Below are 56203 nucleotides of genomic sequence, written 5' to 3' on the forward strand. Positions count from 1 at the left end.
GGGATCCAGCAGGAGCAGCGCGGCGGTCACGACCGAGAGCAGGCGGTTCATCTGGCGCATCCCTTCCAGCTGTGGCGGAATCCCTTGATCCGCCACACACCGTCATCGCCGCGGTGCACGACCACGGCCTGGAGGTACGGCTTGCGCGTCCAGGCGGGCGCGCCCTTGGTCAGCCGCAGTCCCGTCTCGTCCACGCAGGCGTTGACCTGGGCGCCGTCGCCGACGACCGCGGTGACGCGCATCGCGTAGACCTTGGCGGTGCCTTTGACCCGCTGCCCGGCGAAGCTCGCCACCCAGTCGTAGGCCTCGCGGGCCGCCGGGTCCTCGACCAGCTCGGTGTAGCCGGTGTCGTCGTCTCCGACGACGGCCCGCCAGGAGGCGAGGTAGTAGTCGGTGAACGCCTTCAGCAACACGGGGTCCGCGCCCACCGGCCGCTCGATGGTCACCGTCATCGTCTTTCCTACCTGGACGGTTTCCGGTGCCGGGGTCGTTTCTTCCGCCACGGGGGGCTTGGCCGGGGCTTCGCGCGGGGTGAACGACCGATCGACGCCGGTGGCCGCACACCCCGCTGTGAGCAGAGCGGCGGCGGCCACCGGTGCGATCAGCCCTCGCATGGAGATCACGCTAGAACCACCGTTTCCCACCGAGCCACCCAGCGGTACGAATCAGCATGAATCATGCGGAGCTCTCCCTGACCACATGGATGCGCCACGACGGCAGCAGCTCGTCGATCAGCGCCTCGGTCTCCGGCGCCATGCCCCCGCCATACGGGTGCGAGGCCGACCTCCTGGTCAGCCCGTCGACCACGGCACGCATCCGCCCCAGATCGCCCGTGGCGTGCGTGGCGCGCAGCAGGTCGCGCCAGAGACCCTCGTCGTCGGCCGCCAGCAGCAGCCCGGCGCGCACGGCCGCGACGGCCTGGTCGGTGTCGCCGTGCGCGAGCCTGATCTCGCACAGCCGGTGCGCCGCGTCCGCGACCCCGGCCATGACGTCGTACTCCAGCTCGTCGGCCGCCAGCCACGCGTAGCGCCCGTGCGGCCGCCCGCTCAGCAGCGGCCCTCTGACCAGCCCGAGCGCCTTCTCGATGAGGACGGCCCGCGCCGTCTCGTCGCCGTGCGACCGGCGTACCAGCTCGCGGAAGAGCGACCAGTCCGTGCGCACGCCGGGCCCGAGCCTGAGGCGGCCCGCCTCGTCGGTGAACAGGTGCTCCTCGCCCAGCCACTCGGCCACCCTGGCGATCGTGGCGTCGCGGACCATCGACTGCACGCCGCGCGGCCACAACACCCCGCCGAGCACCACGGGGTGCACGCCGCCCGGATGCGTGGCCAGGTACACCAGCAGCTCGGTGGCCAGCGTCATCCTGCCCTCTTCCAGGGCGTCCGGGCCGACGATCTCGATCGGGCCGAGCATCCTGACCTCCACGGCGGGAGGTTGCAGCGACTCCAGCGGCTCGGGGTCGGGTACGGCCTCGCCGCCCAACTCCTCGGCCGTGGCGAACAGGTCGACCAGCGCCTTGTAGTGGCGTCGGGGCAGCAGTTGCGCGGTCACCTCGAAGCCGAGCTCGTCGATCCTGGCCTTGCCGTCGTCGGTGACGCGCAGGGTCCAGGTGGCGTGCGGCACCTCCCCGGTCACGACATATCCCGCTGTGTCCTTGCGGGCCAGGGCGGCCAGCCTGCGCGCCTCCTCCTGCGTGGGCGCGACGGCGGACAGCAGGTAGTGGGCGTCGCGCGGGCTGCCGTTGACGCGGCCGGTGAGCACCTCCTGGCGCGGCGCGGCCGTCGCCTCCAGCTCGGGCAGCACCTCTGACAGGCTGGAGACGGCCCTGATCCGGTCGGGGGCGATCGCGGTCAGCTCCTCGCCGAAGCCGACGAGGGTCACCCGCATGCGGTCGGACCAGCGGTTGGTGGCCAGCTCCACGGCGAGCGCCGCCAGGGCGGCGGTGGTCTGGGGGCCGCGCACGTTGATCAGGCCCTGGGCCGCCTCCAGGTCGACGAGCACGCGGCCCTGGCCGTCGGTCCCTAGCGTGACCAGGCCTGGATAGGGAGCGCCGCCCGCCTGCGCGTGCCCATGGTCGCGGCCGCTTCGTGACCCGCTGGCATCGGATTGAGCCTCGCTCCCGGCCCACGAGCTCCTCCGCTCCTCCAGGAGCCTGCCCTCGTGGGCGGCCAGGCGCCAGACCTGGCCGCCGTCCTGGGCCACCCAGGGGGCTGGGGCCTCGGGGTCGGGCGGGTGCACCCAAAGGTCGAGGGTGCGTGACGACAGGTGCGCGCCGTACACGGTGGGGGGCGTGCGGCCCTGGGCGGCCAGTTCGGTGCCGAGGAGGCGCAGGCCGATGTCGAGCATGCGGGTGCCCGGGGCGTCGGCGCCCAGCCTGAGGGCGACCTCGGCCTTGGCGGCGTCGTCTCTGGGGCGGACGACGCGGTGGCCGAAGGCTCGGCGCCAGAGCTGCTCGCGCCTCCTTCTGCCGAGGATGACGAGGAGACCGGCGGCGGCCAGGGAGGCGCCCGCGAGGTAGTCGACGAGGTCGAGCGCGGGGCTCTGCTCCTCGGGCTCCTGCGCGATGGGCTCCTGCGCCTTGGGCTGCTGGGTCTTGGGGGCTTGGGCTGTGGGGGCTTCTGCGGGTGTTTTGACCGGTGTCTTGGTGGGGGTCTTTTCTGGGGTTTTTGTGGGGGTTGCGACTGGGGTTTCTGCGGCTTTGTCGGGCTTTATCGGCTTGTGTTGCTGCCGTTCCTCCTCCGGCGTACCCGGGTGTTGTCTGAGCGTCGTCGCCCGCGCCTGACCCGCCGGGACGACGTGCACGTTGCGCGCGTCGTCCGGCATGTCCAGCACCCAGCCCGGCCGGATCAGGTCGGCCATGTGCAGCCTCGTCCCGTCCGGCTGCTCCTTGTGCTGGTTGAGCCGGTAGATCTCGGGATAGCGCCGCCCGTCCCCCAGGCACTTGTCCGCGATCTCCCACAGGCTCTCGTGGTGCCGCCCGTGTGGCGGCTGCACGACGTACACCTTCTTGGCCTTCTGCGTCTCCATCACCTGCTCGACCACCGGCGCCGCGTAGGCCATCGTCGTCATCCCCTGCGACGGCGGCGGGGCGAGCCTGGCGATGGGCACGGCGACCGCCCCGGCGGTGAACAGCAGCAACACCGCCGAGACGAGCTTGTTGGCCAGCGCCTGCGTCCCCCCGGACAGCGGCACCCTGGCGGGCATCCCGACCCTGCGCACCCCGGCGTACATCTCGACGATCACGCAGACCAGCAGCTGGAACCAGGCCAGCCACACCAGCAGCACCAGCACGGCCACGATCACGCTCGGCCCGAGCCTGGTGGTCAGCAGGTCGAGGTCGAGCAGCTCGGGAGAGACCGGCGGCCCGACGAACCTGAGCAGCGCGTACGGCACGCCGCCCACCAGCGCCACGAGCACGACCAGCGCGCCGAGCCCGGCGAACACGTCACCCGGCGTGCGCTTGGCAGGAATGCGAACAGGCACCCGCCTGGCCATCGGCTCTCCTTCCTTCGTTCCCAGGGTCCGCGCTCGCCGACCGCCGGGCCATCGAGTGGTCGTTTTCGGTCTGGATCACCGCGCGTCCGGCGCCGCCGTCGCCTCCCCCTCCATCTCGGAGCCGGGGAAGCCGAGCGCGCCCAGGAAGAAGGCGGTCCACTTCACCCGCACCGCGACCGTCACCTCGGCCTGCGCGCCGCCGACCGTGCACGCGCCCATGGTCACGCCGTCGCCTTTGACCATCTCGGCCGCGCGATCGCAGACCTCACCCTCGCCGAGCAGGCGTGCCGTACCCGTGGCTCTGAGATGTTCGACGTCGATGCGGTCGGCCCCGGCTCTGGCGGCCTGCTCGGCGACGTCGGCCGCGCGCAGGCGGGCGTTGATGGCGGCTCCGCCGTCCACGAGCAGCCCGGCCAGCAGGAAGACGACCACGGAGAACAGGACGGTGAAGACCGACATGGACCCGCGTTCCGCGCTCATTCCACCCTCCTGAACTGCTCCAGGGGGACGACGGACGTGCCGGTGAGCTGCTTGGTCGCGTCGAACCCGAGGAAGGACAGGTCGAGCTGGCAGGTCACCTCGGCGTTGACCTGGCCGCCCTCCTTCCAGCTGGATCCGGCGAGGGAGACCGTGCACTGGTCGGCCATCTGGCCCTCAGCCGCCGCCTGCGCGTCGGCGAACGTGCGTTGCACGGAGGCGGCCCTGGCGGCGTCGCGGGCCGCGCCGTTCGCCTCGCCCTGCGCCTCGACCAGCCGTCCCGCACCCACGAGGAACATGAGGAACAGCAGGAAGACCGGCGCGAGCATCACCGTCTCCACCGCCATCGACCCGCGCTCGCTCATCCGCACGCGCCGCTCCCGTCGTCCGGGCGGAAACACTCGACGGGCCCGCCGAAGCGGGAGGTGATCGTGAAGGTGAGCTCGGGCAGCAGCGGGATCACCTGGACCGCGCTGCCGGTCACCGTCACGAACCGCTCGTTGACGCCCTCTTCCGTCGCCTTGACGTCGGGGTTGGACAGCAGCTTCGGCCCGATGGCGCGCACGATGTCCATGGCCTTGTTCTCCGCGTCCGTCTCCCAGCCAGAGGAGTCGTACGGCGCCGCCCTGGCGACCCGCGCCGCCTCGCGCGCGGCCGCGTCGGCCACCTGGCGGCCGTGGAACCACAGCGCCATCTGCACGATGAGCAGCACGGTCGCCAGGATGACCGGCATGAGCAGAGCCAGCTCGATGACGGTCGCGCCCCGGTCCTTCCGCGTCACTCCTTGCCGCCGCCCCCGCCGAAGCTGTTCTGGATGTCGCCCTGTTTCTGCTCGACCAGCGTCTTGATGAGCGTGGCCAGGCCCAGGGCGACACCCGCGATGATCGCGGTGATGATCACCCATTCGACGGCTGAGGCGCCTCTGGTCGGCGCGGTGCGTGCGCGGTGGATGCGTACCGACAGGCACGCCACCAGGTAGACGATCCACGGGTGGTTCATCACGACCCCAACATCTTCATAGCGGCGGGAAAACTGAGAAAGATCACGAAACCGGCGCAGAGCAGGAGCTGGGCGACGAGCATCGACTGCGAACGTTCGCCCGCGCGCCCCTCGATCTCGGCCAGCTCGCGGCGGCGCAGCGTGGCCGCGCGGGCGGTGAGGGAGGCGCGCACCTTGGCGCCGTCGTCGGCGACCAGGCCGAGCGCGGCCGACAGGTCGCGCAGCTCGTCGACGTTGATCTCCTCGCCGAGCTGGCCGAGCGCCTGCCACGGGGTGATGCCGACGATGCGGGCGCCGTTGAGCGCCTCCCTGATGCGGGACATGGCCCAGTTGGGCTGCTCGCCGCTGACCGAGACGGCCATCATGAGCGCTTCAGGCACGCCGCGGCCACCGGCGAGGTTCATGGAGACCAGGTCGAGGAAGGCCCCCACCACATGCCTGAAATCTCGGCGTTTGGCGGCAGCATCCCGGCGGATCTGCAGGTCGGGCAGCAGGAAGAAGACGAACGAGACGACGACCGCCGCCCAGAACGGGATGGCCAGCGAGGTTCCCCACTCCATGAGCACCAGCCAGCCGAGCAGCACGGGGAACGCCAGCAGCCCGGCGACGGCCAGCAGCACCTTGGTGGCGAGGAACCCCTCGAAGGAGCGGCCGACCAGGGTGAGGTCGGCCTTGATGCTCCTCGCCTCCCAGCCGCGTGCGCCGTAGACACGGGCCAGCCGTACGCCGAGGCCACGCCTGAAGGGGCTGACGTCCTCGTCGGGGAGGACGAGTTGCAGGCGCGGCGCTCCGGCGTCCTCGCGGACGGCGTCGAGCGCGAGCAGGCGCGCGACCAGGCCGGGACGGGCCGGGAAGAGCGCTCTCAGCAGCAGGAACAGGCCGAGCCCGAGGGCTCCCCCGCTCAGGACGCCCTCAACCATGACCGCCTCCCATCAGCAGCCGGGTCGGCTTGTCGAACCTGGCCAGGCGGCGCATCCAGGCGAACCCGGCGCCGAACAGCCCGGCCACGACCAGCAGGACGGCCTGGCCGAGCAGCGAGCCGTACTCGGCGACGTAGGACGGGTTGAAGACGATCAGGAGCCCGGCGAACACCAGCGCGGTGACCACGACGATCTGCACGCTGCGCCGGGTGGAGCGACGTTCCGCCTCGACGCGGCGGCGCATGTCGAGCTCCTCGCGGGCGGAGACGGCGAGCGCGCCGAGCACGTCGCGCAGGCCGGGGCCGCGCAGCTTGGAGTTGAGGATGAGCGCGGCGATCACCAGGTCGGCGGACGGGTCGTCGAGCTCGTCGGCGAACAGCCTGAGCGCGTCCTGCAGCGCCATCCTGGTGTGCAGCCGGTCGACCATGGCTCTGAGGTGGGGGCGGAGCTCGGGGGCCGCGGCCCTGATCGAGCTGGGGATCGCCTGCTCCAGGCCGGCGGCGCCGGCGATGGTGTCCCTCAGCGACTCCGTCCAGGCGGCGAGGCCTTCCAGGCGGTGCATGGCCGCGCGTTCCTCCTTGGCGCCGCCGGACATTCCCCGCCAGGCGAACACCAGCAGGACGGCTCCGGCCGCCATGACCGGCCATCCGGTGACCACGAGGATCAGCGCGGCGCTGCCTCCGGCGATCGCCGCCCTGGTCGAGAGCGCTTTCAGGATTTGTCGCCCATTGGTGGGCTTGTCGGGTCGGGGGCGCAGGCCGTACACGGCCAGGATGAGCAGGAACAGGCCGCCGCCGGCTGCGGCGCCCGACAGGATCGTCAGCGGGTCGAGAGTGATCATCACCAGCCCTCCAGCTCGGCTTGGACGGGGGCATGGGGTACGGCTGCGCCGGTCGGGCCTGGCGCGAACACCTCGCTGGACAGGACGCGGCCGTCGACGCCGTTGACCTCGCGGATGCTGGAGACGTAGCGGCGCAGGGTGCCGCCCCTGCTGTAGTCGTTGCGCTTCTCGATGAAGACGACGAAGTCGATGGCGCCGGCGATGAGCATGTGCGTGGCCTCGATGGGAAGGCGCTCGCTGGCCTGCAGGGCGTAGGTGGAGATGCGGTTGAAGACCTCCATGCTGCTGTTGGCGTGGATGGTCGACAGGGAGCCGTCGTTGCCCTGGGTCATGGCGTTGAGCATGGTGACGATCTCGTCGCCCAGGACCTCGCCGACGATGACGCGGCTCGGGTTCATGCGCAGGCTCCGCCGTACGAGCTCGGCCATGGTGATCTCGCCCTGGCCCTCGGAGTTGGGGAGGCGTTGTTCGAAGGCGACGACGTTGGGGTGGAGTTCGGGAAACTGGTCGAGGCCGAGTTCGAGCGCTCTTTCCACGGTGATGAGGCGTTCCGCCGGGGGGATCTCGTTGGCGAGCGCTCTGAGCAGGGTCGTTTTACCGGCATTGGTGGAACCGGCGATCATGATGTTCTTGCGCGCTCTCACTGCTGCAGTAAGAAACGCCTCGATCTCCGGATTTATCGTGCCGTTGCCTACTAGATCGGAAAGGAACACCTTGCCCATGCGGGCTCTACGGATGGAAACCGCCGGCCTGAGGGTCACGTCCATCACGGCGCTCAGCCTGGAGCCGTCGGGGAGCCTCAGATCGAGCTGGGGGTTGGCGGTGTCGAACGGCCTGCTGGACAGCCCGGAATAGGCGGCGAGGATCTGGATCAGCTCGATGAGCTCCTCGTCGGACTCGGCGACCGGCTCGCGCATGATCTCCTGGCCGTCGGAGTAGCTGACGAAGACGCGGTCGCAGCCGTTGATGTCGATGTTCTCGACGTCCTCGTCGTCGAGCAGCGGCTGGAGGCGGCCCACGCCGAACAGCGCCGCATGGATTCCGGCCGCCAGGCCCTCCTCCTCCTCGATCGTGGGAGGGGTACGGCCCAGCCCGATCTCGTTGCGCGCGTGCTCCTCCAGGACCTGGGAGATGAGGGCTCTGGCGAACTGGCGCTCGTCCTCGCCCGACATGGGCGGGATGGCGTTGGACTGGTCGAGGCGGCGCTGGTGGGCCAGGCGGTCGCCCACCTCCTGGCGGAACCGCTTGACGAGCGTGTGGTCGATCATCGCGCCCCCCTGACCTGGGCCGACAGCCGCCCGGCGAGTTCGCGTGCCGTACGGATCAGGAGGGATCTGTCGAGCCTGCCGCCCCACTGGCCGCGCAGGAGCTCGGCGCCCTTGGGGTCGTAGGCGAGGCCGTGCACGTGGGCCACGTGCTGGCCGACGATCCTGCGCACGTCGTCGATCGAGGACTTGTACTGGCGTGGGTCTGCGATCACCACGACGGCGTCCGCCTTGCTGATGGCGAGCCGTTCGCGCAGGTGGGCGACGTGGTCGAGGCTCGCCCTCGTGATGAACACGGTGTGCGCGGCCTCGGCGATCAGGTCGCCGAGCTCGGGGTGGGCGCCCATCCTTCCGCAGTCGGCGAGCACGTCGGCGTTCGGCACGGCGGCGAAGGCGCGGCCCAGCGGGCCCCACATCCAGGTCAGCCCGGCGGCCTGCTCCCCGTGGGTGACGCCCGCAAGGATGTCCAGCCCGCCGACGATCTTCTGGGTGTGCTCGTGCAGCTGGGCGGGCTCCAGGCCGCGCCTGGCCGTTGCGCCGAGCGTGAGCAGGCCGCGGCCGGGGTTGATCACGCCGCCGTCGGCTGCGGGCAGCCGGTAGGCGAGGTCGCCGCCCGCCGGGTCGCACTCGGCGAGCAGCACGGGGCGCGGCCACACCGCTGCCAGGGCCGTCGCCGCCGTCGTGACGCCCGGCGCGCCCTTGTCGGCGGCCAGAACTATCAGCGCCACCTCAGCGCGCTCCCGGCAGTTCGGCGATCGCGATCTCGCCCGCTGACGCGTACCCGAGGATCTCGGGGGAGACGGACGAGTCGACGATCACGGTGACCAGCCCGGCGAGGCCGGTACGTCCTGGTTCGCCGACGCTGTGCACGAGCGCGCTCTGCGCGAGGACCCTGGCCTGGGTCTGGGTACGCCCGGGGACGTGCACGATCTGCACCCTGTCGCCTTCGTGGAGACCTGCGGGCACCTGGCCTGGTTTGAGGGCGAGCCCGACCTTCGCCTTGCCTGGGCCTAGCTCCTCGCTGGCCTTGACGGTCATCTCGCTGGTCAGGAGGGTTCCTGGGACGATCGTGACGGCGGCGAACGTCTGGATCACCTCGAACCTGCTCTTCCACGGGACGTAGGCGATGCCGGTATCGGCGATCTGCACCTCTTCGAGGGCCTGCGGGGTGATCTGCTGGCCGTTGCCGATCTGCTGGGTGACCCTGATGGCGGAGATGCGGTCGCCGCTGCGCATGACGAGCAGCGTGGTGGCCAGGGCGCCGCCGAGGATGAGGAGGACGGCCAGCGCCGCGAGCGCGGGTTTCCGCTCGCGCGGGGGGACGGGGAGCTTGCGCGCTGCAGGACCGGAGAGCGCGCCGCTCGGTCCCGTCGCGTTAACGGCGGGCTTTTCACTGGTCCTCATGGGTGGGGGGCTCCCATATTTGTGAATTACGGAATTCACGCCATTATGTGCACCCGATTGGGGGGACGGGGCTCAAATGCGAGGACCCATGCTCGTTTCGCAGGTGGGACACTGTCAACAAGAATTGAACTAAACCCATTGTTTTGTTTGAGTTGCCGGGTATCGCTATTCCGTGATATCTGTCACTTGAATCACATTTATCACTTTATTCTCTGTCGTGTCTTCCTGAACTCATTCAAACTGTGACATCCTTGCGGCATGGCCCGGCTGCGCGGGGAGCGATTTCGCCCCTTCTTCGCCCGTTTGGGGGTACGGCTGCGCCGCTCTGCGGCTGAGTCGCCGTTGGTGGGGCGGGTGACGGGCGGGCTGCATCGGGCGGCTACGAACCTGGCTGAGGTCACGTCCGAAATGAACGCGTACGCAGGGCTCCTTGAGGAGAAGGCCGGGGAGCTGCGAGAGCGCACCCGCCGCACGTCAGACCACTGACCCTGAGGCCTTGGGCAGGGGTTCTCCACAGGTTATCCACAGGATTTGCCGGGTTGTCGGGCAAAATCTCCTCCCGTTTTCCACAACCCTGAGCGTTGTCCACAGGCCTTGGGTCATCACCGTGCGTTATCCACACCTGGCGGATTCCATACCCGTGCCGTCAACCCGGACGCCTAACCTCCTCGATGGCGCTACGTTGACGCCGACCTACGCCCACCCCCACCCCCACCCACCCACCCACCCCTACCCCAACCACCCACCCCACCCACCCCACCCCCGCCATCAGCCTCCAACCCCAACCCCGATCTCAGCCCCAACCCCAACCCCAACCCCAGCCCCCGCCATCAGCCCCAACGCACCGCCTTCCACCCGCCCCCACCCCCGACCTCAGCCCTAGCCCCCGCCTTCAGCCCCAACGCACCGCCTCCCGCCCAACCCGACCGCCGCCTTCCGCCCCAACGCCAACCTCAGCCCAACCCGGCCCTGCCTTCGGCCCCAACCCCGCCCCTCCGCCTCACTCCGCCCACCCCACTACCCCCGCTCTCACCCGACCGCCCCCATCTCCCGCCCTTCACCCGACCTCCACCCCACCAGCGAGCACCCCCACTCCCCCGCCGAACCCCGAGGAGACGGCATATGCGGATCATGCTCACCGTGCTCGACGAGCGCGGCGATCGTGACGTCATCGTGGAAGGCGACCCCCACACCACAGTGGCCCAGGTCGCAGAAACCCTGACCAGCACCGACGAACCCCTGGCCAAGGTCGTCCGCCTGACCCGCACCCGCGCCCCCTACGGCATGTCCACCCCCTCCACGACAACCCCCACCCCCCGTCCCCCAGACCGCGACGACCGCCTGAGCCACGACGACGGCCCCACCCTGTGGCGCAACGGCAAAACCCTGGACCCAAGAGCCCCAGCAAGAGCAGTCCTCCACGACGGCGACCGAGTAGCCCTGACCCCCGACCTCGCCCGCAGAACCGTCATCGACGAACCAGGCGGCGTAGCCGAGATCCGCGTAGTAGGCGGCCCAGGCGCAGGCTCCGTACACCGACTGGGCCTGGGCGTCCACGTCATCGGCTCCGACACCACCTGCGCGATAGCCGTACCCGACCCCACACTGCCCCCCGAAGCCGCAATCCTCCGCATAACCCCAGAAGCCATAACCATCGAACCCGTCCGCCACGCACCCCCCGCCCCAAGGCTCAAACTCAAGGGCCGCTACGCAGAAGACGTAGCCGACCTGGTAGAACGCGCCGAACGAGCCTCCCACCCCACCCCGATCAACCAGGCCTCCACCCACCCATCCCCAGGGCGACGCACCCCCGACCCGCACGACCCGTCGCCCCGCACCACACCGGCAAGCGACCCCAGACGGCGCGACCCCGACGACCCATCGGGACACAAGCCGTCAGCACGCGACCCCAAGCGCCAAGCCCCCGACTCCCGCGACCCATCAGGACGCGACCCCAGGCGACGCGCCCCAGAGGATCTTGCCCCCACCCCCCGCACCGGCACCGTCGCCCACCAACCGCTCCTGGCCGACCACCCCCTCACCGACCCGGCGGACTGGCCGGAACACGCCCTCCTGACCTGCGGCTCCTCCCTCCTCTCCCTCACCGCCATCGAGCCACCCGACGCCCACCTGGCCCCCCGCCCAGAAGGCGGCGTCGCCTACAACCGACCCCCCAGACTCCGCCGCCCCGAGCCGGAACGCCACCTGGAACGCCCCCAGGAACCACGCAGATCCGACGGCATCCGCCTCCAACTCCTGGCCGCCCTCCTCCCAGCCGTCCTGGGCGTCACCCTGGCCCTGGTGCTCGACCAGTGGTACTACCTGCTGATCGCCTTCATGACCCCGCTCATCATGATCGGCCAGTGGTTGAGCGACCGCCGCCACGGCCGCAAGCAACACCGCCAAGCCCTCAAACAGTTCAAGATCGACATCACCGACTTCAACGAGGCCCTCGAAGAAGCCAGGCACCAGGACGAGCTCACCCGCAGATCCGACGCCCCGGACCCGGCAGAGCTCCTGCTCACCGCCACCGGCCCCCGCCGACGCCTGTGGGAACGCAGGATCCACGACCCCGACGCCCTCAGGCTGCGCGTGGGCCTGTCCGACCTCCCGGCCAACCTCGAGATCACCGAAGAGCACGGCGACCCCGTGGACCCCCCGCTCTGCCACGCCGTACCCGTCGCCCTGCCCATGCGCCGCCTCGGCGTCGCCGGCGTGACCGGCCCGCGCGGCACCGCCACCGCCCTGGCCAACTGGCTGATCGGCCAGGCAGCCACGCTGCACAGCCCGCGCGACCTCGCCGTCGTGGTCCTGTCCGCCCACGCCGACGGCCACGAACGCTGGGGCTGGGTGCGCTGGCTCCCGCACTGCACCCCGCACAGCGGCGAGGACTGCGTCTCCCTCATCGGCGCCGACCCGGAAGGCGCCGCCCGCAGAGTGGGCGAACTCGCCACCCTCATCGACGAACGCCTCAACACCACCATCCCGGACTTTGGCAAAACCCCCACAGGCTGGGACGACCTAGGCGGACCGGAAACCCCGAAGGAACAGGCTTTCGCCACCTACGACGAGCGCCCGTACGACGTCCTGGTCATCCTCGACGGCGCCCAGGTACTGCGCGGACTCCCAGGCATGCCCCAGGTCCTCCGCCAGGGCCCCCGAGCCGGCGTCTACACCCTGGCCATCGACGACGACCAGCGCCTCCTCCCCGAGGAGTGCGCAACCGTCGCCACCTGCGCCCCGGACGGCCTGGTACGGCTGCGCGGCGGCGGCCTGGACGCCCTGGGCCCGATCCTGGCCGACCAGGTGTCCGAGTCATGGTGCGACCGCCTGTCCAGAGCCCTGTCCCCGATCCGCGACGTGAGCCGAGACGACCCAGCAGGCCAACTCCCAGAAGCAGCCCGCCTCCTGGACCTCCTGCGCCTCCCCACCCCGACCCCCGCAGAACTGGCCTCCCGCTGGACCCCCCAAGGCTCAACCAAGGCTCTGATCGGCATAGGCCCAGAGGGCCCGTTCACGATAGACCTCACCCTGGACGGCCCTCACGCCCTGATCGCAGGCACCACAGGCGCAGGCAAGTCAGAGCTCCTCCAGTCCCTGATCTGCTCCCTGGCCGTAGCCAACCGCCCCGACCAGCTGACCTTCGTCCTGATCGACTACAAGGGAGGAGCGGCCTTCAAGGAGTGCGTACGGCTCCCGCACACGGTCGGCATGGTCAGCGACCTGGACGCCTATCTGACCCGCCGAGCCCTGGACTCCTTGGCCGCCGAGATCAAACGCCGAGAACGCCTCCTCCTGAACGCCGACGCAAAAGACATAGACGACTACCAAAGCCTCCTCTCCACCACCCCCTCAAGGCTTCCAACAGCCCACCCCCGCCCACCGCAAACCCTCACCCCATTCCGCCCCAAGCCCTCCACCAACCCCACGGATTCCTCCCCCTCAAACACCCCCTCACCCAGCCCGTCCACCGCCACCCCGCCCTACCCGCAGACCCCGCCTCGGCCCGACACCCCGCCTCACTCGCAGACCCCGTCCGAGCCCCGACCCGGCACCCCGTCCGACCCACAGACCCCGTCCCAGCCCCGACCCGGCACCCCGTCCGACCCGCAGGCGCCGTCCCAGCCCCGGCCCGGCACCTCCCCTACTCACGCGCAGGACTCATCTCAGCCTCGGCCCAACGCCTCTCCAGCCTCCGCGTTCGACGCCTCCCCGGCACGGCCGTTGGACGAGCCTTCGCCCCGCACAGGCGCCTGGGTCGCCGCCTTCCGCAACACCCCGGCGAGCCGTCTCTTCGACAAACCCACGACCCGCGCAGCGTTCTCCCAACCACCCGACCAACCCACGCCGGCCCGAGAGCCACTCCCCCGCCTGGTGCTGATCATCGACGAGTTCGCGGCCCTCGTAGCCGAGCTCCCCGACTTTGTCAGCGGCCTGGTCGACATCGCCCGCAGAGGACGCTCCCTGGGCATCCACCTCATCCTCGCCACCCAACGCCCAGCCGGAGTCGTCACCGCCGACATCCAGGCCAACACCTCCCTGCGCATCGCCCTGAGAGTGACCGAACCAGCAGAATCCACAGACGTCATCGACCTCCCAGACGCCGCCCACATCTCCAAGTCCACCCCAGGCCGCTGCTACGTGAAGTCAGGCTCAGGCACCGCGCAAGCCGTACAGACAGCCAGAATCGGCGGCAGAAGCGGCACAACCCACCTAGCCCGCCCGGTAAGAGTCATCGACCTCAACTGGCGCACCCTAGGCAAGCCCCTCCCCCCACCCCAGGAGACCACCGACGACTCCGTAGTGACCGACCTGACGACCCTCACGAACGCCCTCATAGAGGCAGCCCACCTGTCCAACACCCCCACCCAGCCCAGCCCCTGGCTGGACCCCCTCCCCACCCACATCGTCGTCCCCTTCCCCACCCGACCCCAAGAGGCCCCATCCCCTCTGGACGCGATGGACGCGATGGACGCGACGGACCCGACGGGCGCGACGGGCGCGACGGGCGCGACGGGCGCGACGACGGCCACCAACCCCACCGAAGCGGCAGATGCGTCCCCAGGCCTCAACACACACCCCCAAGGCCTGCCCGTCCGCCTCACCCGCGCAGAAGGCCCCCCAACCCCCGACGATCACTGGCCAGAAGTGGAGCCGCTGCAGTTCGGCGTGACCGACCTCCCCTGGGCCCAGGACCGCCGCCCCCTGACCCTGGACCTCGAACACGGCGGCCACCTCCTCATCGCCGGCGCCGGCCGCAGCGGCAGGTCGACAGCCCTCCGCACCCTCGCAGGCGCGATCGCCGCACACACCTCCCCAGCCGACGTCCACATCCACGCCATCGACTGCGGCTCAGGCGCCCTGCTCCCCCTCGTCGCCCTCCCCCACTGCGGCGCCGTAGTCACCCGCGACCAGCTCGACCGCGTAGAACGCCTCCTCGCCAGACTCCGCGCCGAGATCGGCCGCCGCCAGCAACTCCTCGCCGAAGCCGGCCACGCGTCACTGGCCGAGTACCGCCGAGCCGGACACCGCCTGCCCTGGCTGGTCCTGATGCTCGACCGCTGGGAGGGCTACGTCGCCGCGTTCGAGGGCTACGACTACGGCAGGCTGACAGAAGCCCTGCTCCAACTCCTCCGCGAAGGTGCCGCCGTAGGGCTGCGCGCAGTGGTGACCGGCGACCGTTCCGCATTGCTCGGCCAGGTGTCCACGGTCTTCGACGACCGCCTGCTCCTCCGCCTCGCCGACCCAGCCGACTACGGTCTTGCGGGCTTCCCCATCAAGGACCTCCCCACAACGATCCCCCAGGGCCGAGCCCTCACCCTGGGCGAACACGGCATAACCGAAAGCCAGATCGCCCTCCTGGCCGCCGACCCCTCCGGCCCCGCCCAGGTAGCCACCCTCCAGTCCCTGGCCCGCCAAGCCTGGACCCCCACAAACCCCCACACTCCCGCGACACCCACGGGCTCCCCAACCCCGCCAACCCAGCCCAACCCCACGACGCCCGCACGCTCCCAAACCCCGCCAACCCAGCCCAACCCCACGAGGCGCGCAGGCTCCCAAACCCCGACAGCCCAGCCCGACCCCGCGATGCCCACCAGCACCGAACCCAGCACACCCTTCACCGCCATCGAAGACCTCCAGACCGCCCACAGTGCGGCAGCAACCATCGGCGATCAGCCGGACGCAGGCACAGAGCCGAATGGACGACGGCGGTGGTTGTGGGACGGCGAGCCACCCCTCCGCGTAGACGCCCTCCCCATGCGCATAACCGCACGTCAAGCCCTGGACCTGACCCCAGGGTTCACCAACCCGTCCCCCCTATGGGCCCTACTGGGCGCGGGCGGCGATTCGCTGGCGCCGCTCGGGATCGACCTGCTCACCCAGGGCCCAGGCGCGGTCATAGCCGGACCCACCCGCTCCGGCCGTTCCTCCGTCCTGCTCACCGCCGCAAGATCCCTGATCGCGTACGGCACGCCGGTCATCGCCGTCGTCCCCCGCCGCAGCCCGCTACGCGACCTGGAAGGAGCCCTGGCCGTACTGGACGGCAACGGCACCGGCCTCCAAGACCTCATCGCCGACAGGGAGCGCTACGTCGTGATCGTCGACGACGCCGAGCTGATCAACCCCGACGCCCCCCTGGGCCTGGTGCTCGACGACATCCTCAGAACCGGCAGGGACGGCGAACACGGCCTCATCCTCGCCGGAGCCACAGGCGACCTCGCCACGGCGTACCGCGGGTTCGTAGCAGAGACCCGCAAGTCCCGCACCGGCCTGTTGCTGTCGGTGCAAAGCCCAGCCGACGGCGACCTGTTCACGGTACGGCTCCCGCGCGGCGCAGTGGGCGGCCCCCCGGGACGCGGCCTCCTGGTAACCATGGGCGCCCTAACCCCCATCCAATCCGCCCTCCCCACCCCGTAACCCCAACCCACGACCTCCAGCCCCGCCCCGCAACCCTCAGCCCGCGCCCCACCTCACGACATCCTCCCGCCCGCTCACGCACCCCACCCATAGCGCACCCGTACTCCATGGCACGCCTCTCCCCCGAACGCCTCCGCAGAGCGGGGGCCCGCACCCTCTCGATGGGGTGCCGCAGCGGACCTCATGTCCGCACGCCTTGCCGTCCGACTGGCTATACGGGAGGGACGAGGACGAAATAGCGCTCGACCAGCGCCTTGTCGCCACTCACCTCAAGCTGTTCCGCTGGGAGTCTGTGCCACAGGACCAGCATCAGGTCCGACGCAGTGCCTGCCAACGCCACCTCCGCCCCTCCGGGTGAAGCAGGCCGGTCCACACCCGAGCTGACGGACATGTGCACGTCGGGGCCGTCGAACGTGACGGTCCAGGTGGAGGGGCCGTCGGTTTGGCGGAAGATGTACCGCTCGCCGTCCCCAGGTGGGGCCTGGGTCCAGATGCGTCTGGCTGGGGCCATCACTTCGAAGGTCTGCGTGACGGCGTCGGCGGCCAGTTCCGGGTGGATGGGGGTTGGGGGTGTGATGGTGTTCTCGGCATCCCATCGGTGGATGGCGGCCTCGATGGTCTGCATGCGGAGCCAGAAGCCGACGGTCTGCTCCGGGGACCAGGTCCAGACCTTCTCTGATGGGTCGGTGGTGGCGAACACGCTGGTGAGCGTGGCGGCGCCCTCGACGCAGTAGTCGACGAGCGCTGTCGGCAGTGGGCCTCGGTGGGGTGTCTGGCCTGGGATTGGCCAGCCGGTGCGGTCGGCTGGCGGGTTGTAGATGGACGGGTCGTCGTGCTCCGGTGCGGTGGAGGAGCGTTCGCGGATGACGTGGGTCACGTAGCGGTGGACCATGCCCAGGTGCAGGGCCAGATCGGCCATCGACCACTCGGGGCAGGAGGGGACCATCGGGGCTTCACCGCTCTGGGCCACCGTACGGATCACCGTTGTGAACGCTTGGACCTCTCGCTGGAAGTGAGGAACGTAGTCCATGCCCACCACTGTGCCACTGGGCCCTCGCGCAAAGACAGCGAGTATTCGCCGCCCCCTCGCAGACGAAGGGTGTGGGGATCACGGAAGGGGCGCCCACCCTCGCGAGAGTGGACCCGAGTGAGGGCGCCCCAGGGCCTCTCCCTCGCGAGACCTCCCCCATGGGTCCCATTCGTGGGGGTGCGCCTGAGGGGGTGCGCCCGTAGGGGTGCGCCCAAGGGGTCTTCCCCGCGGGTGTGCCCAAGGGGGCGGCGCGGCAGGGCGCGGTGGCGCGGCGCGGCGGTGGCGCGGCGGTGGCGCGGCGGTGGGGGTGTGCCCATGGGGGGCGGCGTTGGGGGGTTATTTGCGGACGGTGGATTGGATTTCGTCTACCTGGAGGGTGGCGCTGGAGGACACCTCGCCTGGCGGCAGGGCGATGCCTACGTTGCTGGTCACCGTCCAATGCTGCGTGACGGTGATGGTGTAGCGGGAGCCCAGCGAGGACTTGCTGAAACGGACCCAACAGCCCGATCCTAGCGATGCCCCCTTACGGTAAACCGGGCACTGGGCCTTGCCGTCCTGGACCTGCCCTGGGCCGTTGGTGGTGATGGTTACTCGGCTGGGCCGGGCGGTGATCGTGGCGGACAGAGCCGGGAAGCCTGGTACCTCGGCGGTTACCCTCACCGGGCGGACTCTCTGGGTGCCTACCCAGGTTTCCAGGCCCACGTACGAGCGGCCGCCTGGGGGGTTGATGCGGATCACCGGGTCGGGCAGGGTGAGGTTGGCGCGGGCGATCCTGGCCAGGTCCCAGGGGTCGATGAGCTGGTCGTTGGCGGCAATGGGAGGCGTCGGACCCACGTACTTGATGAAGGGGTTCGTCGCCTGGAAGCAGGCTTCGCCCTCGGGGGTCTTGTCGTGGGTCAGCGCCCAGAAGACCTTGCCGGATTCGCCCTTGTGGGGCTCTATCTCCTTCATCCAGGCTTCCAGCCAGACCTTGGCCAGCCCGGGCATGATGATGCCGACCAGGTCGGCGATCATCTTGACGAACGCCTCCAGCTCGCCAGGTGTGAACCGGGGCTCGTACCAGCACTTGGGTGGGTCGAAGTCGGGTGGCAGGTTGACCTTGCCGCTGGGCGAGTACCCGCTGCCGTGCAGCCGCACCTGGGTCTCGATGTAGTACTGCTTGCCGTCCCCACCTCCCGTGGGATCGGCGGAGGCGGGTAAGGCCGTACAGAGGGCGACGACGAGCGTCGTCAGCAGGGCGAGCAGGCGCTTGGTCATCGGCACTCCTGGACCGTGGCGTCGGTCATGTACGCGGCCACCTGCCAGCCGCCCCCGTCGGGCTGCCGCATCAGGATCCGCATCTGGTATCGGGAGGTGGCGCGCTGGCCGAACGTCCATCGCTCGGCGCCGGAACTGATGGACTTGGTGCCGACGCGAGACTCGTCGGCGCACAGGACGAGGTTCACGCCGTTGGTGGTCGAGTGGGCCTTCAGGAGGCGGGCGCGGAGCACGCCGGTCGGCCGTACCCCCTCGCCACGCCAGCTGGCGACGGTCTGGGGGAAGACGGCCAGGCCGCTGAGTGGTTCGATCTCAGGCAGGAATGCCTGGTAGCGGCGGTCGCTCCCCTGGGCGGTGATCGCATACCACCAGGCGCGCCAGAAGTCCCCGAAGGCGCGTACGGCGGCTTCGCCGTCCCCCTTGTAGGCCGGATAGATGACCTTGAAGTCGGAGGGGAAGGCGAAGCGGGTGGAAGCAGGGCTGGGAGCCGCCGAGGAAGGACGCGGAGAAAGATCAGGAGACCCCGAAGGCGAAGCACCCAACGGCGAGGCGCCCGAAGGAGCGGCATCGAAGCCGGAGGACGCTGAAGGGGCACAGGCGGTGAGCATGAGCACCACACCCACCACCGGCCACCATCGCATCAAAAATCCCCCTATTAACGGAAATCACAGCCTACTTGCGAACCGTTGACTGGATCTCGTCAACACGCACAGTCGCCGTAGAGGAGACCTCACCCGGCGGCAGGCCGATGCCCACGTTCGTGGTCACCTCCCAGTGCTGCGTCACCGTGATCGTGTACCGCGCCCCCAGCGACGACTTGCTGAACTTGATCCAGCACCCGGAAGCCAGCGAGGCCCCCTTCTGATAAACCGGACAGTCAGCCTTACCGTCCTGCACCTGACCAGGCCCGTTGGTGGTGATCTCCACCCGCGTAGGCACAGCGTCGATGCGCGCCGAGATCTGCGGGAACCCCTCCACGAACGCCTCGACGTAGAGCGGCTCGTGCGCAGGAACCCCCACCCACGTCTCAAGCCCCACATACGACGTCCCACCGGGAGGGTTGATCGTGATCACCGGGTCAGGCAGCGTCAGGTTGGCCCGCGCGATCCGCGCCAGGTCGATCGGGTCAATGATCTTGTCTCCGCCAACACGCGGCGGCGTGGGACCGACGTACTTCCAGAACGGGTCGGTCGCCATCATGCAGTCCCACCCGGCGTCGGTCCCGTCGCTGGTCAGGAACCAGAAGATCTTGCCGGACTCCCCCGAGTGCGGCGCGATCTCGGCCAGAGCCTTCTCCTTCCACGGCCCGGCCTCCTTCTGCCCGTCCGGGTCGTGGTGCATCGCGAACCACACCCGCTCGATGAAGTCCTTCATCTCCTCGTAGTTGTACTCAGGCTGGTACCAGCACTTGGGCGGGTCGAACCCCGGCGGGACGTTCACGTGCCCGCCGCCCTTGTGATAGCCGGGCCCCTGCAGCCGCACCAGGTTCTCGACGTAGTAGTTCTTCCCGTCACCGTCGGCCTGAGCCGGTACGGCGAGCGCGCCTAAAACGCTCACCAGCACGACCATGACCGCGAACAGCCGCTTCATCTTCCGCACTCCTTCGCGGGCAGGCTCTGGAATCGCGAAACGCGCCATCCGTCGGTGAGGGACATCACGATCCGCATCTTGTAGTGCGATCCCCACCCGGTCCTGCCGTTCGCACGCAGGCGCGTCTCGTCCGCGCAGACGACGAACGCGACACGGGTGGGGGTCGCGGAAAGCAAGGTGAGTTTGTCGGCCTTGACGGTCCCGGCGGGTTTGGCGCCGACGGCCGTCCAGGTGCCGACCGAGGTGACGAAGTCCTTGGTGTCGCCGTAGGGGTCGGTGAGGTCGAGGTAGGAACGGTAGGACGCGTCGGTCGCCCAGAAGGCGCGCCAGAACTCGCCGAACGCCCGCACCCCGTCCGCGCCGTCCCCGGTGTAGCCGGGGAAGTTCACCTTCAGCCCACCAGGGAGTTTTACCGGTGAAGGCTTAACAGAAGGGGAAACAGCGGCAGACACCACCGGGACAGGCGATGCAGCTGTGGCTGTGGCTGTGAAACCGTGTTCCGGCGCCGAGCAGGCCGCGGTGAGCCCCGCGGCCAGGACGACGACCATCCCCCGCTTCATCACACGGCCTGCGCGGGTACGGCCGACGGCAGCAGTTCCTCGATGAGCGCCTCGGTCTCCGGCACCAGCCGCCCCCAGTACTGGGCGTTGGCCGCCCGCTGACGCAGCGTCGACACCCAGAACTGCAGTGTGTTCATGTCCCCTGTGGCGTGCGCCGCCCGCAGCAGGTCGCGCCACAGCGCCTCGTCGCCCTCGGAGACCCGCAGCCCCGCCAGGACCGCGGTGATCGCGCCCTCAGCGTCGCCCGCGCCGAAGCGCAGCTCCCACAGCCGGTGCGCCGCGTCGGACACCCTGGCCATGACCTCCGACTCCGCCTGGTCGCCTGCCAGCCACAGGTACCGCCCCTGCGGCCGGTCGGCCAGCAGCGGACCTCTGACGAGGTTGAGCGCGTGGTCGAGCATGGCCATCTCGTTGACCCGGTCGTGCCGCGCGAGCCGTCCCAGCTCCTTGAAGATCTCCCAGTCGACCCGCACCTCGGGCCCCAGGTGGAGGCGGCCTTCGAGGTCGAGGTAGAGGTTGGGGCGCCCGTTGCTGTCGTCGCCGAGCCAGTCCATGGCCCGGTCGATGACGGCGTCGCGCACCGACTCCTCCACGCCGCGCGGCCACAGCGCGCCGGCCAGCACCCGAGGGTGCACGCCGCCGGGGTGGGTGGCGACGTAGGCGACGAGCTCCTGGCACTGGGCCAGGCGGTCCTGCTCCAGCGGGTGCGGCGCGAGCACCTCGACCGCGCCGAGCACCCGGATGTCCACCAGCGGGCGGAACCCGGCGTGCAGCTGGTGCGCGGCGGGACCGGAGGGCTCCGGGTCGTTGAGCGGCAGCCCGTCGTGGCTGGAGGCGGTCCTGAACAGGTCGATGACCTGCCGGTACTGGTCGTCGGGCAGCAGCTGCGCCTTGACGTTGAAGCCGAGCGCGGGCAGCGCCGCCTGGCCGTGCGCGTCGACCTCCCACTGCCAGACCGCGCCCGGTGTGGCCTCGCCGGCGATCAGGTAGCCGGAGGCCAGGCGCGCGCCGGTCTTGGCGAGCTCGGCCAGTCGCTGCCCCTCCTCCGGGGTGGGCGCGACGGCCGACAGCAGGTAGGTGGGCATCCAGGCCTCGCCGTACGAGCCCCTGGCCCGGCCGGTGAGGACGGAGTCCGCCCCGACGGCGGCCAGCGCCTGCTGGACCTCGGCCGTACGGGCCTCCAGCGCGGGCAGCGCCTCGGCCAGGCTGCCCGCCACCTTGATCCGCTCCGGCGCGATCAGCGCCAGCTCGGCGCCGAACCCGACCAGGACCAGGTTCATGTGGTCGGACCAGCGGTTGGTCGCCAGCTCCACCGCGACGGCCGCGAGCGCGGCGGTCGTGTAGGGCGCCGGGCCGCGCAGGTTGACGATGCCGTGCGCCGCCTCCAGGTCGACCAGGACGCGGCCGCCGTCGTTGGCGCCGATGGACACCAGCCCCGGGTAGGGGGCGAGCACGCCGGAGACCGCGTGCTCCGACATCCGCAGCCCCTCGGTCGCGTCGAGCCGCCAGACCTGGCCGCCGTCGACGGCGGTCCAGGGCGCGGGCGCCTCCTTGTCGCCGGGGTGGATCCACAGGTCGAGGTGGGTACTGGCGAGGAAGGCGCCGTAGACGGTCGGCGGGGTACGGCCCTGCTGTCCGAGCTCCTTGTTGAGGTGGCGCAGCCCCAGGTCGAGCAGCCTGGTGCCCTGGACGTCCGCGCCGAGCAGCATGGCCTTCTCGGCCAGCGCGCCAGGCCCGGAGGGCAGCGGCACCCGGCGGCCGAACGCCCGGTTCCACAGCTGCTCGCGACGGCGCCTGCCGAGCGCGGCGAGCAGCCCGGCGGCGGCCAGCGAGGCGGCGGCGACGTAGTCGGGCAGCGCCGACAGGTCCCAGCCCTCGTCCTGCGCGGCCTGGACCTGCGACTGAGGCTGGACGTACTCGCGAACATTCATCGTCTGTTCGGGATCGACCTGCGATTCGACCATGGACGGCATGCTCTCCATGTCGGCCTGGACGTGCGCCTGCTTGCCGCCGAGCTCGGCCGGCTTGTCCGGGTGCTGGTCCAGCGTCTCCTTGCGGCTCTGGTCGGCGTCGACGATGTGCACGTTGCGCGCGTCGTCCGGCATCTCGAGCACCCAGCCCGGCCTGATCAGGCTGGCGATGTGCAGCTTGGTGCCGTCCGGCTGGACCTTGTGCTTGTTGAGCTCGTAGATCTCCTTGTAGCGCCGCCCCTCGCCGAGGCACTTCTCGGCGATCTCCCACAGCGACTCGTGGTGCCGCCCCTCGGGCGGTTGCACGCTGTAGACCTTCTTGACCTTCTTCACCGTGGTCAGCTGCTCGACCTCGTCGTGCGCCCCGGCCTGCGCCTGCTCGGCGCTCGCCATCTGCGAGGCGGACGAGGCGGGACCTGCGGCGCTGGACACCGCGGTGGCGATCGGCGCGACCACGGCGGCCGCGGTGAACAGCAGGAGCGCGGCGGTGACCAGGCGGTGGGCGAGCGCCTGCGGCCCGCGCGCGAACGGCACCTGCGACGGCACCCCGACCCGGCGCACGCCGGACCAGAGCTCGACGAAGATGCACACGACGAGCTGCCCCCACGCCAGCCAGACGAGGATCACCAGCATGTCCATGACCGTGCTGAAGCCGACCTGCCTGGTCAGCGCTTCGAGGGAGAAGCTGGTCGGCAGCGGGTTGCCGTAGAACCTGATCAAGGCGTACGGCACGCCGCCCGCGAGCCCGAGAAGCGCGATGACGGACAGGATGCCGAGCAGGATGTCGCCGAAGGTCCGCGACTCCACACGCACGGGTTGTCTAGACATTTCCTCTTACCCCACGCCTGTCTGCGGTCCGGCGGTAATGGTGGCCGACATGGTGCCGCCCTTGATCCCCAGAACGGTCAGCAGGAACGCGTCCCACTTGATCTGGATGGAGACGGTCACCTGGTTGCCGCCGCTCACCTGGCAGCTGTTCATCACGGCCGCCGCCTCCGCGTGCGCCGAGACGATCCGCCCGGCCCTGCCGCAGGCTTCCCCTTCATTCCTGATCACGATTTTTCCGGACGAGCGCAGCTCGTCCTCGTCGATGGTGTCAGCGCCCGCCCTGGCGCCCTGCTCGGCGATGTCGGCGGCGCGCAGCCGCGCGTTCATCGCGGCTCCGCCGTCCACGAGCAGCCCGGCCAGCGCGAACATGGCGACGGAGAACAGCACCACGAAGACGGCGGTGCTCCCCCTCTCGCGCTCGTTCACCCGATCCTCCTGAACTGCTCGAGCGGCGCGACCGCCGAGGCGGTCATCTCCTTGCTCGCCGAGAACCCGAACCCGGCGACGGCGCCGAGGTCGAGCTGGCAGGTGACCTGCACGCGCACCTGGCCGCCCTGGGTCCAGTTGGTGCCCGCCATGTTCACGGCGGGCGACTTGCACGCCCCGCTCAGTGACGACCTGGCCACCTCGCCCGCCGCCCGCTCCGCCGCGCCCAGATCGCGCATCACGGAGGCGGCGCGCGCCGCGTCCCGGGCCGCGCCGTTCACCTCGCCCTGCGACTCGACCATGACGGCCGCACCGACCAGGAAGAGGATGAAGATCAGGAGCACCGGCGCGAGGAGGACGGTCTCCACGGCCATGGAGCCGCGTTCGCGGTTCATCCACACCCTCCGGAGCCGTCGTCGGGGCGGAAGCACTCGATCGGACCACCGAACTTCGAGGTGATCCTGAACGTCATTCCGGGCAGCAGGGGGACGGCCGCGACGGCGTCGCCCTGCACGGTCACGCCGCGCTGGCTGCCGTTCTCCCAGGCCTGCACGGAGACCTTGTCCAGCATCTTGGGCCCGACGGACTTGACGATGTCCTGGGCGCGCTTCGTCGCGGCGCCCTGCCAGTCTCCCGAACCGTCACCGACGCCCGCCGCGCGTGCCACGCGCGCGCCCTCCCTGGCCGCGGCGTCGGCCACCTGCCTGCCGTGAAAGATCAGCGTGAACTGGACGATCAGCAGGATGACGATCAGCACGACCGGCATGAGGATCGCCAGCTCGACGACCGACACCCCGCGATCGCCTGATTTCAGGCGTCGCCGTACCACCTCCCGCCAACGCGGCGGCAGGTGTCCGCGCAGTAGAGAGCGTGCGGTCACTGTTCGGTTATCCGCCCGTGCCGGTGCCGAAGCCCTTGCTGATCTCGGCGGACTTCGAGGTCACCAGCCCCTGGATCACCGTGGCGAGGGCCAGGGCGACACCGGCGATGATGGCCGTGATGATGACCCACTCGACGGCGGAGGCGCCGCGGCTGGGGGCGTTCTTCGCCCTTTCGACGCGCGAGGCGAGCATCGCCCGCAAGTAGATCACTACGGGTGAGTTAATCGGATTCATGGGACACGTCCCCTTTCATGATCCCAACATTTTCATGGCGGCAGGAAAGCTCAGGAAGATGAGAAACCCGGCGCACAGCAGGAGCTGGGCGACGAGCATCGACTGGGAACGCTCGCCGGCCTGGCCTTCGACTTCGGCCAGTTCGCGGCGGCGCATGGTCTCGGCGCGGGCGGCGAGCGACTGGCGCACCTTGGCGCCGTCCTCCGCCACCAGCCCGAGCGCTGAGGACAGGTCACGCAACTCGTCCAGGTTGACCTCCTCGCCGAGCTGGCCCAGGGCCTGCCACGGCGTGATGCCGACGATGCGGGCGTTGGACAGCGCGTCACGCACGCGCGACATCGCCCAGCCGTCGCCGATCGAGGACGCCATCATCAGCGCCTCCGGCACGCCGCGACCGCCGGCGAGGTTCATGGAGACGAGGTCGAGGAAGGCGCCGACCGCGTGCCGGAAGTCGCGGCGCTTGGCCGCGGCGTCCCGCTTGAGCTGCACGTCCGGCAGGAAGAAGAAGATCGCCGCGATGAGGATCGCCGACCAGATCGGGATCGACAGCTGGAAGTTCCAGCCCATCAGCGAGATCCACCCGGCCAGCAGCGGGGCCGCGAGCAGCCCCGAGGTGGCGAGCAGCGCCTTGGTGGCGAGGAAGCCGTCCCAGGAGCGGGCGAGCAGGGCCAGGTCGGCGCGCACGGAACGCATCTCCCAGCCGCGCTGGGCGTAGAAGTTGCTGACCGACTGGCCCAGGCGCTGCCTGAACGGGCTGACCTCCTCCCTGGTGATGACGCTGATGGCCACGGCGGACTCGCGCCGCAGCCCGTCAGTGGCCGACAGCCTGGCGGCCAGGCCAGGACGGGACGGGAACAGCGCCCTGGAGAGGACGAACAGGCCGAGCCCGACGAGGGCTCCGGCGATCAGCGCCATGGTCATCGCGGCACCGCCTCGGTGTCTACGGGGGTGACCCTGGCCAGCAGGCGCTCGGGCTTGGTGAACTTCGCCAGGCGCCGCATCCAGGCGAATCCGGCACCGAAGAGCAGCGCCACGACGAGGAGCACGACCTGGCCCATCCAGCCGGAGTACTCCTGCACGTAGGACGGGTTGAAGATCACCAGGATGGCGGCGAAGCCCACGGAGGCGCCCACGACGATCTGGACGCTGCGCCGGGTGGAGCGCCGCTCGGCCTCGACCTTGGTACGGACGTCCAGCTCCTCGCGCGCCGAGCCGGCCAGCGCGGAGAGCACCTCGCGCAGGCCGGGGCCGCGCAGCTTGGAGTTGAGGATGAGCGCGGCGATGACCAGGTCGGCCGACGGGTCGCCGATGTCGTCGGCGAACCTGTGCAGCGCGTCCGACAGCGACATGCGGGTGTGCAGCCGGTCGACCATCGCCCTGATGTGCGGCTGCAGGGTCGGCGCCGCCGCGCGGATCGAGGCGGGGATCGCCTGCTCCAGACCTGCGGCGCCGGCGATCGTGTCGCGCAGCGACTCGGTCCAGGCGGCCAGGGCCTCGAGGTTCTTCATCGCCAGGCGTTCCTCGGCGGCGCCGCCCGCGATGCCGTTCCAGCCGATGACCAGCAGGCCGGAGCCGACCGCGATCACCGGCCAGCGGGTGAGCACCAGGACGACCGCGCCGACCACGACGGCCAGGCCGAGCTTGGCGGCGAGCTTGCGCAGCTGCTCCTTGCGGTCGACGTCGTTGCCCGCCTTGGGGCGCACCTCGGTGCCGCGGACGAACATCGCGAGCAGGAACAGCCCGGCCACGAAGAACCCGCCACCGATCGTGGCCATGAGCATGTTGTTCATCGCCACCCCCCGTAGGAGGGGTCGTAACCGTAGTGGGCGAGCTCCTCAGCGCACTGGATCGGCGCGTGCGGCATCGCCGCCCCGTCGTGGCCCGGCGCGAAGATCTCGCTGGACAGCACGCGGCCGTCGTGTCCGGTGACCTCGCGGATGGACGAGATGTACCGGCGCAGCCGCCCGCCCCTGCCGTAGTCGTTGCGCTTCGTGATGAACACCACGAAGTTGATCGCGCCCGCGATGAGCATGTGCGTCGCGTCGATCGGGAGGCGCTCGTTGGCCTGCAGCGCGTAGGTCGCGATGCGGTTGAACACCTCCATGCTGGAGTTGGCGTGGATGGTCGACAGGGAGCCGTCGTTGCCCTGGGTCATGGCGTTGAGCATGGTGACGATCTCGTCGCCCAGCACCTCACCGACGATGACGCGGCTCGGGTTCATGCGCAGGCTCCGCCGTACGAGCTCGGCCATGGTGATCTCGCCCTGGCCCTCCGCGTTGGGGAGGCGGTGCTCGAAGGCGACGACGTTCGGGTGCAGCTCCTGGAACTGGTCCAGCCCCAGCTCCAGCGCGCGCTCCACGGTGATCAGGCGCTCGTGTGCCGGGATCTCGTTGGCCAGGGCGCGCAGCAGCGTGGTCTTCCCGGCGTTCGTGGACCCGGCGATCATGATGTTCTTGCGAGCCTGTACGGCTGCCGCCAGGAAGCGGCCGATGTCCTGGCTGATGGTGCCGTTGCCGATGAGGTCGGGCAGGAACACCTTGCCCAGGCGGGCGCGCCGGATCGACAGCGACGGCCGGACGGTGACGTCCATGACGGCGGACAGTCGCGAGCCGTCGGGCAGGCGCAGGTCGAGCTGCGGGTTGGCGGTGTCGAACGGCCTGCTCGACAGGCCCGAGTAGGCGGCGAGGATCTGGATGAGCTCGATGAGCTCCTCGTCGGACTCGGCGACCGGCTCGACCATCTCCTCGCGCCCGTCGGCGTAGGAGACGAAGACGCGGTCGCAGCCGTTGATGTCGATGTTCTCGATCTCGAGGTCGTCGAGGAGCGGCTGCAGTCGGCCGACGCCGAACAGCGCGGCGTGGATGCCGGCCGCGAGCGCCTCCTCCTGCTCGGCGTTCGGCGGGGTGCGGCCGATGCCGATCTCGTTGCGCGCGTGCTCTTCGAGAACCTGGGAGATGAGGGCGCGGGCGAACTGCCGCTCGTCCTCGCCGGACATGACGGGCAGCCCGTTGGCGGCGTCCAGCCTGCGCTGGTGCGCCAGCCGGTCGCCCACCTCCTGGCGGAACCGCTTGACCAGCGTGTGGTCGATGATGCTGCGCTCGCTCATGCGATCGTCCCGTAGCCGGTACGTGCCAGGTGGCCGGTCAACGTCGTCGCCAGCTCGCGGGCCGAGCGGATGAGCAGGGTCCTGTCGAGGCGGCCGCCCCACTCGCCGCGCAGCAGCTCAGCGCCCTTGGGGTCGTGCGCGAGGCCGCCCAGGACGAGGTCGGGCAGCCCGGCTCCGGACAGCACCCGGCGCACCTCGCCGATGGCCCTGCCGTACTCCTTGGGCTCGGCCACGACCACGACGCCCACGGGCGGCGGCGTGCGGGTGCGCTCGGCCAGGGCGGCGCCCAGCGAGGCGACGCGGTCGCGCAGGTGCGCGACCTGGTCGAGGTGCGGGCGGACGATCAGCACCACCATGTCGGACGCCGCGAGCAGGCCGTTGAGCGCCGGGTAGGAGCCGATGCGCCCGCAGTCGAGCACCACGTCCGTGTCCGGCAGCGCGCGCAGCGCGTCGGCGAGCGGGTCCCAGAGCCAGGTCAGCCCGGCCGCCTGCTCGGCGCCGGTGATGCCGAGCAGCACGTCGAGGCCGCCGATGAGGCGCTGGCAGTGTTCGAGCACCTGCTGCGGGCCGAGGCCCTTGCGCGCGGCCGCGCCCAGGCTGAGCAGGCCGTGCGCGGGGTTGAGAGCGCCGCCGTGCTCCCCGGGCAGCCGGTAGGCGAGGTCACCGCCGGCCGGGTCGCACTCGGCGAGCATGGCCTGGCGCGGCCAGACGGCGGCGAGGGCGGTCGCCACGGTGGTGACACCGGGCGCGCCCTTGTCGGCCGCCAGAGCGATGAGCGCCATGGGTCAGCCGCCCGTCGTCGCGGTGGGTGAGGGGGTGCCCTTCTTCGACGTCTTGCCGGTGGGCACGGCGGTGGGCTCGACGGGCGTGGTGTCGGTGGGCTCAGGCGTCGCGGACGGCGAGGCGGTGGGGGCGGGCTGCTGGCCGTCCTTCACCCCGGGCAGGTACGCCAGGGCGATGCGTCCGGCTGAGGCGTAGGCGGAGATCGTGGCCGCAGACCCCTTGTCGATGACGATGTCGACCATCAGGGTGCCCGAGCCGGTGGATCCCCCGTTGGACACGGAGTTCACGACGGCGCGCTCGGCGAGCACCTTGCCGCCGGTGACCTCGCCGTCCTGGCCGGGAACGTAGATGACCTGCACCCGCTGTCCCGCGCTCAGCAGGCCGGGGGTCTGGCCCGCCTTGAGCGACAGGCCGACGACCGCCTTGCCCGGCGTCAGGGCGTTGGAGGTGTCCGTGGTCATGTCCTTGTTCAGCAACGTGCCGGGGACCAGGTCCACCTTCGCGTAGCGGGTGATGGCCTCCCCGGCGAACTCCCACCCGACGTACGGGATCTCGGTGTCAGCGGGGATCTGGACCTCTTCCAGGGCGGCCTGAGGGATCTGCTGGCCCGCGCCGACCACGCTCTTGATCTTGATCGCGGAGACCCTGTCGCCCATCTTCAGGACCAGGAGACCGGTCAGCAACGCGCCGCCCACGATCAGCAGGACGGCGATGGCCGCGAGGGCAGGCTTGCGCTCGCGGGGCGCGCTGGGCAGCTTCCTCGACGTGCGAGACGCCTGGGCAGGGCTCTGATCAGCCAGACGTTGCGCCTCTGACCCGCGGAAGGAGGACTGCTCGGTGACCCTCATCGACAGGTGCTCCAGGGTTGGGGACGCTGGTGACGAAAACCGACAATACCTAGCCAGAGCTTCCTAAGTCACACGGACAACATAAACACCTTGTAGACCCACGTTTATCAGGAGGAGCCGGAAAACGCGCTGGATGTCCGCTAGGTGAACTCTTCCTGAAGATCAACTACACGCCCGGACATGGCGTGAGGTGCCGCGTTAGCCTGCCCCGGACCGTTATCGAAATGACACGCGAGGGCAGGGCGCCGAATGACGGAGTTCGTTGGCCTCAACACCGGGGCAGCGACAGAGCTCTGCACCACCATGCGCACAGCGGCCGACGGCGCGGGATCGCTGAAGTCGGCGCTGTCCGACGGCATCTCCGCCGCGGGCGCCGACTTCGCCGGAGCGAAGGGCGCCGAGGTGGTCAGCCAGGTGGGCACGTTCCTGACCGAGGCGGACCGCGACCTCAAGTGGCGCATCGAGACGATCACCAAGGTCCCCGGCAACCAGCGGGTCCGTGACGACTTCCGGGTCGCCGACTTCCCCTACGCCGGTCCTGACGCCGCCAAGGCGGCGGGCGAGGCCGACGGGCAGAAGCTCAGGGACGCCTGGGAGGAATACCTCAAGAACCCCGGTCTGGGCTCCTACAACGACTTCCTGAAGAAGCTCAAGGTGCAGGGCGTCGACCCCGCCTACATGGCCGGGATGCTCAACAAGCTGGGGCCCGAGGCGTACCGGAAGATCTTCGACGACTGGATGACCTACAACAAGGACCCGTACGGCAAGGGCCTGACGCCCAAGGAGCTGGAGGAGCTCAGGAAGGACCTGGGCCCGCTCGCCCAGGCCTTCGCGACGGCGGACGCGGCGGGCATGGTGCCGAACCTGCGCAAGTTCATCGTCGAGAAGGGCTCGCCCGACTTCATCAGCGCGATGCTGGTCGTCACGCCGCAGTCGAAGGACTTCGTGGTCGCCGCGGGCGAGTACCTCGCCGCCGCCGCGACCGGGCACACCGGGCCGGAGAAGAACTGGCGCCTGCACTGGCTGTTCACCGCGCTGGGCGAGAACCCGGAGGCGTTCGCCGCGCTGCTGGCCAAGGACAGGAAGAACGCGGAGATGCTGCTCCGCCCGGAAGTGCTCGAAGAGGGCGGCACCCCGGGGTTCAAGGCGCTCATCTCCACAGCTTTGGACCGGGCCATGCACACGCAGCCAGACGCGACGCGCAGGATGGCGCTCCTGAACGTGTCCGCGGTCTTCGGCAACAGCGGCGTCTGGAAGTCGGTCGTCAAGAACGACGACCTCAAGCGCGCCTTCGTCGACGCGCTCGGCCGCGACCTGGACGACAAGACGAACGGCAAGGCCTTCTTCCAGGACCTCGCCCAGGTGTTCTCCGACAGCGGCAAGCCGCCGAGCATCCTCAAGGACGCCGACGTCAACACGCTGTTCACCAAGCACCTGAGCACCTACCTGCCCGCGCTCGCCGGGCTGCAGGCGGCCAGGAACGACAAGGAGCTCAAGGAGCTCGACCCGGGCAGCGGCTGGGACAAGCTCAGCGACGACGAGCTGGACAACCTCTTCGCCGGGGTGTTCCAGCGCAAGGAGGGCCGCGAGGGCCTCACGGACGCGGTCAGGAAGTTCCAGGCCACCCTCGATCCTGGCAACGGCAACCTCGACGATCCCGAGCAGCGCAAGAAGTTCATCACCGCGATGGCCCAGGCCGCCGGGCTCGGCGGCATCATGGTCGGCGCCGTGCACGACCTCGACATGGACGCCGAGGAGCGCCGCAGGTTCGTCACGGAGATGCTGCTCCTGCCCGTCGACCTGACCATCGGCAAGCTCGGCAAGCTCGTGCCGACCGACGTCGGCAGCACGATCTGGAAGAACATGCTCGAAGAGGTCGGCAAGTGGCCGGCCGGTGACCGTATCGCCAAGAACCTCGACAAGGACGACGGCGGCTTCCTCGGGAAGCTGCCGCTCGTCGGCGGCCTGTTCAGGGACGACAACGACAACGGCGAGGCGAGCGACCTGGCCAGGGAGCTGGCCGACGAGCACATGAGGGCGTTCCAGGAGCGGCTGAAGGCAGCAGGACAGCCGCCCCTGAGCCCGGCGGACACGGCCCTGCTGAGAAACTCCATCGAAGGGCTGTACTTCGAGCCGCTCATCAAGGCGCTCAAGAAGAGAGGGGGCTAGTCGTGGCCGATCCGGACAAGCAGCAGGCGCTGCGCGACGCGGAGAGCAAGGAACAGCTCGCCAGGAAGTTCGACGGCTGGGCCGGCCAGCTCGACGGCTTCCTCAAGGGCGTCACCATCTCCAAGGGCGGCAGGGAGATCTGGACCGGTCCAGCGGCCGACCGGTTCAAGACCGGCCTGACCACCCAGGACGGCGCCATCAAGACGCTCGCGTCCGACTGCCGGTCGGCGGCGGAGAACCTGCGCAAGAGCGCCAGGCAGCTCCGCGACGCGGTCAAGTAGGGGGATCACGTGGCTCCCGAGCCTCAGGACAGGGATTTCGCCGGGATCGACCCGGTCCAGCTCAAGGGCATGATCGGCGATCTGGAGGACCTCAGGTCGCTGATCGACGAGAAGCTGCCGCAGTTGAAGGGCGACTTCGCCAGGGCGGGCCTCGACGGCAAGAACCTCGCCACGATCACCGGCGTCTCCTCCTGGATCGGCGGCGAGTTACCCATGCTCAAGCGCCGCCACTCCATGGCCGAGCAGATCTCCAAGGAGAACAACCAGTACGGCTTCACCGGCGCGATGGTGGAGACCGAGTGGACGGGCCTGTTCAAGAGCAAGGAGGAGGCGCAGGCCAAGGCCAAGGAGCTGGCGGGGATGTACAGGAAGCCCGCCGAGCTGCCGGACGCAGCCTGGGAACAGATCCGCAAATATCAGTTCGACCCGGACTTCGCTGAGGCCTTCGCCAAGGAGCTCGGCCCGGACAAGATCGGCTGGCTGGCCGGCCGTACCAAGAACCCCAAGTCGTGGGGCGACGACGTGGCGGCCGGAGAGGGCCGGTTCCAGGCCATCGCCAACATCCTCGCCGTGGCCAGCCACCGGGGCGTCATCGACGACAAGTGGCTGGACGCCTTCGGCACGAACGGCCGCACCGACTTCAACACCCTCGCCGACCTCATGAGCCACGGCACGTGGAACAAGGCGACGCTGCTGAAGGTCGGCGACCGGGCGCTGAAGAACATCCAGCTCGGCGGCGGCAACCTCATGACCGCCAGGATCCTCGACGCGGTCGCGCGCAACCCGCTGGCCGCGCACGAGCTCTACTCGACCAACTTCGAGCAGATCAACGCGATGGCGGACGGCAAGCACATCGGGTGGATCAACACGCACAGCAAGGACCTGGGCGATCCGCTGGGCCGCTTCATGAAGGCGGCGACGGTCGACGCGGGCGACGCGTTCGAGCGGATGCGCCCGCCGGGCGACGACACCTGGAAGAACCCGGCGGACGCGCTGGCCATGCGCCTGTTCGACCACGTCGCGGGCGGTGGATACCCGAAGTTCCCGTTCCAGGGCGTCGAGGACAACTACGTCAGCATCGTCGAGGCGTTCTTCAAGGGCACCTACATCGAGGACCTGCACGGCGAGGGCGGCCTCACCTGGGGCGACGCGATCCAGCTGACGGCGGGCATCGCGGGCATCTTCGACCCGACGCCCATCTCGGACGGCATCGACGCGCTGATGTCGCTGGGCAAGGGCGACTGGAAGGGGGCGATGCTCTCCGCGATCGCCTTCATCCCCTACCTCGGCGACGCGGCCGCCAAGCCGATCAAGGTGGTCAAGACGCTGCTGGAGTCCTACCCGGGCTTCAAGACGCTGCTCAGGCTCGACCCCGCCCTGCTGAAGAAGATCGAGGACAACCCGCTCGACCTGAGCAAGGACGAGATCGTCAAGATCAAGGAAGGTCTGGAGCGCGCCAAGGCCGACCTCGAGAACATCACCAAGATCGCCGTCAAGCGCGGGCCGAAGCAGGCGCTGGAAGCGCTCACCATCGCCAACCGGCTGCACGTCGACGCGGCCGCGATCTATCTCAAACGGCCGAAGTTCCTGGACAAGGCGAAGAGCCTGCACCTGCCGACGGACGGGCCCGTGCCGTTCGTGCCGCCGAAGAACTGGCAGCCGAGCAACCCGCAGAAGCTGACGCTCAACGGCCGCGAGGGGTTCGTCGACGCCTATGGCAACGTCTGGCACAAGGGGCGCGGTGTGGGTAAGGCGGACTACGAATGGGACGTGCAGACGCCGTCCAACAGCAGCCTCGGCAAGCTGAGCGGGGACGGCAACCACCTGAACGTCGAGTGGGAAACCGGCCGCATCACCCACGGAAAGGCCTGATGATCGTGCGAGTCCTCGTCACCGCCAACGTCGAGTCGGCCGACGCGCTGACCCCGCTGCTGCGGGAGCTGGCCGTACCCGTGGCCGAGCGCTGGGACCCGGTCCCGTACGACAAGTTCCCCGGAACGCTGATGGCCACGACGGTCCTGGAGCCGCGCCCGGACGGCGACGCCCGCGAGGAGGTGCGCGCGCTGGCCGTACAGCTTGGGATCGACGCGACCCCCGAGGGCGACGAGTCCAACGCCGACCTCGTGTGGAACGACCCGGAGGTACGGTTCCCCGGCGTGTTCTGGGTGCTCGTGGAGGCCTCGCCCGACCAGGGAGGCGAGGCGGCGGAGATCGCGGACTTCGAGCCGCTGGACGCCGATCCCCCGCTCAGCGACGAGGAGGTCGCCGAGCTCATGTCCTTCCTGCGGGATCCGAACGATGCCTCCTGAACCTCAGGAGGATTTCGCCGGGATCGACCCGGTCCAGCTCAAGGCCATGATCGGCGACATGGAAACCGCCAGGTCGATGATCGACCAGCGGATGCCCAGGCTGAAGGACGACTTCGCCAGGGCCGGGCTCGACGCCAAGCACATCAGCGCCCTGGCCGGCGTCTCCTCCTGGATCGGCGGCGAGTTACCCATGCTCAAGCGCCGCCACTCCATGGCCGAGCAGCTCTCCAAGGAGAACAACCAGTACGGTTTCACCGGCGCCATGGTCCAGACCGAGTGGGAGGGCCTGTTCAAGAGCAAGGAGGAGGCCCAGGCCAAGGCGAAGGAGCTGGCGGGCAAGTACCAGGAGCCCGGCGGCTTCCCCGACGGCGTCTGGGAGCAGATCGGGAAATACCAGTTCGACCCCGACTTCGCCGAGGCGTTCCTCAAGGAGCTCGGACCGGAGAAGGCGGCCTGGATCACCGCCCGCCTGCGCACCTGGGACGAGAAGGAGCACGACGTACGGCTGGCCGCCTTCGGCAGGCTGGTCGGCGTGGCCAGCCACCGCGGCCTGGTCACCGAGGACTGGCTGAAGCGCTTCTCCACCGAAAAGGGCCGCGGCCCCGCCCTCTACGACCTGGCCGCCCTGATCAGGCAGGGCACCTGGGACAAGGACGCGCTCGTCCTCATCGGCGGCCACGCGGTCTCCTCGATGCAGCTCGGCGGCGGCAACACCGTGACGGCCGACATCCTCGACGGCGTGGCACGCAACCCGTTCGCCGCCAGCAAGCTCTACACGGACAGGTTCCAGGAGATCAACGCGATCGTCTCCGGCGCCAGGCCCGGCTGGGCCGGGGTCAAGGACGGTGACCTGATCGACCCGCTGGCCAGGTTCGTCACGGCCGCGACGGTGACGGCCAAGGACACCTACGAGATGACGCGCCCGCCGGGCAACACGGGCTGGATCAACCCGGCCGACATTCTCATCGGCAGGATCCTGACCCTGCAGAAGTCGAAGCACGGCTTCGGCAGCCCGTTCGGCCCGGTGCAGAAGGCGCTCGACGCCGTCAGGGCGTTCGACGGCAAGGTCGTGCAGCCGAACCCCGACGCCGACGCGGGCGGCGGCGGGTGGATCCCGCGCAAGCCGCCGCCGGACCCGACCCTGCCGATGGACTGGAAGGACGTCGCCCAGGGCGGCCTGGGCGACTGCTACTTCCTGGCCGCCGTGCAGGCCGAGATCAGGCGCGACCCGCAGTTCCTGGCCAAGCGGATGACACTGAACGCCGACGGCACGTACGACGTGACCTTCTTCAAGGACGGCAAGCCGGTCGTGATGAAGGTCAACTCCGACAGCTACTCGGCCGGGGTCGACCCGCCGCTGCTGAGCATCTACGAGAAGGCGTACGCGATGTTCAAGGGCGGCAACTCCTTCGAGGCCATCGAGGGCGGCCACGTCACCGACCCGTGGCCGGACATCAACGGCAAGAAGCGCAAGGAGCTGGACAGCTCGGCCATCACCTACGACCGGCTGAAGCAGCTCAACGACCAGAAGGTGCCGATCACCGTGGGCACGCCGGACGACAGCCTGTGGTTCGACGACGACCAGCGCACGGGACCGCACAAGGACATCGTGACGAACCACGTGTACGTGCTCGGCGACGTCTTCAAGGACGCCAACGGGCAGGAGATGGTGAAGCTGGTCAATCCGTGGGGCAAGTACGCCTCCGCGCCGCAGGAAGTGGTGGTCCCGCTGAGCTGGCTCAGGAGCGAGTCACGAAATCTGCCCAGATGGTCGGTGGATGTGATGGGCGGTGAGTGAGGTCGAGATCGAGATCCGGCGAGGGGTCGACACCCGCGCCTGGGGGTTGCGGCTGGGCATCCGCGCGCTCAGGGAGAACGCCGTTCTGCTGGGGGTTCGCGACCCTGAGGCGGACGCGCCCGAGGTGCTGACGCTGCACGTGGGGGACGTGGCGGAGGTGGCCGGGCGGCGGTTCTCCGTACTCGAGATCAGGCCCGATTCGGTGATCGTTAAATGACCAACAGCCTTACAGAAGGTGAACGAGTGACTATATGCTGCCGAAGTGGCGGAAGTTGACAACCCGAAGCACGCCTACTTGAAAGCTCTCCTGACACGCGTGCAGGAGATCCAGGGGCAGTTGCAGAAGAAGCTGGACAAGCCCACGAGCAACATGGAGAGCGGCAAGGTCTGGACGAGCAAGACCGCCACCGCTTGGAAGGGCACCTTGGGCGAGAAGACCGGCGCCTACAACAGCGCGGTCAACGCCCTCGACGACGAGCTGTCGGCCTTGCTCGAACGCACGCCGGCCAAGTGCTCCCAGGAAGAGGCGGACGCCTGGTACCGGGAGCAGAACAGCTACAACCGCACCCAGAGGTTCTGATGGCTCCCGAACCGCAAGGCGATTTCGCCGGCATCGACCCCGTGCAGCTCAAGGCCATGATCAATGACCTCGAGGACACCAAGTCGCTGGTCGAGCAGAAGATCCCCACGCTGACCCGCGACTTCGGCAGGGTCGGCCTGGAGTCGAAGAACCTCACCACGCTCACCGGCGTCGCCGGGTGGATCGGCGGCGAGACCCCGATGCTCAAGCGGCGCCAGAGCATGGCCGAGCAGATCTCCAAGGAGAACAACCAGTACGGCTTCACCGGCAACATGGTCGAGACCGAGTGGACCGGGCTGTTCAAGACCAAGGAAGAGGCCAAGCAGTACGCCGAGGACCTGGCGAGCACCTTCGACAAGTACAAGGGGTTCGACAAGGAGACCTGGGCGGAGATCGAGAAGTACCAGAACGACCCCGACTTCGCCGAGGCCTTCGTCAAGGCGATGGGCGCGGAGAACATGTTCATGGCGCTCCGCGCCAGCTCCACCGCGAAGAAGGGCAAGCAGGACGAGGACGCGCTGAAGGCGATCGCGACCCTCATGGCGACCGCCAGCCACCGCGGCGTCATCGACGACAAGTTCCTGGAGCAGTTCGCCGAGTACGGCGGCGGCGGACCGCACCTCGACGCCATCGCCACCCTGGTCCAGTACGGCACCTGGAACAAGGACACCCTGGTCAAGATCGGCCAGAAGGGTCTGTCCGCCGACATGGCCGCCGGCGGCAACTACCGCTTCGCCAAGCTCCTCGACGGCATCGCGCGCAACCCCATCGCCGCCTCCGAGCTGTACAGCAAGGAGTTCGACAAGATCAACGCGATCATCCGCGGCAAGGCCTTCGGCTTCGTCAACATGGATGACGACAAGATCGGCGACCCGCTCGGCCGCTTCGTCACGGCGGCGACGGCAGGCGCGCACGACGTCTACGAGCGCATGCGCTACAGCCAGGGCAAGGACTGGCAGAACCCGGCCGACGCGCTCACCAAGCGCGTGCTGGAGGAGATCCACAAGAACAAGAAGGACGTCACGGAGTTCGCCGGCGTACGGCACGCCTACGTGGCCATCATCGAGACCTACTTCGAGGACCTCAAGGGCTCGACCACCTCCATGGTCCCCGAGTACTGGGCGGCCAAGGACGGCGACCCGGGGCGCCCCGGCATCGAGCTCCCGCCGGACGTCTGGGCCACGATCACCGAGCAGGCCATGCTCGACCCCAAGAACGCCGCCGAGCTCAACGTCTTCTTCGCCGGGAAGTACAAGGAGGACTCCGACCGGATCGCCGGTGGGGAGAACCCCGACTTCAAGGACGCCAACAACCTGTCCAACTACCAGAACGGGCAGCTCAAGGGCTGGTTCCTCAAGCGGTACGAGGCGGCCAAGGCGGCGGCGGAGAAGGACGTCGAGGACTACAACGCCGAGGTCGACAAGTGGGTCGGCCTGTTCGTGGACACCGCGGTCGCGGCCGGTACGGCTGCCGCCGCAGGTCCGGCGGCCGGAGCGGCGGCGGGCGCCGCCTCGTCCACGTCGGGCGCCGACGCTGCCGCCGACCCGGCCGCCGCGGGGCCCGGTGCCGGTGGGGCGGCCGCGACGGCGGGCAAGGACGCCATCAGCGGGTTCGTCCAGGACCTCGGCGTGGAGAAGGCCAAGAAGTGGATCGGCGACATCTGGCACAAGGACATGCCGAAGTACGACGTCGACACGGACTGGGCGGGATCCACGACCGCGTACCAGGACAAGGCGAGGGCGCTCTACGAGGCGGGCAAGGTGCCGCCGGTCAAGGACCCGGACGTCACGTGGAAGGGTGACCCGTCGCTGTACGAGGACCTGTACGGCGGGAAGTTCACCGAGGACGGCAAGATCAAGCCGATGGACGACCTCAAGAAGGACCCGGCCGCGTTGCGTGCTTACGAGCAGTGGCTGAAGGACCCGGCGGTCCAGAACGCGACGTGGAACGAGTTCAGCTCCGACCAGCAGGGCACGGGCGCCTCCAACTAGCGCCGACCACGGGCCCCGGAGGACCAACCCCTCCGGGCCTCTTGGAGGCAACCTCTTGCTCCCTTGGCTTCTCTGAGCGACCTGAGCCCCTGAGGGGACATTCCCCTTTTGGGGACCCAAACCTCCTAGAGAGGGGACGCTCCCCTCTCTAGGAGGTGCTCTTAGGGGACCTTCACCCGGGCGACGAGGACGCCCTTCTCCGGGTCGGAGATGCCCAGGTAGAGCCAGCCGTTACGCAGGGCCGCACTGCGCGCCGACCACGCGGCCGTCGTGATGGTGCCGTCCTTCCTCACCAGCCTGATCCGCGGCCACGTGGTCGTGGAGTGGTTCTCGGTGCCGAACACCGCGTCCACGATGGCCTGCTGCCCCTTCGTGAACTCCCCCGTCCACCGGTAGGCGGCGGGCGGAGCCGTACCCTGCTCCCACGAGCTGAGCGCGAGCGACCCCGCCTCGGACGACAGGTTGGGCGGCACGTCCGGCCCGAACAACATCGGGGCCGCGTCCGTCGCCTTGCCCTCGGGCTCGAAGGGGCTGGCCGCGTCCTTGACCGCCTTCGGGTCGCGCCCGGCGACCGACGCCTGGACGGTGCCGTCGGGGGCGATCGCCAGGACGCTCTGCTTGCCGTTCACGAACAGCGTGCCATCCTCGCCGGAGGCGAGGGTGGTGTAGTAGCCGCCGGTGAGCGCCAGTGACGTGGCCTTGGTCCCGGCGGGCGGGTCCGCCGCCTGCTCGCCGTCGGCAGAGGTCCCGGCGACAGTGACGATCTTGCCGCCTTCGACGCGGCGCACCAGCGCGTTGAGCCCCGTGCCGGTGGTCAGGCTCTCGGTGTAGACGACGCGGCCCTGCTGGTCGAGGGCGACCCCGGAGATCGGCCCCGCCGGGCCCGTGGCGTCCTGGCCGTCGGGGGTGAAGCCCTTCTGCCCGTTGCCGACGATCTGCTGGGCCTTACCCCCCGGGGGCACCTGCCACAGTCCGGTGCCAGAGGAGACGTACATCGTGCCGTCCTTGGCCACCGCGAGCTGCTCAGCCGAGGTGAGCCCCAAGTCGACCTTGCGCGCCGTACCCCCCTTGACCTCCCACACGGCGCCGTCCACCAGCAGTCTCGGCGTGCCGTCCGGGCCGACCTCGATGTCGCGCAGCGATCCGTCGACCTTCGCGACGACCTCGACCTGCTGGCCGGCCGGGTCACCGCCGGAACAACCGGCCAGGATCAGTACGGCAAGCAGTCCGACGGGGTGGATCGCGCGCATACGGGCCGTCCTCTTCAGCTGGTCTGAGCGGTGGTGAACGCCTCGGTGATGGCCTGCAGGACGAGCCGCCACGCCTCGTACGAGGGCAGGGGCACCAGCCGGGCCCTGGGGTCCCTCCCGGCGAAGGCCCACAGGCCCGACGCTCCCGCGTCGAGCACGAGCATGCTGTGCCCTCCGGGGTCGGCGGTCAAGCCCCACATGAGCAGTGGCTGCGACCACACCTCGGGGTCGACGCCGGGCGGAACCGGCTCGGCCGGGTCGGCGAGCCTGCGCTGGAGCGCGTCCGCCGGGAGCTCGATCAGGTCGGCGCGCTGCTCGCGCGGGCCGACGCCGAGCCACGAGCAGGCCTCGACCGGGGTCCAGGCCCTCTCTACGACCAGCAGCTCGAACTCCGACGGCGGCTCGGCGAAGCTCGCGACCTGGGCGGCTGACACGTCCGGGCCGAGGGCGAGGCTCGGCGGGGCCAGGATGACGGACCGGGTCTCCCCCATGGCCGCGTACCACCTGCGTCCCGTCCTGCCCACGGCCATCTCGATCTCCAGCCGGACGACCGGCTGCCTGATCGCGGCGAGCGCGGGAGCCGACTCCGGCGTCACCCGTCCGCGCTCGTCGAGCAGCCCGGCCTTCTGCAGCCGGTCGTACTGCTCGGCCTGCTCGGGGGCCAGGTCGCGCCGCCTGAACGGGTCGGACTCCGACTCCAGCAGCAGCTGCAGCCCCTCGTGGGTGAGCAGCAGCGGCTCACTCATGCGGCAGCCTCGTGGCGACGGACATGCCCGCGGCTGCGAAGGCGAACGTCTCCGACTGGCCCAGGTGGTCGGCGACGTCGCACGAGCCGGACAGGACCGTGGCCACGCCGTCCCTGACGAACCAGTACTGCTCCAGGGCGACCGAGTACGGTCCCGTACGGTGCGCGCTGAGCACCCTGCGCCCCTGGACGCCCCACAACTCGTAGGGGTCGAGCGACAGGACCCGCAGGTCGGTCAGCGTCACCGACATGTTGGCGACCATGGCCTCGGTGTAGGCGGAGATCTCGGCGAACGGCTCCTCCGGCCGCTCGACCGTGAGCACCAGGTTGGCCGAGAAGGCGCCCCGCTCCTCGGGATGCCTGATCACGACCCGGGTCTCCGGCGTCGTGAACGCCTCCCACTCCGGGGGGCTCGGCAGCGAGGCGCCGGTCTGCCTGTCGTGGAAGATCTCCCACGGGCAGGCGGCCTGCCACTCCTCGACGGTGTCGTACACGACGGTCATCCCTTCAGCTCCCTGTGCCAGCGCGGGCGGAACATCAGCGGCGTCCAGAACAGGAACAGCGCGCCGAGCACCACCCCCGCGAAGCCGATCAAGCCAACGATCTGCCCCAACTTCTGGAGCCCGGCGTCGGCGCACAACACCCCGGCGAAGACCAGCTCCGCCCCGGCCCCGATCCACAGCAGGGCGAGCGGCGCGAAGAGCACCCGGGCGCTGCTCGCCCAGCCCCGCCACCGCCCGAGGTAGGCGAGCGCGCCGGGCAGGACGAAGAGCAGCGCGGTGGCTGCCATGAAGGCGGCTGTCATCCGAACAGCTTCTTCCATCCCGACTTGATCCCGCGCCCGATCGCCGCACCTGCCTTGCCTCCGGCGAACCCACCGGCGATGCCGCCGACCAGCCCGCCGACGACGCCGCCGATCGCCGTTCCAGGCCCGGGGAAGAAGCTGCCGATCGCGGCCCCGACGATGGCGCCGCCCTTCGCCCCCGCCCACGCCCCGGCCATCGCCCCGGCGGCCGAGGGGCCGCCCTCGACGGCCGCGTTGCCCGCCGCCCTGGCGAAACGCTCGCCGTTGCCCATCTCGGGGTGGAAGACCTTGTCCTGCTGCCACTGGTTGTAGCCGGCTCCGGCGACCGTCAGCCCCGCTCCGGCCCATCCGAGCGTCTTGGAGCCGACCACGGCCCACTTGGGCGGGTTGATCGGGGTGACGGTGATGCCGCGGCCCGGGTGGATCGTGCGCCAGTTGTCCGGCAGGTTCGTCGCCATCGGCGGGAAGCGCGGGTCGAGCCCGACCGTGCCCTGCGGCACGAGCAGGCCGCTTGACGTGGGCACCCACGCGCGCCCCTGGACGGTGACCTGGCCCGGGGCGGGCGGCATCCGGTCGAGGCGCGGGATGGTGGGGATCGGCGCGCCGGGGCGCGGGAGGTTGAGCGTGCCGCCCTTGTCGAACTTCTCCATCAGGTAGGCGGCGACGCCGATGACCGCGCCGCCGAACTCGTCCGACGTGACGACCTTGATCTTGTCTGGGTCGGTGAAGTTGGCCAGGTTCGGCAGCCAGTACTCCATCGTCTTCAGCTCGTCGATGGCCTTGACGTCGTCGACGTACTTGATCGACTTCCGTACGGCTTCGCCGCCCTGCTCGGCCAGCGGACCGGCGACTTTCTGCGTCCTGCCCTGGGCGTCCGGAGCGTCCCCGACAAGGTGAATGACGTCGTCGATGATGCCCTTGGCCGCGCGGCCCTTGGCGTCGACGTCGATCGCGGCCTTCGCGGCGGCCTTGCCCATGTCAAGGACCTTCTCCGGATCGATGACGCGATCTCCCAAGACCCCTCCAAGCAGACAAAGTTCCTGACAGTTTGCCACTATTTGTGGGTCAGATGAAAAGGAAGTGAACGATGAAGGACAGCGAGAAGCTCAGAACGGCCGCCACCAGGCTGCGCACGCTGGCCGGTGAGCTGGACGACAAGCCGGCCGATCTCAGGCGCGCCTACCCGTACCAGAAGTTCTGGAAGGGTCCGGCGGCCGACGACTTCAACAAGGCGCTGGAGGGCGGGATCAAGGATCTCGGCTCGCTGGCGACCGATCTCGAGAACTACGCCAAGAGGCTCGAGGAGAAAGCCACCAAACTCGACGAAGAGGAAAAGAAGCCCAAGTAGGCTGTGCCGTGACGTCACAGAAGCCTCGCGAGGAGACAAGATGCGCATCTCCCTCACGGCCCTCACGCAACACGGGCCGCGAGACGTGGTCGCGCAAGCCGACGACGCCACCACCGCCGGCCGCTTCGCCGCCGTCCTCGGGGAATCGCTCGGTGAGTCCCGCGCCCAGGTCTACGCCCACCCTGCCTGGCAGAGCGGCCAGGTGCACCAGCAGGCCGGCCAACTCGGCGGCATGTGGGTCAACGGGCGCATGGTCGACCCGGGCACCCCCGCGGGCATGGTCCTGCGCGACGGCGACATCGTGGCCTTCGACCCGGCCGCCGCCGCGGCCACCCATCGCGGCGAGCCCACAGGAGTGGTGGAGGTCCGGCTGGCCAGCGGCCCCAACGCGGGCTCCGTGCACCGGCTCGGGTTCGGCACCGCGACCATGGGCACCTCGCGCGGCTGCACGATCGCGCTCGACGACCCCAACACGATGCCGCACGCCGCCTCCGTCCACGTGACGGCCCAGCAGGTCATCGTCGAGGCAGCGCCAGGCTCCTACGTGCTGCTGGAAGGCGTTCAGCTGATGGCGCCCACGCCGTGGCTGCCCGGTCAGGTGCTCATCGCCGGAGCCTCGGTGATGATGCTGCGCCTGCCGGAGACGCCGGACGCGCACCTCACGCCGCTGCCCGAGGGCGCGGGGCTGGCCTACAACCGGCCGCCGCGCCTGGGCGGCCCGCCGCGCACGCGGCCCATCGAGGTGCCGATCGAGCCGGAGCGCCCGCAGTACCAGCGGCTGCAACTGCTGTCGAGCGTGCTGTTCGGCCTGGGCGGCGTGGTCATGGCGATCGCGTTCGGCCAGGCGCTGTTCCTGCTGATGGCGTTGCTGACGCCGATGTCGATGATCGGCCAGTGGTACAGCGACCGCAGGCACGGCCGCAAGTCGCACAAGCAGGCGATGAAGGACTTCCGCGAGAAGCGCGACAACTTCGCCAACGCCCTGGAGATGCTGCGCCTGGACGACCAGGCCGACCGCCGCCACGAGCTGCCCGACCCGGCCGACGTGCTGCTGACCGCGACCGGGCCCCGGCGCAGGCTGTGGGAGCGGCGCATCCACGACGCGGACACGCTGCACCTGCGCATCGGCGTGGCCGACCAGCCGGCCATGATCGAGCTCATCGTGGAGCACGGCAGCAGGGCCGACGACCGGGCGCTGCCCAAGGTTCCGCTCTCGCACGCCGTACCCATGTCCATCCCCATGCCGGACGTCGGCGTGCTCGGCCTGACCGGCGCGCGGCAGACCTCGCGCGGCCTGGCCCGCTGGCTGGTGGCCCAGGCCGCCGCCATGCACAGCCCGCGCGACCTGGCCATCGTGGTGCTGTCCGCCGACCACGAGGGCGACGCGAGCTGGAACTGGGTGCGCTGGCTGCCGCACAGCGCGCCGCACGAGGGCGAGGAGTGCGTGGCGATGGTCGGCTCGGACCCGGAGTCGGCCGCGCGCCGCGTGGGCGAGCTGGTCAACAAGATCCAGGCGCGCCGGGCGTCGAAGAAGGCGTCGATGGACTTCGGCGGCGGCTTCGCAGGAGGCAACAAGCCGAACGTCTTCGCCGACGGCTACGCCACCGAGCGCCCCTACAACATCCTCGTCGTGCTCGACGGCGCCCGCGTCCTGCGCAGCCTGCCCGGCATGCCGCAGGTCCTGCAGCACGGACCTACCGTGGGCGTCTACTCCGTCTGCATCGACGACGACCAGCGCCTGCTGCCGGAAGAGTGCACGACGGTGGCCGTCTGCGACATGGACAGGCCTGCCTTCGTACGGCTGCGCGGCGGCATGCAGACCGAGGACGTCATCGCCGACCAGGTAGGCGTGCCGTGGTGCGACCGCCTCGGCCGGGCGATGGCGCCGCTGCGCGACGTCAGCCGCGAGGACGCCGACGCCGCGATCCCCAGCGCCGCCCGGCTGCTCGACCTGCTGCGCATGCCCGACCCGGCGCCGGAGCAGATCCAGTCGTTCTGGTCGCGCGGCCGTACCACCCGGGTGCCCATCGGCATCGGCCAGGACGGCATCTACACCATCGACCTGCGCCTGGACGGCCCGCACGGCCTCGTCGCCGGCACCACAGGCGCCGGCAAGTCGGAGCTGTTGCAGTCGATCATCGCCTCGCTGGCCGTGGCCAACCGGCCGGACGAGATGAACTTCGTCCTCATCGACTACAAGGGCGGTTCCGCGTTCAAGGACTGCGCCAAGCTGCCGCACACCGTCGGCATGGTCAGCGACCTGGACGGTCACCTGACCGAGCGCGCCCTGGAGTCGCTGGCCGCCGAGCTCAAGCGGCGCGAGCACATGCTGCTCGACGCCGACGCCAAGGACATCGAGGACTACAACGACCTCAAGGACCAGGGCACGCCGCTCGAACCCATGTCCAGGCTGCTGCTGGTGATCGACGAGTTCGCCGCCATGGTGCAGGAGCTGCCCGACTTCATCGTCGGCCTGGTCGACATCGCCAGGCGGGGCCGTTCGCTGGGCGTGCACCTCATCCTGGCCACCCAGCGGCCCGGCGGTGTGGTCACCCCCGACATCGCCGCCAACACCAACCTGCGCATCGCGCTGCGCGTGACGAGCAACGACGAGTCCGTCGACGTGATCAACTCCCCCATCGCCGCGCAGATCTCGAAGACCACGCCCGGCCGTTGTTACGTGCGTTCCGGCGCCGCCTCGCTGCACGCCGTGCAGTCGGCCCGCATCGGTGGGCGGCGGCCCGGCCAGGGCAACGCCAAGGCCGAGTTCATCGAGATCAACCCGGTCAACTGGTCGCGACTCGGCGGCCCGCCGCCCGCGCGCAAGGGCGACGACGAGGACGACGGCTCGATGATCACCGACCTCGGCGTCCTCGTGGACACGATCAGCCGTACGGCTGCCGCCATGGGCATCGACAAGCAGCGCAGCCCCTGGCTGGAGCCGCTGCCCGAGTCGCTCATGCTCGACTCGCTGGAGCCGACCGGCGCCTGGACGAAGCTGCCCCTCGGCCTCGCCGACATCCCGTCCCAGCAGCAGCGGGCCAGCGAGGCCTACGACCTGGCCGCCTCGGGGCACCTGCTCATCGCGGGCTCGGCGCGCAGCGGCCGCTCCACCGTGCTGCGCGCCATCGCGGGCGCGGTCGGGCAGCAGACCGACCCGCGCGACGTGCACGTCTACGCGGTCGACTGCGGCAACAACGCGCTGCTCCCGCTCGTCGGGCTGCCGCACACCGGCGCGGTCATCGGGCGCGACTCGCCCGACCGGCTCACCAGGCTCACCGAGCGGCTGCTCGGGGAGATCGCGCGCAGGCAGCAGTTCCTGGCCTCGCAGGGCTTCGCCGACGTCACCGAGCAGCGCGCGGCTGTGCCGCCCGACGAGCGCATGCCGTACATCCTGGTGCTGTTCGACCGGTGGGAGGGCTTCTACGCCGCCTTCGAGTCCTACGACAGCGGCAAGCTCATCGACCAGTGGCTGCAGATCCTCCAGGAAGGCGCGGGTGCGGGCGTCAAGGTGATCATGTCGGGCGACCGTACGACGCTGGTCGGGCGGATCTCGACGCTGTTCGACGACCGCCTCGTGCTCAAGCTGACAGACACCATGGACTACGGCTATGTCGGCATCCGCGCCAAGGACGTGCCCGACCACTTCCCGCCGGGACGCGGTTTCCGCGCCTCCGTCGGCCTGCGCGAGGTGCAGACGGCGCTGCTGGCGGCCGACGCGGCGGGCACCGCGCAGGTGGCGGCGCTGCACCACATCGGCAAGGAGGCCAAGCTGCGCGCCGGGGACGTGCCGCGCCACCTGCGGCCGTTCCGCGTCGACGCGCTGCCCTCGACGATCAGCGTGAACGAGGCGCTGGCGCTGGCCGACGACGCGCTTCCGTCCGACGCGGTGCTGTTCGGCGTCGGCGGCGACACGCTGGGGCTGCGCTACTTCCGCGCCGAGGAGCACGGGCCAGGCATCATCATCGCCGGTCCGCCCAAGACGGGGCGTTCCACGGCGCTGCTCACGATGGGTCAGTGGCTGCTGGGCCGCGGCTACTCGGCCATCGCCCTCACCCCGCGCCGCAGCCCGGTCCGCGACCTGCCAGGCCTGGCCGCGTCGTTCACCGGCGACTCGGCGCCGGACGAGGTGAAGGCGGCCCTCGCGGCCTGCCCCGGCCGGTTCGTCCTGCTCGTCGACGACCTGGAGCTGCTGGGCAACGACAGCGAGCTGGCCGAGTGGCTGACCGACTACGTGGCCGAGCTGCGCGACTCGGGCAACCTGGTGATCGCGGCGGGCAGCGTGGAGGACCTGGACTCGATGTACCGCGGCCCTGTGGTCGCGATGAAGAAGACCAGGACCGGCCTGCTCCTGCGCCCCACCGCGACCGGCCAGGGCGACCTGCTCGGCGTCCGCCTCCCCCGCAGCCTGGCCACCGGCTCAGGCCCGGCGGGCCGCGGCCTGATGGTGGTCGGCGGCATGTGGGAGCTCATCCAGGTCGCACAGGGGAGCGAGTGAACGGCGAGAGCCCACCCGACCTGTCAGGCGCCTGAAAGGAACTCCCGCGCGCCACGCAGGCGGGTGCGCAGGTGGCGTTGGGTGGCGGCGCAGTCCAGGCGGATGTCCAGCGGGCCTTCGCCGCGGGCGGTGGAAGGCAGGGCGGCCGGGTCGAGACCGTCGCGCTCCGCGATGAGGCGGCCCAGCTCGTACCTGCTCACCGCATCGGCCCCGGCCACGTGGTGCATCCCCGGCCGAGGCGCTACGACCAGCTCGGCCAGCGCAGCCGCGAGGTCAGCGACGTGCACGGGGCACCGCACCACGTCGGTGAACAGCGCCCCGTCCTGCCGCCCGTCGGCCAGTGCGCGCACGAAGCTCTCGTGCGACGACCCGCCGTCCCCCACGATCAGCGACGTCCTGACGACGGCCGCCTCCGGCACGATCGCCTGAACTGCCACCTCGGCCGCCGCCTTGGCCGCGCCGTACGGCGTGACCGGATCGGGGACGCTGTCCTCGGTGTAGGTCACCGCCTTCCCGGAGAAGACCGCGTCGCTGGACACGTGCACCAGCCGCGCATCCGCCCTGGCTGCGGCCAGCGCCACGTTCGCCCCGCCCAGCGCCGTCGTCTCCCAGTCCGCCTGGCGGTATGCGGCGTTGACCACGACGTCGGGCAGAAGCCCGTAGTCCGCCTCACGATCCCGCACGTCAACCCGCACCCACTCCACCCCGGCAAAATCCCCGGGACGGCTCAGATACGTCGCGACCACCGTGTGCCCGCCCGCCGCCAGGACCCGGACGAGCTCGCCACCGAGAAACCCGCTACCTCCGACAACGACCACCCTCATGGCCCGCCACCGTACCGGCGGGCGGCGGCTCGGAGCTCGTCGGCCACCCTCGCCCTGAGGGAGGCGGGTTCGAGGACCTCGACCGCGGCGCCCATGCTGAGGATCGCCTCGCAGGCCCAGGCCTCGTCGTCGAAAGGCACGGTCAGCTCCTGCTCCTCGGTGGCCGTGACCGGGATGCCGGCCTGGCCGGGCACCGGGGCCAGGCGCCTCAGGCGGGGCATCACCGCGGGCGAGGCGCGGAGCCGTACCACGATCGAGGTCTTCTCGTTCTCCAGCTCCTGACGTGCCTCGGCCCACGCCTGCTCCAGCGAGAACCCCGCAGGCCGGACGACCGGGGCGTCGAGGAGCTCCACCGAGCGCACCCGCGAGACCCGGTAGGTGCGGCGCTGCCCGTCGCGCATCGCCACGAGGTACCAGTCGCCCGACGCGAGGACGAGCCCCATCGGCGCGACCTCGCGGAACACCGCAGACCCTCCACGCACGTATTCGAGGCGCGCCAGCCGTTCCCGCCACACCGCCTCGGCGAGCTGCGTGAGGCAGGGCACCGGCTCCGGCGTCGTGTACCAGCGCACCGGATCGAGGTGGAACCGCTCGGCCGTACGGCGGGCCCGCTCCCGGGCCTCCCCCGTCAGCGACGCGAAGATCTTGATGCGCGCCCCTTCGAGCAGCTCACCCAACCCGAGCTGCTGCGCCGGCCCGGCGAGCCCGAGGAACGCCAGCGCTCCGGCCTCGTCCAGCCCCACCCCGGTGAGCCGCGTGCGATAGCCGCCGTCGAGCCGGTACCCACCGGCGGGCCCGCGCGTGGAGCGCACCCGGATCCCGGCCGCGACCAGCGCCTCGACGTCGCGTTGCACGGTGCGCTCGCTGATCTCCAGCAGCCTGGCCAGCTCCTTGCCACTGACCTGGCCGTGGACCTGGAGGTGCAGAAGCAGGGTCATCATCCGGGAGGCGCGCACGTTCTCATATATACGACAGAAGATGTCGGGAACTCACGGAAGAGTGCACTCCATGAGCGAACACATCTCCGCGCGGCAGTTCCGCGAGTCAGAGGGCGTCGAGGACTGGCGGGTGCTGGGCGAGGGCGCCTGCGCACACTTCCGTACGGCGAGCGGCGCCAAGCTGGTGGCCGCGATAGCCGATCTGGACGGCGTGGCCCTCGACCTGCGCCACGACGGGGTCACCGTACGGCTGATCACCATCGAGGACGGCTACTACGGCCTGAGCGCCAGTGCCGTGGACCTGGCGCGGCGGATCTCCGCGGCGGCGCGCGAGCTGGGCATTCCCGCCGACCCGTCGGCGGTGCAGACCGTCCAGGTGACGATCGACGCGCTGGACATCGCGAACGTGCTGCCCTTCTGGCGGGCCGTACTCGCCTATGTGGACCGCGGCGACGGGCCGGAGGACATCGTGGACCCGCGCGGTCGCGGCCCGGCGATCTGGTTCCAGCAGATGGACGCCCCGCGCCCGCAGCGCAACCGGGTGCACTTCGACGTCTGGGTCCCGCACCACCTGGCCGAGGAGCGGATCGCCGCGGCGCTCGCGGCGGGCGGGCGCCTGGTGTCGGACAAGGAGGCTCCGGGGTTCTGGGTCCTGGCCGACCCCGAGAGCAACGAGGTGTGCGTGGCGACCCCGCTGACCCGCGACTGAGCCCACCAGAACGAGAAGAGCTCCCCGGCCACGGCCGGGGAGCTCCTTTCCGTCAAGCGATCAGCCGGCGCCCGTGGCGGCCGCGATGGCCTCCTTGTTCTTGCGGATGCCGTCCTGAGCCTCATCGAGAGCCTGGGAGACCTTGTCGAAGGAGGCCTTGTAGGCGTCCCAAGCCGTCTTGAACTTGTCGGCGTTCGGACCGGACCACGAAGCCGGGATCTTGGCCGCCTCGGCCTCGAGCGCCTTCTTGGCGTCGGTCACAGCCCCCGCCTGCGTCTTGAAGGTCGAGGACATCTTCTCCATGTCAGCGATGACACCGCCGACTTTCTGGTCGCCCATAGAACTCTCCCCTATGCGTCAGTCTCTGGAGTAGCGGTCAACACAATAGTCATGAATCGCCACATCTTGTAGTTTTTGCCAAAACCATCACATCAGTCCCACGCGCCCCAGACATGACGAAGCCCCGGCGAACCGGGGCTTCGTCACGAAGAATTCAGCGCGTGGCCGACTCGATGTTGCCTCGATACGTGTTGATGACGCGGGACGCCTCCTGCAGCTCCTCCGCCATCCGCTGGAACGCGGCGCGGTAGTTCTGCCAGGCGCCGTTGAACCGCTCGGCTCCAGGGCCCGTCCAGGCGGTGCCGACCTTGGCCGCCTCGCGGTCGAGTGCGGTCATCGTGGCGCGCACGGTCTCCGACTGCTGCGTGAACTGCGTGGCCATCTGCTGCATCTCACCGGGATTGCCACCGAGCAGGCTCTGGCTCATGCGTACCTCCTGAACGTGGGATAGGCGCCCTCACCATAGGCGGCCCACCCGGCCGTCGCCCCGGGTTATACCGAGCGGCTATGGTCGTCCAGAGGATTATTCGGATCAAAGGAGCATTCCACCTATGCGCGAGGTTGTGGTGACCGGTGGAGGCACCGGAATCGGCTACGCGATCGCCGCCGCATTCGTCTCGCTCGGCGACCGGGTCACGATCACGGGACGCCGCGAGCACGTGCTCAAGGACGCGGCCGCCCGGCTGGGCGCGGAATACCTTCCCTTCAACGCCGCCAGCCCCCTCGCCGTGAAGGAGGCGGCCGCCAGGCTGCCCCAGCGGGTGGACGTGCTGGTGAACAACGCCGGCGGCAACACCAACCTCGACCGCGCCAAGTCCGACGAGGACCTCATGGACGTCGCCGAGGCCTGGTGGGCCAACCTCAACGCCAACCTGATGTCGGCCGTCCTGGTCACCACCGCGCTGACCCCCAGGCTGACCCAGCGGGTCGTCACGATCGGCTCGATCGCCGCCCGCGGCACAGGATCGGGCTCGTACGGCGCGGCCAAGGCGGCCATCGAGGCGTGGACCGCCGACCTCGCGGCCGAACTCGGCCCGCGCGGCATCACCGCCAACGTCGTGTCGCCCGGCCTGATCGTGGAGACCGAGTTCTTCCGTGGCAGGCTCACCGACGAGGGCGTCAAGCGCCGCGTCGAGGGCACCCGCAACGGCAGGGCGGGCACGCCGTCCGACGTCGCCGACACCGTGCTCTTCCTGGCCTCCCCGGGCGCCAGACACCTGACCGGGCAGGTGGTCCACGTCAACGGTGGCGCCTACCTGGGCCGATAGGCTCCGTGAAAAAGAGAGGAAAGACGTCGGTGCAGAAGGTTCTCATCGCCAACCGCGGCGAGATCGCGGTGCGCGTGGCCCGCGCATGTAGGGACGCGGGGATCGGCAGCGTCGCCGTCTACGCCGACCAGGATCTCGACGCCCTCCACGTGAAGGTCGCCGACGAGGCGCACGCGCTGGGCGGCCAGTCGCCAGCCGAGACCTACCTCGACATCGCCAAGCTGCTGGCGGTCGCCGCCAGGACCGGCGCTGACGCGGTCCACCCCGGTTACGGCTTCCTGGCCGAGAACGCCGACTTCGCCCAGGCCGTCATCGACGCCGGGCTGACCTGGATCGGCCCGCCGCCGTCGGCGATCTCGGCGCTCGGCGACAAGGTGCAGGCCAGGCACATCGCGCAGAAGGTCGGCGCGCCCCTGGTCGCGGGGACCAAGGACCCGGTCGCGGACGCGGAGGAGGTGCTCGCCTTCGCCCGCGAGCACGGCTTGCCGATCGCCATCAAGGCTGCTTTCGGCGGTGGCGGGCGCGGCCTCAAGATCGCTCGCACTTTTGACGAGATTTCCGACATGTATGAGTCGGCCGTCCGCGAGGCCGTGACGGCCTTCGGGCGCGGCGAGTGCTTTGTCGAGAAATATCTGGACAAGCCGCGCCACGTCGAGACCCAGTGCCTCGCCGACCAGCACGGCAACGTCGTCGTGGTCAGCACCCGCGACTGCTCGCTCCAGCGCCGCCACCAGAAGCTCGTGGAGGAGGCCCCGGCCCCCTTCCTCAGCCAGGAGCAGATGGACCTGCTCTACACCAGCTCCAAGGCCATCCTGAAAGAGGCCGGCTACGTCGGCGCAGGCACCTGCGAGTTCCTCGTCGGCCAGGACGGCACGATCTCCTTCCTGGAGGTCAACACCCGGCTGCAGGTCGAGCACCCGGTGACCGAGGAGGTGTCGGGCATCGACCTCGTGCGCGAGATGTTCCGCGTCGCCGAGGGCGAGGAGCTGGGGTACGGTGACCCGGCGCTGCGCGGCCACTCCATCGAGTTCCGGATCAACGCCGAGGACGCCGGGCGCGGCTTCCTGCCCGCTCCGGGCACGCTGACCGCGATGCGCGCGCCCAGCGGGCCAGGCGTCAGGCTCGACTCGGGCTACGAGGCCGGGATGACGGTGCCGCAGACATTCGACTCGCTGGTGGCCAAGCTCATCGTGACCGGGCGCAGCCGTACGGAGGCGTTGGAAAGGTCGCGGAGGGCGCTCGGCGAGTTCGAGATCGACGGGATGCCGACCGTTCTCCCCTTCCACCGGGAGATCGTGGAACATCCGGCGTTCACGGCCGAGCCGTTCACCGTCCACACCCGGTGGATCGAGACGGAGTTCGACAACACCATCCCGCCCTACTCCGGCGCGGCCGAGGTCGACGAGCCGTCGCCGCGGGAGAGCATCACCGTCGAAGTGGGTGGAAAGCGCCTCGAAGTGGTCCTGCCTGCGGGGTTCGGCGCCTCTACGCCCTCGGCGAACAAGACCCCGAAGCGTACGGCGGGCGGCGCGGCCAAGAAGGCGGCGAGCGGCGACGCCCTGGTGAGCCCGATGCAGGGCACCATCGTCAAGGTCGTGGCGGCCGACGGGGACACCGTGGCCGAGGGCGAAACGGTCGTGGTGCTGGAGGCGATGAAGATGGAGCAGCCGCTCACCGCCCACAAGGCGGGCACCATCACGGGGCTGGCTGCCGCGGTGGGGCAGACCGTCACGTCAGGTGCCGTGATTTGCGAGATCAAGGACGTGTAGCGGGTAGCGTTCACCGTGAGGAACTTTGCCGATCGCCCGTTCGTCCTCAAGGGCGAAGGAGGCTTGCTGCCGATGACCCACTCGCTGCGCCGGGCAGGGGCCGCGCTCGTTGCGCTGGCCGCCGGTCTGTTTGTCATTCTCGCGCTATCCCCCGCCGCGCACGCCGCGGCCGAACCCGACGCCAACACGGTGGTCGCGCAATGGAAGGGCGGTGACCCGCTCTACGTCGAGTCGGGCTCCGCGCTGACCTCGGACCAGCAGTCCGAGATCCGCGACGACCTGAAGAGCGCCAACACTCCGGTGTTCGTCGCCGCGCTGCCCAACGGCTCGGTGTCCGACCCCAAGGCTTACCTGACCACATTGGGCAAGACGTTGCAGTCGTCGGGCAAGGGCGGCCGCTGGGCCGTCGCGGTCCTCGACGGCAAGTCGCTGTACGCCGGGGGCAACTTCGGCAAGTCCGGCCTGGTGAACCGGCTCTCGCAGCTCGCGGTCAGCAACAACGACGACATCGTCAAGGGCATGGCCGACTTCACCAAGCGCGTCGACCTCGCCGCCAACAACAAGAAGTCCGCGCTCGACTCCGGCTCCGCCTCGGGCGGCGGCGGCAGCGGCGTGCTGATCGCCCTGGGCGGTCTCGCGGTCGTCGGCGGCGGTGGCTACTTCCTCTACTCCAAGAACAAGAAGAAGAAGCGCCTGGAGCAGGAGGCCCGCGACCTGGCCATGGTCAAGCAGACCGTGGAGGAGGACGTCACGAAGTTCGGTGAGGAGATCACCGCGCTCGACACCGACGTCTCCCTGGCCGGTGCGGGTGGCGAGCACATCACCGAGTGGCAGCAGGCCCTCGACTCCTACGAGAAGTCCAAGGCCCAGCTCGCCGCGGTGACCAAGGCGGACCAGGTCCGCGACGTCACCACGACGCTCGAGGACGGCCGTTACGCGCTGGCCGTGGTGAAGGCCAAGGTCAACAAGACCCCGATCCCCGAGCGCCGCGCGCCCTGCTTCTTCAACCCGCAGCACGGCCCGTCCGTGCGCGACGTGCGCTGGGCCCCGCCCGGTGGCGCGGTGCGCGACGTGCCCGCCTGCGCGATGGACGCGGAGGCCGTGGAGCGCGGCTTCGACCCGCAGATGCGCGAGGTCATGGTGAACGGCCAGCGCAGGCCCTACTACGACGCGGGCCCGGCGTACGCGCCGTACGCCTACGGCTACTACGGCGGCTTCGGCGACATCATGACCGGCATGTTCATCGGCACCATGATGGGCAGCATGTGGGGCGGCGGCTTCGGCGGCTACGGCGCCGGCTACTCCGAGGGCTACAGCGACGGCGGCGGCGGTGACTTCGGCGGCGGAGGCGACTTCGGAGGTGGCGACGGCGGCGGTGGCGGCTGGGGCGACTTCGGCGGAGGCGACTTCGGCGGCGGAGACTTCGGTGGAGGAGACTGGTAAAGGCTCGTCAGCTGCTGCGGCTATGTGACGCACGAGGTTTCATACCCTCAACTCGAGGGGGCGGGCCGTCGTCATGAGACCGTGAGGGCTGGTGTCCTGGGTTCTGGGTAAAAGCAGAAGAGCGCGTTCCCTCGTGACGAGGGGGCGCGCTTTTTCTATGTGCTCTGCCGTACGGTCAGCCGAGGTTCGAGGAGGGTCGCGTCGGTTACGGCGCGGCCCTCCAGCTTTTCCATCAGCAGCATGACCGCCTGTCTGCCGACCTCCTCCGCGGGGATCAGCACCGAGGTCAGCGGCGGTCCGGCCCGCTCGGCCACGTCGTCCGGGCAGAGCGCGACCACCGCGACGTCCTCGGGCACCCGCCTGCCGAGCTGGCGGAGCGCGGCGAGCACGTGGTTGACGGCCGCCTCGTTGTGCACGACGAGCCCGGACAGGCCCGGCCGCTCGTCCAGCAGCCCGCGCACGGTCGCCAGCACCTCGTCGAACGTCTCCTCGCACGGCACGGCCACCCCTGAAGCTCCCGCGACGGAGGTGAACCCGGCGAGCGTGCGGCGGGCGAAGCCGGTGCCGCGCGAGTAGACCACGGCTGGCGCGCCGAGCAGCGCGATCTCGGTGTGCCCCCGGTCGGCCAGGTGCGTGGCGCAGAGCGCGCCCGCCTGGAAGAAGTCGAGGTCGACGCAGGTCAGCCCGGCGGAGGAGGCGGGGAAGCCGATGAGCACGCTGGGCTCGGCCAGCTCGCGCAGCAGCGGCACCCGCCCGTCGTGCTCCTCGATGTCCATGAGGACCAGGCCGTCGACGAGCGCGCTCGCCGCGACCCTGCGGATGCCCTCAGGCCCCTCGTCGGCGGTCAGCAGCAGCACGTCGTGCTCGTAGGCGCGGGCCGCGGTGACCACGGCGGTGGCGAACTGCATCAGCACCGGCACGTGCATGCCCGCGCGCAGCGGCAGCACCAGCGCGATCACGTTGGCCCGCTTGCTGGCCAGGGCGCGGGCGCCCGCGTTGGGGTGGTAGCCGAGCGCCTTGATGCTGTCGAGGACCCGCCGCTGGGTGTCCGCGGAGATGGTGCGCTTGCCGCTGAGCACGTAGGAGACCGTGCTGACGGCCACCCCCGCGTGCTTGGCGACCTCCGCGATCGTGACGGTCCTGCCGCTCAAGCGAGGCTCCTGAGAGTGATGCCGACGTCTTCGAACACCACATAAAGATCGTGCACCCCGGTGGTCTCCGCAAGCTCCGACCTGACCTGGACGAACGTGTACCGGTCGGTGCGCGGAACGGGGAAGGTCGCCAGCACCCGCCCGTGCAGCGGGTCGCCC

At 70.0% G+C, this 56203-nt stretch carries 53 protein-coding genes (2 of these 53 cut by a window edge); 15 read left to right on the forward strand and 38 right to left on the reverse strand.

Going from position 1 to position 56203, the window contains the following annotated elements:
* From ACIBG8_RS23600 to ACIBG8_RS23655, 12 genes are all read right to left on the reverse strand, one after another.
* On the reverse strand, positions 1–51 hold the start of the coding sequence (locus ACIBG8_RS23600; protein ID WP_397345067.1) for a hypothetical protein. It extends 867 nt beyond the left edge of the window; the window shows 51 of its 918 coding nt (coding positions 1–51); the start codon lies at positions 49–51; the stop codon falls past the left edge of the window.
* Positions 48–614 carry a hypothetical protein gene (locus tag ACIBG8_RS23605; RefSeq protein ID WP_397345068.1) on the reverse strand — a complete coding sequence of 189 codons (567 nt, stop codon included), beginning with the start codon at positions 612–614 and terminating at the stop codon, positions 48–50. The genes ACIBG8_RS23600 and ACIBG8_RS23605 overlap by 4 nt, the downstream gene beginning before the upstream one ends.
* 61 nt (positions 615–675) lie before the next feature.
* Positions 676–3492 (reverse strand): BTAD domain-containing putative transcriptional regulator, encoded by a 2817-nt coding sequence (locus ACIBG8_RS23610; protein WP_397345069.1) that lies wholly within the window; start codon positions 3490–3492, stop codon positions 676–678.
* Positions 3493–3567: 75 nt separating this feature from the next.
* Positions 3568–3972, reverse strand: coding sequence for a flp pilus-assembly TadE/G-like family protein (locus ACIBG8_RS23615; RefSeq protein WP_397345070.1), 405 nt, complete (start codon positions 3970–3972; stop codon positions 3568–3570).
* Positions 3969–4334 (reverse strand): TadE family protein, encoded by a 366-nt coding sequence (locus ACIBG8_RS23620; RefSeq protein WP_397346167.1) that lies wholly within the window; start codon positions 4332–4334, stop codon positions 3969–3971. The genes ACIBG8_RS23615 and ACIBG8_RS23620 overlap by 4 nt, the downstream gene beginning before the upstream one ends.
* Entirely contained in the window at positions 4331–4750 is a 420-nt protein-coding gene (locus ACIBG8_RS23625) for a TadE family protein (protein ID WP_397345071.1), read from the reverse strand. Before ACIBG8_RS23625 ends, ACIBG8_RS23620 begins: the two co-directional genes overlap by 4 nt.
* Positions 4747–4968, reverse strand: coding sequence for a Flp family type IVb pilin (locus ACIBG8_RS23630; protein ID WP_397346168.1), 222 nt, complete (start codon positions 4966–4968; stop codon positions 4747–4749). The genes ACIBG8_RS23625 and ACIBG8_RS23630 overlap by 4 nt, the downstream gene beginning before the upstream one ends.
* Positions 4968–5888, reverse strand: a complete 921-nt coding sequence (locus ACIBG8_RS23635; RefSeq protein ID WP_397345072.1) for a type II secretion system F family protein — start codon at positions 5886–5888, stop codon at positions 4968–4970. The genes ACIBG8_RS23630 and ACIBG8_RS23635 overlap by 1 nt, the downstream gene beginning before the upstream one ends.
* Complete coding sequence (locus ACIBG8_RS23640; RefSeq protein ID WP_397346169.1) at positions 5881–6729, reverse strand: type II secretion system F family protein; 849 nt, start codon at positions 6727–6729, stop codon at positions 5881–5883. Before ACIBG8_RS23640 ends, ACIBG8_RS23635 begins: the two co-directional genes overlap by 8 nt.
* A complete protein-coding gene (locus ACIBG8_RS23645; protein WP_397345073.1) occupies positions 6729–7997 on the reverse strand; it encodes a CpaF family protein in 1269 nt (422 codons plus the stop codon). Before ACIBG8_RS23645 ends, ACIBG8_RS23640 begins: the two co-directional genes overlap by 1 nt.
* Positions 7994–8722 carry a hypothetical protein gene (locus tag ACIBG8_RS23650; protein WP_397345074.1) on the reverse strand — a complete coding sequence of 243 codons (729 nt, stop codon included), beginning with the start codon at positions 8720–8722 and terminating at the stop codon, positions 7994–7996. The genes ACIBG8_RS23645 and ACIBG8_RS23650 overlap by 4 nt, the downstream gene beginning before the upstream one ends.
* Before the next feature lies 1 nt (position 8723).
* Entirely contained in the window at positions 8724–9398 is a 675-nt protein-coding gene (locus tag ACIBG8_RS23655; protein WP_397345075.1) for a hypothetical protein, read from the reverse strand.
* 1122 nt (positions 9399–10520) lie between these two features.
* On the opposite strand from ACIBG8_RS23655, the gene ACIBG8_RS23660 reads away from it, so the two are divergent.
* Positions 10521–16316: an FtsK/SpoIIIE domain-containing protein gene (locus ACIBG8_RS23660; RefSeq protein WP_397345076.1), complete on the forward strand. Its 5796-nt coding sequence runs from the start codon at positions 10521–10523 to the stop codon at positions 16314–16316.
* A 211-nt stretch (positions 16317–16527) separates the two neighbouring features.
* On the opposite strand, the gene ACIBG8_RS23665 is transcribed toward ACIBG8_RS23660, so the two are convergent.
* From ACIBG8_RS23665 to ACIBG8_RS23735, 15 genes are all read right to left on the reverse strand, one after another.
* Positions 16528–17346 carry a maleylpyruvate isomerase family mycothiol-dependent enzyme gene (locus ACIBG8_RS23665; RefSeq protein ID WP_397345077.1) on the reverse strand — a complete coding sequence of 273 codons (819 nt, stop codon included), beginning with the start codon at positions 17344–17346 and terminating at the stop codon, positions 16528–16530.
* Between the two features lie 336 nt (positions 17347–17682).
* Positions 17683–18603: a hypothetical protein gene (locus ACIBG8_RS23670; protein ID WP_397345078.1), complete on the reverse strand. Its 921-nt coding sequence runs from the start codon at positions 18601–18603 to the stop codon at positions 17683–17685.
* On the reverse strand, positions 18600–19244 hold the full coding sequence (locus ACIBG8_RS23675; protein WP_397345079.1) for a hypothetical protein: 645 nt from the start codon (positions 19242–19244) through the stop codon (positions 18600–18602). The genes ACIBG8_RS23670 and ACIBG8_RS23675 overlap by 4 nt, the downstream gene beginning before the upstream one ends.
* Positions 19245–19275: 31 nt before the next feature.
* Entirely contained in the window at positions 19276–20193 is a 918-nt protein-coding gene (locus ACIBG8_RS23680; protein WP_397345080.1) for a hypothetical protein, read from the reverse strand.
* Positions 20190–20582, reverse strand: a complete 393-nt coding sequence (locus ACIBG8_RS23685; RefSeq protein WP_397345081.1) for a hypothetical protein — start codon at positions 20580–20582, stop codon at positions 20190–20192. Before ACIBG8_RS23685 ends, ACIBG8_RS23680 begins: the two co-directional genes overlap by 4 nt.
* A gap of 170 nt (positions 20583–20752) precedes the next feature.
* A complete protein-coding gene (locus tag ACIBG8_RS23690) occupies positions 20753–23551 on the reverse strand; it encodes a BTAD domain-containing putative transcriptional regulator (RefSeq protein ID WP_397345082.1) in 2799 nt (932 codons plus the stop codon).
* A gap of 6 nt (positions 23552–23557) precedes the next feature.
* Positions 23558–23977 carry a TadE/TadG family type IV pilus assembly protein gene (locus ACIBG8_RS23695; RefSeq protein WP_397345083.1) on the reverse strand — a complete coding sequence of 140 codons (420 nt, stop codon included), beginning with the start codon at positions 23975–23977 and terminating at the stop codon, positions 23558–23560.
* Positions 23974–24372: a TadE/TadG family type IV pilus assembly protein gene (locus ACIBG8_RS23700; protein ID WP_397345084.1), complete on the reverse strand. Its 399-nt coding sequence runs from the start codon at positions 24370–24372 to the stop codon at positions 23974–23976. The genes ACIBG8_RS23695 and ACIBG8_RS23700 overlap by 4 nt, the downstream gene beginning before the upstream one ends.
* Positions 24369–24770: a TadE family protein gene (locus ACIBG8_RS23705; protein ID WP_397345085.1), complete on the reverse strand. Its 402-nt coding sequence runs from the start codon at positions 24768–24770 to the stop codon at positions 24369–24371. The genes ACIBG8_RS23700 and ACIBG8_RS23705 overlap by 4 nt, the downstream gene beginning before the upstream one ends.
* A 94-nt stretch (positions 24771–24864) precedes the next feature.
* Positions 24865–25068, reverse strand: coding sequence for a hypothetical protein (locus tag ACIBG8_RS23710; RefSeq protein ID WP_397345086.1), 204 nt, complete (start codon positions 25066–25068; stop codon positions 24865–24867).
* A 39-nt stretch (positions 25069–25107) separates the two neighbouring features.
* Complete coding sequence (locus ACIBG8_RS23715; RefSeq protein WP_397345087.1) at positions 25108–26013, reverse strand: type II secretion system F family protein; 906 nt, start codon at positions 26011–26013, stop codon at positions 25108–25110.
* Positions 26010–26882, reverse strand: a complete 873-nt coding sequence (locus ACIBG8_RS23720; RefSeq protein ID WP_397345088.1) for a type II secretion system F family protein — start codon at positions 26880–26882, stop codon at positions 26010–26012. Before ACIBG8_RS23720 ends, ACIBG8_RS23715 begins: the two co-directional genes overlap by 4 nt.
* Positions 26879–28198, reverse strand: a complete 1320-nt coding sequence (locus ACIBG8_RS23725) for a CpaF family protein (protein WP_397345089.1) — start codon at positions 28196–28198, stop codon at positions 26879–26881. The genes ACIBG8_RS23720 and ACIBG8_RS23725 overlap by 4 nt, the downstream gene beginning before the upstream one ends.
* A complete protein-coding gene (locus ACIBG8_RS23730) occupies positions 28195–28980 on the reverse strand; it encodes a hypothetical protein (protein WP_397345090.1) in 786 nt (261 codons plus the stop codon). Before ACIBG8_RS23730 ends, ACIBG8_RS23725 begins: the two co-directional genes overlap by 4 nt.
* Positions 28981–28983: 3 nt before the next feature.
* Entirely contained in the window at positions 28984–29829 is an 846-nt protein-coding gene (locus ACIBG8_RS23735) for a hypothetical protein (protein WP_397345091.1), read from the reverse strand.
* Between the two features lie 249 nt (positions 29830–30078).
* Between ACIBG8_RS23735 and ACIBG8_RS23740 the strand changes: the two genes are divergently transcribed.
* Genes ACIBG8_RS23740 through ACIBG8_RS23775 form a run of 8 tightly spaced genes read left to right on the forward strand, consistent with a single transcriptional unit; the run spans position 30079 to position 38957 of the window.
* On the forward strand, positions 30079–31998 hold the full coding sequence (locus ACIBG8_RS23740) for a hypothetical protein (RefSeq protein ID WP_397345092.1): 1920 nt from the start codon (positions 30079–30081) through the stop codon (positions 31996–31998).
* Positions 31999–32000: 2 nt separating this feature from the next.
* Positions 32001–32279 (forward strand): hypothetical protein, encoded by a 279-nt coding sequence (locus tag ACIBG8_RS23745; protein ID WP_397345093.1) that lies wholly within the window; start codon positions 32001–32003, stop codon positions 32277–32279.
* Between the two features lie 9 nt (positions 32280–32288).
* Positions 32289–34151, forward strand: a complete 1863-nt coding sequence (locus ACIBG8_RS23750) for a polymorphic toxin type 17 domain-containing protein (protein WP_397345094.1) — start codon at positions 32289–32291, stop codon at positions 34149–34151.
* Complete coding sequence (locus tag ACIBG8_RS23755) at positions 34151–34588, forward strand: hypothetical protein (protein ID WP_397345095.1); 438 nt, start codon at positions 34151–34153, stop codon at positions 34586–34588. The genes ACIBG8_RS23750 and ACIBG8_RS23755 overlap by 1 nt, the downstream gene beginning before the upstream one ends.
* A complete protein-coding gene (locus tag ACIBG8_RS23760) occupies positions 34578–36386 on the forward strand; it encodes a C2 family cysteine protease (protein ID WP_397345096.1) in 1809 nt (602 codons plus the stop codon). Before ACIBG8_RS23755 ends, ACIBG8_RS23760 begins: the two co-directional genes overlap by 11 nt.
* The gene (locus ACIBG8_RS23765; protein ID WP_397345097.1) at positions 36379–36603 is read left to right on the forward strand and encodes a hypothetical protein; all 225 of its coding nucleotides are present in this window, start codon (positions 36379–36381) and stop codon (positions 36601–36603) included. The genes ACIBG8_RS23760 and ACIBG8_RS23765 overlap by 8 nt, the downstream gene beginning before the upstream one ends.
* Positions 36604–36648: 45 nt before the next feature.
* A complete protein-coding gene (locus ACIBG8_RS23770) occupies positions 36649–36966 on the forward strand; it encodes a hypothetical protein (RefSeq protein ID WP_397345098.1) in 318 nt (105 codons plus the stop codon).
* The gene (locus ACIBG8_RS23775; protein ID WP_397345099.1) at positions 36966–38957 is read left to right on the forward strand and encodes a hypothetical protein; all 1992 of its coding nucleotides are present in this window, start codon (positions 36966–36968) and stop codon (positions 38955–38957) included. The genes ACIBG8_RS23770 and ACIBG8_RS23775 overlap by 1 nt, the downstream gene beginning before the upstream one ends.
* 161 nt (positions 38958–39118) lie before the next feature.
* On the opposite strand, the gene ACIBG8_RS23780 is transcribed toward ACIBG8_RS23775, so the two are convergent.
* From ACIBG8_RS23780 to ACIBG8_RS23800, 5 genes are read right to left on the reverse strand one after another with little or no spacing between them, the layout of a single operon-like run.
* A complete protein-coding gene (locus ACIBG8_RS23780) occupies positions 39119–40207 on the reverse strand; it encodes a hypothetical protein (protein ID WP_397345100.1) in 1089 nt (362 codons plus the stop codon).
* Between the two features lie 14 nt (positions 40208–40221).
* Positions 40222–40953: a hypothetical protein gene (locus tag ACIBG8_RS23785; protein WP_397345101.1), complete on the reverse strand. Its 732-nt coding sequence runs from the start codon at positions 40951–40953 to the stop codon at positions 40222–40224.
* Positions 40946–41455: a hypothetical protein gene (locus tag ACIBG8_RS23790; protein WP_397345102.1), complete on the reverse strand. Its 510-nt coding sequence runs from the start codon at positions 41453–41455 to the stop codon at positions 40946–40948. Before ACIBG8_RS23790 ends, ACIBG8_RS23785 begins: the two co-directional genes overlap by 8 nt.
* On the reverse strand, positions 41452–41757 hold the full coding sequence (locus ACIBG8_RS23795) for a hypothetical protein (protein WP_397345103.1): 306 nt from the start codon (positions 41755–41757) through the stop codon (positions 41452–41454). The genes ACIBG8_RS23790 and ACIBG8_RS23795 overlap by 4 nt, the downstream gene beginning before the upstream one ends.
* Positions 41754–42773, reverse strand: coding sequence for a hypothetical protein (locus tag ACIBG8_RS23800; protein ID WP_397345104.1), 1020 nt, complete (start codon positions 42771–42773; stop codon positions 41754–41756). Before ACIBG8_RS23800 ends, ACIBG8_RS23795 begins: the two co-directional genes overlap by 4 nt.
* Positions 42774–42844: 71 nt before the next feature.
* Here ACIBG8_RS23800 and ACIBG8_RS23805 point away from each other — a divergent pair, with 71 nt between their 5' ends.
* Both ACIBG8_RS23805 and ACIBG8_RS23810 read left to right on the forward strand, forming a co-directional pair.
* A complete protein-coding gene (locus tag ACIBG8_RS23805; RefSeq protein WP_397345105.1) occupies positions 42845–43105 on the forward strand; it encodes a WXG100 family type VII secretion target in 261 nt (86 codons plus the stop codon).
* 40 nt (positions 43106–43145) lie between these two features.
* Positions 43146–47603, forward strand: coding sequence for an FtsK/SpoIIIE domain-containing protein (locus ACIBG8_RS23810; RefSeq protein ID WP_397345106.1), 4458 nt, complete (start codon positions 43146–43148; stop codon positions 47601–47603).
* A 23-nt stretch (positions 47604–47626) separates the two neighbouring features.
* Here the strand turns inward: ACIBG8_RS23810 and ACIBG8_RS23815 are convergent, their stop codons facing one another.
* Positions 47627–48427, reverse strand: a complete 801-nt coding sequence (locus tag ACIBG8_RS23815) for a sugar nucleotide-binding protein (protein WP_397345107.1) — start codon at positions 48425–48427, stop codon at positions 47627–47629.
* Entirely contained in the window at positions 48424–49368 is a 945-nt protein-coding gene (locus tag ACIBG8_RS23820; protein WP_397345108.1) for a helix-turn-helix transcriptional regulator, read from the reverse strand. Before ACIBG8_RS23820 ends, ACIBG8_RS23815 begins: the two co-directional genes overlap by 4 nt.
* Positions 49369–49435: 67 nt before the next feature.
* Between ACIBG8_RS23820 and ACIBG8_RS23825 the strand changes: the two genes are divergently transcribed.
* The gene (locus ACIBG8_RS23825) at positions 49436–50074 is read left to right on the forward strand and encodes a VOC family protein (protein WP_397345109.1); all 639 of its coding nucleotides are present in this window, start codon (positions 49436–49438) and stop codon (positions 50072–50074) included.
* Between the two features lie 60 nt (positions 50075–50134).
* Here the strand turns inward: ACIBG8_RS23825 and ACIBG8_RS23830 are convergent, their stop codons facing one another.
* Together ACIBG8_RS23830 and ACIBG8_RS23835 are read right to left on the reverse strand one after the other, a co-directional pair.
* Positions 50135–50413, reverse strand: a complete 279-nt coding sequence (locus ACIBG8_RS23830) for a WXG100 family type VII secretion target (protein ID WP_397345110.1) — start codon at positions 50411–50413, stop codon at positions 50135–50137.
* A gap of 154 nt (positions 50414–50567) precedes the next feature.
* On the reverse strand, positions 50568–50840 hold the full coding sequence (locus ACIBG8_RS23835) for a WXG100 family type VII secretion target (protein WP_397345111.1): 273 nt from the start codon (positions 50838–50840) through the stop codon (positions 50568–50570).
* Between the two features lie 124 nt (positions 50841–50964).
* On the opposite strand from ACIBG8_RS23835, the gene ACIBG8_RS23840 reads away from it, so the two are divergent.
* The 3 genes from ACIBG8_RS23840 (at position 50965) to ACIBG8_RS23850 (ending at position 54893) form a co-directional block, all read left to right on the forward strand.
* Complete coding sequence (locus ACIBG8_RS23840; protein WP_397345112.1) at positions 50965–51681, forward strand: SDR family NAD(P)-dependent oxidoreductase; 717 nt, start codon at positions 50965–50967, stop codon at positions 51679–51681.
* Positions 51682–51710: 29 nt separating this feature from the next.
* Positions 51711–53450: an acetyl/propionyl/methylcrotonyl-CoA carboxylase subunit alpha gene (locus ACIBG8_RS23845; protein ID WP_397345113.1), complete on the forward strand. Its 1740-nt coding sequence runs from the start codon at positions 51711–51713 to the stop codon at positions 53448–53450.
* 72 nt (positions 53451–53522) lie between these two features.
* Positions 53523–54893, forward strand: a complete 1371-nt coding sequence (locus ACIBG8_RS23850) for a hypothetical protein (RefSeq protein ID WP_397345114.1) — start codon at positions 53523–53525, stop codon at positions 54891–54893.
* A 155-nt stretch (positions 54894–55048) separates the two neighbouring features.
* Here the strand turns inward: ACIBG8_RS23850 and ACIBG8_RS23855 are convergent, their stop codons facing one another.
* Both ACIBG8_RS23855 and ACIBG8_RS23860 read right to left on the reverse strand, forming a co-directional pair.
* Positions 55049–56044, reverse strand: a complete 996-nt coding sequence (locus ACIBG8_RS23855; protein WP_397345116.1) for a LacI family DNA-binding transcriptional regulator — start codon at positions 56042–56044, stop codon at positions 55049–55051.
* Positions 56041–56203, reverse strand: partial view of a glycoside hydrolase family 3 C-terminal domain-containing protein gene (locus ACIBG8_RS23860; RefSeq protein WP_397345117.1) — the 3' portion only. Its footprint extends 2441 nt past the window's final position; only the last 163 of its 2604 coding nucleotides appear in the window; its start codon lies off the right edge, out of view — the gene reads right to left on this strand; the stop codon is at positions 56041–56043. The genes ACIBG8_RS23855 and ACIBG8_RS23860 overlap by 4 nt, the downstream gene beginning before the upstream one ends.

This window comes from Nonomuraea sp. NPDC050556 (genome assembly GCF_044457355.1).
Lineage (GTDB): Bacteria > Actinomycetota > Actinomycetes > Streptosporangiales > Streptosporangiaceae > Nonomuraea.

What these genes read in the sequence shown, in the direction of transcription:
- ACIBG8_RS23605 (WP_397345068.1), bottom strand. Translation starts at nt 614, where the DNA reads ATGCGAGGGCTGATCGCACCGGTGGCCGCCGCCGCTCTGCTCACAGCG.
- ACIBG8_RS23610 (WP_397345069.1), bottom strand. Translation starts at nt 3,492, where the DNA reads ATGGCCAGGCGGGTGCCTGTTCGCATTCCTGCCAAGCGCACGCCGGGT.
- ACIBG8_RS23615 (WP_397345070.1), bottom strand. Translation starts at nt 3,972, where the DNA reads ATGAGCGCGGAACGCGGGTCCATGTCGGTCTTCACCGTCCTGTTCTCC.
- ACIBG8_RS23620 (WP_397346167.1), bottom strand. Translation starts at nt 4,334, where the DNA reads ATGAGCGAGCGCGGGTCGATGGCGGTGGAGACGGTGATGCTCGCGCCG.
- ACIBG8_RS23630 (WP_397346168.1), bottom strand. Translation starts at nt 4,968, where the DNA reads ATGAACCACCCGTGGATCGTCTACCTGGTGGCGTGCCTGTCGGTACGC.
- ACIBG8_RS23635 (WP_397345072.1), bottom strand. Translation starts at nt 5,888, where the DNA reads ATGGTTGAGGGCGTCCTGAGCGGGGGAGCCCTCGGGCTCGGCCTGTTC.
- ACIBG8_RS23640 (WP_397346169.1), bottom strand. Translation starts at nt 6,729, where the DNA reads ATGATCACTCTCGACCCGCTGACGATCCTGTCGGGCGCCGCAGCCGGC.
- ACIBG8_RS23645 (WP_397345073.1), bottom strand. Translation starts at nt 7,997, where the DNA reads ATGATCGACCACACGCTCGTCAAGCGGTTCCGCCAGGAGGTGGGCGAC.
- ACIBG8_RS23655 (WP_397345075.1), bottom strand. Translation starts at nt 9,398, where the DNA reads ATGAGGACCAGTGAAAAGCCCGCCGTTAACGCGACGGGACCGAGCGGC.
- ACIBG8_RS23660 (WP_397345076.1), top strand. Translation starts at nt 10,521, where the DNA reads ATGCGGATCATGCTCACCGTGCTCGACGAGCGCGGCGATCGTGACGTC.
- ACIBG8_RS23665 (WP_397345077.1), bottom strand. Translation starts at nt 17,346, where the DNA reads ATGGACTACGTTCCTCACTTCCAGCGAGAGGTCCAAGCGTTCACAACG.
- ACIBG8_RS23670 (WP_397345078.1), bottom strand. Translation starts at nt 18,603, where the DNA reads ATGACCAAGCGCCTGCTCGCCCTGCTGACGACGCTCGTCGTCGCCCTC.
- ACIBG8_RS23675 (WP_397345079.1), bottom strand. Translation starts at nt 19,244, where the DNA reads ATGCGATGGTGGCCGGTGGTGGGTGTGGTGCTCATGCTCACCGCCTGT.
- ACIBG8_RS23680 (WP_397345080.1), bottom strand. Translation starts at nt 20,193, where the DNA reads ATGAAGCGGCTGTTCGCGGTCATGGTCGTGCTGGTGAGCGTTTTAGGC.
- ACIBG8_RS23690 (WP_397345082.1), bottom strand. Translation starts at nt 23,551, where the DNA reads ATGTCTAGACAACCCGTGCGTGTGGAGTCGCGGACCTTCGGCGACATC.
- ACIBG8_RS23700 (WP_397345084.1), bottom strand. Translation starts at nt 24,372, where the DNA reads ATGAACCGCGAACGCGGCTCCATGGCCGTGGAGACCGTCCTCCTCGCG.
- ACIBG8_RS23715 (WP_397345087.1), bottom strand. Translation starts at nt 26,013, where the DNA reads ATGACCATGGCGCTGATCGCCGGAGCCCTCGTCGGGCTCGGCCTGTTC.
- ACIBG8_RS23720 (WP_397345088.1), bottom strand. Translation starts at nt 26,882, where the DNA reads ATGAACAACATGCTCATGGCCACGATCGGTGGCGGGTTCTTCGTGGCC.
- ACIBG8_RS23725 (WP_397345089.1), bottom strand. Translation starts at nt 28,198, where the DNA reads ATGAGCGAGCGCAGCATCATCGACCACACGCTGGTCAAGCGGTTCCGC.
- ACIBG8_RS23730 (WP_397345090.1), bottom strand. Translation starts at nt 28,980, where the DNA reads ATGGCGCTCATCGCTCTGGCGGCCGACAAGGGCGCGCCCGGTGTCACC.
- ACIBG8_RS23735 (WP_397345091.1), bottom strand. Translation starts at nt 29,829, where the DNA reads ATGAGGGTCACCGAGCAGTCCTCCTTCCGCGGGTCAGAGGCGCAACGT.
- ACIBG8_RS23740 (WP_397345092.1), top strand. Translation starts at nt 30,079, where the DNA reads ATGACGGAGTTCGTTGGCCTCAACACCGGGGCAGCGACAGAGCTCTGC.
- ACIBG8_RS23755 (WP_397345095.1), top strand. Translation starts at nt 34,151, where the DNA reads ATGATCGTGCGAGTCCTCGTCACCGCCAACGTCGAGTCGGCCGACGCG.
- ACIBG8_RS23760 (WP_397345096.1), top strand. Translation starts at nt 34,578, where the DNA reads ATGCCTCCTGAACCTCAGGAGGATTTCGCCGGGATCGACCCGGTCCAG.
- ACIBG8_RS23775 (WP_397345099.1), top strand. Translation starts at nt 36,966, where the DNA reads ATGGCTCCCGAACCGCAAGGCGATTTCGCCGGCATCGACCCCGTGCAG.
- ACIBG8_RS23780 (WP_397345100.1), bottom strand. Translation starts at nt 40,207, where the DNA reads ATGCGCGCGATCCACCCCGTCGGACTGCTTGCCGTACTGATCCTGGCC.
- ACIBG8_RS23785 (WP_397345101.1), bottom strand. Translation starts at nt 40,953, where the DNA reads ATGAGTGAGCCGCTGCTGCTCACCCACGAGGGGCTGCAGCTGCTGCTG.
- ACIBG8_RS23790 (WP_397345102.1), bottom strand. Translation starts at nt 41,455, where the DNA reads ATGACCGTCGTGTACGACACCGTCGAGGAGTGGCAGGCCGCCTGCCCG.
- ACIBG8_RS23795 (WP_397345103.1), bottom strand. Translation starts at nt 41,757, where the DNA reads ATGACAGCCGCCTTCATGGCAGCCACCGCGCTGCTCTTCGTCCTGCCC.
- ACIBG8_RS23805 (WP_397345105.1), top strand. Translation starts at nt 42,845, where the DNA reads ATGAAGGACAGCGAGAAGCTCAGAACGGCCGCCACCAGGCTGCGCACG.
- ACIBG8_RS23810 (WP_397345106.1), top strand. Translation starts at nt 43,146, where the DNA reads ATGCGCATCTCCCTCACGGCCCTCACGCAACACGGGCCGCGAGACGTG.
- ACIBG8_RS23815 (WP_397345107.1), bottom strand. Translation starts at nt 48,427, where the DNA reads ATGAGGGTGGTCGTTGTCGGAGGTAGCGGGTTTCTCGGTGGCGAGCTC.
- ACIBG8_RS23820 (WP_397345108.1), bottom strand. Translation starts at nt 49,368, where the DNA reads ATGATGACCCTGCTTCTGCACCTCCAGGTCCACGGCCAGGTCAGTGGC.
- ACIBG8_RS23825 (WP_397345109.1), top strand. Translation starts at nt 49,436, where the DNA reads ATGAGCGAACACATCTCCGCGCGGCAGTTCCGCGAGTCAGAGGGCGTC.
- ACIBG8_RS23830 (WP_397345110.1), bottom strand. Translation starts at nt 50,413, where the DNA reads ATGGGCGACCAGAAAGTCGGCGGTGTCATCGCTGACATGGAGAAGATG.
- ACIBG8_RS23835 (WP_397345111.1), bottom strand. Translation starts at nt 50,840, where the DNA reads ATGAGCCAGAGCCTGCTCGGTGGCAATCCCGGTGAGATGCAGCAGATG.
- ACIBG8_RS23840 (WP_397345112.1), top strand. Translation starts at nt 50,965, where the DNA reads ATGCGCGAGGTTGTGGTGACCGGTGGAGGCACCGGAATCGGCTACGCG.
- ACIBG8_RS23850 (WP_397345114.1), top strand. Translation starts at nt 53,523, where the DNA reads ATGACCCACTCGCTGCGCCGGGCAGGGGCCGCGCTCGTTGCGCTGGCC.